The sequence below is a fragment of the Paractinoplanes bogorensis genome (genome assembly GCF_018829635.1).
GTDB lineage: Bacteria > Actinomycetota > Actinomycetes > Mycobacteriales > Micromonosporaceae > Actinoplanes > Actinoplanes bogorensis.
Window position 1 is genome coordinate 228,105 of sequence record NZ_JAHKKG010000005.1, and the last position, 57,106, is coordinate 285,210.

Consider the following 57,106-nt stretch of genomic DNA (forward strand, 5'->3'; position numbering starts at 1 on the left):
AGGGACCCCTGCGCATGACGAAATCTGCCGGTCGACGGCACCTGCGGCGGATTCTCGCTGTCGGGCTCACCGCGGTCACCGTGGGTGCGCTCGCCAGCGCGCCCGCCTCCGCAGCTCCCGCCGCGGCCGCCGCAGCCGCACCTAATTTCGGCACCAACGTCACCATCTTCGACCCGAGCACGCCCGTCGCCGAGATCCAGGCCAAGCTGGACGCGGCGTACGCCAAGCAGGTCGACGCCGAGATGGGCACGAACCGATACGCCTTCCTGTTCAAGCCGGGCACCTATGGCACCGACGCCCAGCCGCTGCAGATCAAGGTCGGTTACTACACCGAGGTCTCCGGTCTCGGTGCGTCCCCGAACGACGTCGTCATCAACGGCAAGGTCGAGGTCTACAACCGTTGCCTCGCCGACGGCGGCACGAGCAACTGCCTCGCGCTGGTCAACTTCTGGCGCACGCTGTCGAACCTGTCCATCAAGGTCAACGGAGCGGGTCAGGACGGGTGCCGCGCCGGCGCCAACTTCTGGGCCGTGTCGCAGGCCGTGTCGCTGCGTCGTCTGAACGTGGACGGCGGCTTCACGCTGATGGACTACTGCACCGCCGGCCCGCAGTACGCCAGTGGTGGTTTCATCGCCGACTCCAAGTTCGGCGCTGTGACCAACGGTTCGCAGCAGCAGTGGCTGACCCGTAACAGCCAGGTCACCAACTGGTCGAACGCGGTGTGGAACCAGGTCTTCGCCGGTGTCGAGGGCGCGCCCTCCGAGGCCGGTTTCCCGGGCACGCCGTACACGACCCTGGAGAAGACGCCGCTGAGCCGGGAGAAGCCGTTCCTGTTCGTCGACGCCAAGGGCAAGTACAACGTCCGCGTGCCGAGCGCGCACCGCAACACCAGCGGTGTCAGCTGGGACGAGGACCTGACCAGCGGCCGGACGATCCCGCTGAGCGACTTCTTCGTCGCGAAGCCGTCCGACCCGGAGTGGCTGATCAACGCGCAGCTGCTGCTCGGCAAGAACCTGCTGTTCACGCCGGGTGTCTACAACATCGACCAGACCATCCACGTGCTGCGCCCGAACCAGGTCGTGCTCGGGATCGGTCACGCGACGCTGACCGCGGTCAACGGGGTCACGCCGATCAAGGTCGCCGGGGTTCCCGGAGTGATCATCGCGGGCGTCACCATCGACGCCGGCACCAAGGAGTCGAAGAACCTGCTGCAGGTCGGCACCCCCGGCTTCAGCATCAGCTCGGCCTCCAACCCGACCACGCTGTCGGACGTCTACTTCCGGGTGGGCGGCCCGCACATCGGCAAGGTCGACACCGCGCTCGAGGTGAACAGCGACAACGTTCTCATCGACCACACCTGGGTGTGGCGCGGTGACCACGGCGTCGAGGGCTTCACCGAAGGCGTGAACGGCGACACCCAGCGGTGGCGCACCAACACCGGCCGCTACGGCGCCGTGATCAACGGCGACAACGTGACCGCGACGGGCCTCTTCGTCGAGCACTTCCAGAAGTACAACACCGTCTGGAACGGCGAGAAGGGCACCACCGTGCTCTACCAGAACGAACTGCCGTACGACCCGCCGACGCAAGCCGACTGGATGAACGGCAAGACCAAGGGGTACGCCGGCTACAAGGTCGGAGACAAGGTCAAGAACCACTCCCTGTACGGGGCTGGCGTCTACGTCTTCAACCAGAACAACCCGGCGATCGAGACCGAGAACGGATTCGAGGTCCCGAAGCGCCCCGGTGTGAAGCTGCACCACATCATGACCGTCAACCTCAGCGCCGGCGTGATCAACCACGTCGTCAACGGGGAGGGCGCGGCCGCTGACATGACGAAGGTGGGCCAGCCGGTCTTCGTGACCGACTACCCCGCCGTCCCGTAGGGCAGCCTTTGATGCAAGCGGGCCGGAGTCTTGGCGACTCCGGCCCGCTTCGCGTCTAGGGGACGGATGCCTCCTGGCGGGGATAGGCACCCATCCCGAACGCCATTCTGCTCCGCCCCGGCCGCCACGCCATTGTCCGAACAGACACCGGTCGGACGGCTTTACGACACCATCGCAGTTCCCGGCCGGCTGCCTCTTTTCTTATCGGCCGCGACGGACCATTTTCCGTACGGCCCGTTTGCCGGCTCGCAGGCCACCCACCAGGCTGGTCGCGGCCTTGCCGGGGACGGTGGCGGAGAGCAGCGCGTTCATCTGGCGGACCCGCTTCAGCTCGGCCTCGCGGCCGCGCAGCATCGACTCGTACCACTCGTGCTTGGCCTTGGCCTCGGACAGCTCCCGGGTGAGGCGGTCGCGGTCGGCCAGCAGGTCGCCGACGGCGTGCGCGGGGCGCGGGGGAGCGGGCGGGACCTCGGAGGGTTCGAGCTCGCGACCGGTCATGCCGGCCAGCACGGCGGTGAGTTCGGCCTCGTCGGCCTGGATCGGCCACAGGTGGGCGTAGCCGGCCGTGATCGCCTCGGTGGCGAAAGCGCGCAGCGCGACCAGGGCGTCCCCGCCCGGCGCGCGGGGGATCAGCTCGGCCGGCCCCGGCTGGTCGCCGACCAGGGCGTCCCCGCCCGGCGCGTGGGGGATCAGCTCGGCCGGCCTCGGCTGGTCGCCGACCGGGGCGGACACGATCACGTGGGCGGCCGGGACGCCGGCCGCCGCGCCCGACTGCCACGCGGTGAGCAGGTCGCGCATCTCGGGCAGGTCGCGGCGCTGGGCCGCGGTGAGCAGGTGATCCTGCAGGGTGCGGCCTCGGGGAAGATCAGCGATCCGGACAACCTGGGAGCCGATCACCGCCTCGGGCGCCTCGGCTCCTCGGACGGCGGCCTCGCGGGTGGCTCCGGCCGCTTCGCGGGTGGCCCCGGCCGCTTCGTGGATGGCCCCGGCTTCCTCAGTAGCGGCGGCGTCGTGGGTGGCCCTGGCTCCCTGAGCGGCGGCTTCGCGGGTGGCGGCGGCTTCGCGGGTGGCGACGGCGAACCACGCCGGAGCCAGCTCGGCGGTCAGGCCGTGGCGTACGGCGGCGGTCGCCAGGCGGGCCGGGTCCGTCAGCGAATCGGAATCGGGGCGGACCGCGGCGGCCACTGCCGCTTCGAGTGCCCCGGCGATCGCGGGCTCGGTCCGCGCGGCCCGGGCCAGCAGCACGGTCGGTGATGTCAGCGACGGATACGCGGCGTAGTCGGCGGTGACGGTCAGACCGGCGTCGGTGAGGCGGGACAGCCACCGGGCGTGGCCGGCCGGGCGGGCCGGGTCGTGGTCGTCGGCCACCACCCAGTCGGCGTCGGCGGGGGCGGCCGGCAGTGCGGTCAGCCGGTGGACGCCGAACAGGTTCTCGAAGCCCAGCAGCAGGCGGCCGTCCGGCGCCAGCAGGGCCAGGAGCTGGGCGAGGGTCTCGTCCCAGGAGTACGGCGCGGCCTCGGCCGAGTGCAGCCGCCCCAGGCCGTCGAGGGCGACGATCGTGTCGTAGGCGGGCGACGCGGCCAGTTTCTCGAGGCTGCCGCACAGCACGGTGACGCCCGGGTAGGCGTCGACGTCGGCGTTGCCGCGAACCAGGACGGTCACGTCGGGTGATGCCGGTATCAGTGACTGCGCGTGTGGGCCTACTACGAGCGTACGGCCGAAAGCCTGGGAAATGATTGATCGCAGGGCGTCGCCCGAAGCGGGGGCCGGGCCGTGGCTGCCGTCGAGGTCGGACCAGGCCAGCATCTCGCCGCCGATCAGGGTGATCATCGGGTCAGCACTCCGGTCAGCTCGAAATCGGGATCTTCGCGCAACGACGGCCATTGGAACAACCGGCGCAACTCGGCCGGCGGCAGCAGACGGTCGGCGCCGAGCTCGGCCGTGGCGAGCGCTCGGGCATGCGACAGGTCAAGCTGTTTGCCGTGCATTTCCGGCCATTCCCGGACGATCCTCGCCTGCCCGCCGAACGCCGACTTCTCGCCCTCCAGCTGCATGGGGTCACCGTAGACGGCCGGTTCACAGCCCGCGAGCGTGCCGTACATGATCGCGCTGGACAGCCGGTTCGACGCCACCCGGGAATGTCTGCGCTGCTCGGCGAGTTGGCGGTAGAGGAAACCGGGGTCGAGGTCCTTCCACCAGCCCCCGCGGTACCCGTGACTGATCACCCGGAAGCCGGCCCGCTCGTACAGTGCCCGCACCCGCTTGTCGCGGAACTCCTGCCAGTAGAGACAGACGGTGACCGGGCCGGTCTCGGTGTCCCGGATCTCGGCGATCAGCGAGTCGTGATCCCCGACGATGTGCTGGCCCTCCCAGCCGTGGAACGGGTACCAGATCGTGCCCTCGCGGCGCGCACCCGGATCGGGCGTCATCGCCACCAGATAGGCCCAGGGGGCACCGGTCACGTACACCTCGCGGCGGCCCAGCGACCACGCCCGGCGCCGCACCCGCTCGGACCAGACAAACTTGGCGACACCCGGCACGTATTCGTGGTCGGGAGCCATACCGTCGCCGATGTTCCAGCCGTGCTGCAGATAGCCCTGGATGCGCGGGGGATCGGCGTCGTCGAGGCCGCAGTAGCGGGCCAGGACGTGGCTGTGGCCGTAGTAGTGGTTTGCGTGGTGCACGCCGAATTCCACACCGGGCAGACGACCGCGAGGCAAACCCGTGGTGTCCGGAAGGTGTCGTGTCGCGTGCCGGTGCTGTGATCTTCGCCGGGCGGGTGCTATCTTGGCGTCAGCACCGGTCGTGGCTCAGCCCCCGGTTGCCACCTTCCGCCGTGATCATCCCGGCGCTGTTTCATCCTCACCGCGATCCTTTCGCGGTCCCCGGTCGCTCGTTTGCGGCCTCCCCCGCGAGCCCGTTGTGGCCGCCCTCCCTCCTCAGGAGTACCTCTATGAACGACATTTCCGAAATCTCGGTCGATGCCCTGTTGGACATCGTCGACGACCGGGCCTGGCTCCGCCTCGACGGCTACCTGCCCGGCCCCAAGGACATCCCGGTCAACACGCACGAGATCCGCCGTCTCGGCCTGCGCCGCGGCGACCGGGTCACCGGCCTGGCCAAAATCGCCGGACGCAAACCCGCGACCCTCCAGCTCGACGAGCCGATCGGCCGCCGGCCCGGCTTCTACGAGCTCACCGCCCTCTATCCGCAGGAGCGGCTGCGCCTCGAGACCGACCCCAAGCTGCTCACCACCCGCGTCATCGACCTGGCCATGCCGATCGGCAAGGGCCAGCGGGCGCTCATCGTGGCGCCGCCCAAGGCCGGCAAGACGACGATCCTCAAGGAGATCGCCAACGCCGTCGCCCACAACAATCCCGAGGTGCACCTCATGGTCCTGCTCGTCGACGAGCGGCCGGAGGAGGTCACCGACTTCGCCCGTACGGTGAAAGGGGAAGTTATCGCCGCCACCTTCGACCGCCCGCCGCACGAGCATGCGGCCCTGGCCGAACTGGCCATCGAACGCGCCAAGCGCCTGGTCGAGCGGGGCGAGGACGTCGTCGTGCTGCTCGACTCGATCACCCGTCTCGGGCGCGCCTACAACCTGATGGCACCGGGCCGCGGCCGTACGCTCTCCGGCGGTCTCGACTCCACGGCGCTCTACCCGCCCAAGCGTTTCCTCGGCGCGGCCCGCAACATCGAGGGCGGCGGCTCGCTCACCATCATCGCCACCGCGCTCGTCGAGAACGGCTCGGCCATGGACAACCTGATCTTCGAGGAGTTCAAGAGCACCGGCAACGCCGAGCTCAAACTCGACCGCAACCTGGCCGAGAGCCGCATCTTCCCGGCCATCGACCTGTCCTCGACCGGCACCCGCCACGACGAGACGCTGCTGTCACCGGCCGAGCTGGCCATCGTCACCCAGGTGCGGCGGGTGCTGGGCACCCCCGACGCCATGCGTCAGCTGCTCGACCAGTTGCGCGGTACCGCCTCCAACCACGACTTCCTGCGCCGGGTCGCCCACTCCCTGGCCGCCTAGCGCCGGCCCCGCGGCTCGTTCTTCGGCCGTCGCTGGTCAGGATGCCGGTTGTGTGTCCTTGATGGCCTGGCCGTCGCTGGTCAGGATGCCGGTTGTGTGTCCTTGATGGCCTGGCCGTCGCTCGTCAGGACGCCGGCTGTGCGTTCTTGATGACCCGGCCGTCGTTCATCAGCACGTCATAGGTGCGCGGCACGTCCCGCCACTCGCCCTCCTCGTCCTTGGCGATGGCCTGGCCCGGCCACCAGGCGACCCACCGGCCGTCGCGCACGGTCGCCTCGACGGTCAAGCCGCCGGTGTGGATGGTCAGCCCGGTGACGCCGACGCCGGCCGCCCCATTGGTGATCGACGCTGCGGGGAAGGAGGCCAGCGCCCCTTCGGTGAACCGTCCGGCGGGCGTGGTCTCCGCCGGCCCCGAACCGCCCGCGCTGCCCGACTTCACCTCGTCGACATCGTTGGTGCCGGGCACGTTGTGAGCGAGGCAGAACCCGGCCATGTCCGGGTTTTCGGTCCGGTACAGCAGGGCGACGTATTCGCCCCGGCGCTCCGCCAGCACCAGCCGCGCGTGATCGAGGTCGAGGTAGGCCGAGCCGCTCAACTGCTTCCGGCAGGCGGGCCCGACCAGTCCGCTCTCGTCGGCGGACAGCGGCACCGGGACCGGCGTCCAAGTCGCGTAGGCGCGGCTGCTCCGGCCCCACGGCGCCAGAACCAACAGCACGGCGGCCGCCGCAGCCAATGCCGGAACAAGCATCCACGTGCGGAGCTGCTTCTTCTTGCTCGTCTCGCTCCGCTCGCTCTCCTCGAGCGGTGTGGCGACGATCCGGTCGAGCGTGTCGGCGGCCCGCGCGTACTGCTCAAAGGTGGGCGGGGTGGCGGCGTCGAGGGCCTTCACGGCTGGGCCTCCATCATCGCGTCGTCCACCGGTCGCGGGCTGGTCGCCGTCCCCTGGTGGCGGAGGGGATGCGCGGGTGCGCGCTGATCGTTCGCCGGCTGCGCATTGGCCGGTCGTGTGTCGTCTGGTTGCGTGTTTGCCGGCCCCGGGTTGGCTGATTGCGCGTTCTTCGGCTGTTCGTCGGCTGGGCGCGGGTCGAGGTGGCGGCGCAGGGATCGTCGGGCGCGCATCAGCCGGATCCGATAGCCGGCCCCGCTGATACCCAGCACGCGAGCGGCCTGGGCCGAGGTCAGCTCCTCGAAAACGTTCAGGGACAACGTCTCCTGCTCGGCCGGGGTGAGCCGTTTCCAGGCCGCGGCGAGATCGAGCAGCGCGACAGTGTCGTCATCGTGCTCACCGCCGGGGACCGGGCTCAGGGTGGCGATGCGGACGGCCAGAGCGTCCCGCCGCCCGCTGCCACGCTGGGCGTTGAGCAGACAGTTCCGGGCGATCCCGAAAATCCACGCCCGTACCTCGTCCGGCCTCCGCGGCGCTTGATCGAACCGGCGCCACACGACGAGAAAGGCCTCGGCGGCGACGTCCTCGGCGTGACTGGGGTGGCCGCGCCGCTGAGCAAAAGCCAGAACGTCGGCGTACGCGTCGGCATAGAGCGCCCGGAAGCGCGCCTCCCGGTCCGGTTTCAGAGTCCTCACACCCCTACCTGTCCGGCCGGAAGCCTGTTGTTACGCCGCCGGACCAGCTTCGCCGATCAGCGCCACCGGCGTTCCGCGGACAGCTCCTGTGCCGTCTCCGGCACTATCGCCGCTCCGGTGTCATCGGGCAGCCGCCCGGATGAGCTCGATGTCCGTGCCCCATCCATCCAGCAGGTCGCCATGACCGTTCGCGCGGGCAAGGTGCTCGACGGCGGGAAACAGCTCGACCGGATGATGAGCGATGTTGTCCACTGCGAGCAGTTCGTTCCACACCCCCGGCAGCGGATAGGTGGTCAGTTCCCACCCCAGGTACTTGTTGTACGGCCGCACCCGCCCGTGCAAAGCGAACACCGTCGCCAGCAACCAGCCGACACTTTCCTGTTCATCGAGCAGGGCGGCCCCCGGATGCCCGTCGCGGCGGCTCTTCACGGCGCGGTACAGCTGGTTCACGTACCCGTCCAGATACTCCCGGGCCCATTCGCGCGCCTCGTCGTCCGTCGGGGTGGCCTGCCGCTCGACCAGCCGCCCGATCCCGCCACGATCGAGCAACACGCGGGCGCCGCGGTAGGCGTAGCGCTGCCAGAGCACGCTCGTGTCGGCGAGCTGCTCCGTCGTCAACGCGACCAGATCCAGCGTGCTGCCGCGTTCACGCTCCCAAGGTTCCCCGCTCCGCGGACTCTCGCCACTCGGCGGACGAGGCTCGTCGATGACCACGGTGACGTCGTAGTCGGAATGTTCGGTGGCCAGCCCACGCGCATGCGACCCGGTCAATATCACGCCGCGAACGCTCGGATCGTCCGTAGCGCGCACCATCAGCTGTTCGAGGATGTTCATCGCGTCCAGGATAGGGTTAAGGAACACTCGTTCTTGACTGATCGTTCCTAAACCGGCTAGCGTTGTTCGCATGGGCCGGCCGAGAGCTTTCGACGAAGACGAGGTGGTCCGCGCGGCGGTCACCCTGTTCGCCGGTCGGGCCTACGACAGCGTCTCCGTCGACGATCTGGTCAGCCACCTGGGCGTGCACCGCAACAGCCTCTACAAGGTCTTCGGCAGCAAGCGGGGCCTCTACCTGGCCGCACTCCAGCACTACCTGAGCCAGGAGCTGACGGCTGCCGAGCTGGACCTGCTCCTCCTGGCCATGGCCGAGCGTGCCCCCGTCGACGCCGAGGTGGCCACGCTGGTCGACGCCGCGCTGCGCGACCTCGACAAAGCTCTGGGCGGTCCAGCCGCCACCGCCACCCTGCTCGGCGAGCGCCTGCGAGCACGAGCCACCCCCTGACGCGCCGCACCACCTGTTGCGCGCCATCACCTGGCAAGCGCCACCCCCTGACACGTCCCACCACCTGTTGTGCGCCACCACCTGACACGTCCCACCCCCTAACACGTCCCACCCCCTGACATGTCCCACCACCTGTTGCGCGCCATCACCTGGCAAGCGCCACCACCTGAGGAGAACCCATGGCAGACGTACGCATCGACGGCGCCGATCTGGTTGTCGAGATGTCCGGACTGGACAGGCTGTGGGCGCTGAAGAGCAGCCTGACGATCCCGTTGACGAACGTCCGCGGCGCCACGATCGATCCCGGCATCGTGAACGAGGAGAAGGGCATCCGTGCACCTGGCACGCACGTCCCCGGTGTCATCACGGCTGGAACGTTCCACCTGGACGGCGAGAAGGTGTTCTGGGACGTCCGCGATCCGTCCAAAGCCGTGGTGATCGAGCTGCGCGACGAGCAGTACGCACGCCTCGTCGTCCAGGTGAACGATCCCCGGGCAACGGTGGAGCTGATCGAGAAGTCAGTCTGACCAGTCGTTCGTCTCGCTGCGCTCCGCGCGTGGCTCGACCAGCGCTGTCAGGCCCGGATCAGGCGATCTCGTCGTATAGGTCTTCCAGGCGCCGGCTCTGCTTGACGACGTCGAACTCGGCCTCGGCTCGCGCCCGTGCCGCCGTACCGAAGGAAGCCTGCAGGGTTTGATCGTCGAGCAGTTTGCGCAGGTTGGAAGCCAGCGCCTCCCGGTCGCCCTCGGCGCCGAGCAGGCCCGTGCCGCCGTCGACGACCGCCTCGGGGATGCCGCTGTGCCTGGTCGACACCACGGGCAGGCCCAGCGCCATCGCCTCGACGATCGTCGTGGGCAGGCCCTCGCTGTCGCCGTCCCTGGCCGTGCGCGACGGTGCGGCCAGGATGCGTGTCTCGCCGAGCACGCGGTACACCTCACCGGCCGGTCGGGCGCCCAGGAAAGTGGCGTCGACGCGCAACGAACGCGCATATTCGCGCATCTCGTCCAGCCGTGGGCCGTCGCCGATGAACAGAGCCTTCACGCCGTCGATCGTCGAGAGCGCGGCCAGCAGGTCGTCGGCGCCCTTCTTCTCGACGAACCGGCCCACGAAGGCCACGTCCCACAGCTTTTCCGCGGCCGTCTCCAAAGCGGCGGGGATCGGCACGCCGGTGTAGTGGACGCGCACCTTGGCCGGGTCGGCGCCCCACTTGATCGCGTGCTCCCGGATGACCTGGGACACGGCGATCAGGCTGTGCGCCCGCCGGAAGACACTGCGCAGGTTGCGGCGGTAGCGGACACCGAGCGCGCCCGGGCTCGACGGCTGCCGGCTGACGTCGTGACCGTGCAGGGTGACCACCAGCGGGATCCCCAGGCGCCTGGCCTCGCCGCTGACCAGCCAGCCGTCACCGCCGAAATGCGCGTGAACGAGCGCGGGTTGTTCGTTCGCCAGCAAAGCGCGCAACCGGGGTGAGCTCCCGGCCAGCCGCAGGCGGAGGAAGGCCCGCCGGTCGTCCGGGGACGGGTACGTGATCAGGTCGGAGTCCCGGGCCAGCGGCGAGTCGACCTTGGTCGCCCCCAGGTAGACCGGCCGCCACCGGGTCATCGAGTCGGCCTGGTTGCGGATGAACGTCTCGGACCCCGAGATCATCGCGCTGCGCCAGACGGCAACCTTCCGCTCAGGCATTGTCACCCGGGGAAGCCGCTGGAACGGCCGGGGAAGAACGGCGTCCGACCACCAGATCCCGTACGCGATGACGGACGTTGGGCGGCAAGGCCCAGATCTGCGCGAAGGTGACGTAATCGATCGCCCCCGGACGCCCGTGGGTGCGCGCTTCGCTCAGAAGCTCCCGCGCGACCTTCCAACTGCGCGTCGGAGCGGCCATCGAACTGATAACGCTCATCGTCACCGCAGCATAGGCGCGCGGAGTGAACAGTTTCCGGCTGGACCGGACCCACTCCAGCTGCTCTTCCCACGGATTGTGCAGGCTGATCCGGTCGCGGTTCTCGTCCTGGTGCCAGAGCACCAGCGCGTCCGGTGCGTAGAGCAGTTCGACGTCGTCGTGCTGCAGGGCACGCAGCGTCCAGTCGAGTTCCTGCTGCCGCCGCAGCCCGACCGTGAACGGCACCCGCCGCAGCAGTTCGGTCGGCGCCATGATGGTCGACGTCTGGATGAACCCGTCGCCGTAGAACAGGCCACGCCGTACGGTCAGATATTCGCTCAACGGCTCACCGGGCGCGGGCAGCCGGCGCGGCATCACGGTGTCGGCCCGCGGCGTCCGGCTGATCATGCGGGTCGCCACGATCGGCAGCGCCCTGGTGGCGCCGGCGGCGAGGGCGAGCTGCGCCGAGATCTTCTCCGGCATCCACTCGTCGTCGTCGTCGAGCAGCGCCACCCACTGGCCCGAAGCCGCCAGAACACCCTGATTGCGGGCATTGGGCGCTTTTCCCCGCGAAGGTAGGGCGAGGACCCGCAGCCGGTCGTCGTCGATCTCCTTGAGCGCCGCCTCGGTGGCGTCGTCCGGTCCGTCGATGACGACGATGACCTCGAGGTCGCGATGCGTCTGGGCCAAGGCGCTGCGCACCGCGCGGGTGGCCAGGTCCGGCCGGTTGCACGTCGGGATGACGACGCTGACGTCCATGCTTTGGTTACCTGCTTACCGATTTGCCGGATGACTGGCCGGACATTAGGGCGGCCCGGCTGCGGACCGGTGAATCCCAGGCAACGCGGAAGCGAACTCAGCGACCCGACAGTGAACTTTCAGCGACCTCCGAGCCGGCCGGAGCACCGTTGTCCGACGTGAGGAAACCTCGATGGGCCCGCTGGTGCCTGGGCGTCGGCGTCGCCCTGGCCCTGGTCAGCGGCGGCTCGATCATCGCGCTGCGGGCGACCGTGCACGCCGCGGCCGACGCCATCCCGCAGGCCGACCTGCTCGGCTCGGCCGCGCCGACGGCCACCCATGCGTCGGTCTCCGGGGCCAAGAACGTTCTGCTGGTCGGCATCGACCGCCGCGCCACCGCGAAGCCGGGCGACCCGACCCGCTCCGACTCGATCATCCTGCTGCACATCTCGGCCGATCATCAGCACGCCTATCTCATCTCGCTGCCCCGCGACAGCTACGTGTCGATCCCGGCCTACGACAACGGCGCCCAGTCCTACCGAGGTGGCAAAAACAAGATCAACGCCGCTTTTGCGTACGGGAGCAGGGGTCTGACCGGCACAGCAGCGCTCACCCACGGCTTCCAGCTGTTGTCGCTCACGGTCGAGAAACTGACCGGCATCACGCCCGACGCCGGCGCGGTGGTCGACTTCGAGGGCTTCCAGCAGATCGTCACCGAGCTGGGCCAAGTCTGCATGTACGTCGACGAGGACACCACCTCGATCCACGTCGGGCACCGGGCCGACGGCTCGAGCGCCGCCCCGTACGCGCTCAATTCCGACGGCACGGTCAACCACAAGATCAAGGGCGTGACGGCCAACTTCTACGCCCAGGGCAACCATTGCTTCACCCCGGCCGACGCGCTCGACTTCGTCCGCCAGCGTGACCTGCTCGCCAACCACGACGCCGACTACGGCCGGCAGCGCCATCAGCAGCAGTTCCTCAAGGCGGTGCTCGAGCAGACCGTGAGCAAGGGTCTCGACTCGCCGACCAAGCTGCCCGGCCTGCTGACCGCGGTGGGCAAGGCGGTCACGGTCGACGGCGGCGGCGTCTCCCTCGAGGACTGGGTGTTCGCGATGCGCAACCTCGACCCGTCGAAGCTGGTCACCCTGAAGACGAACGCCGGCCAGTTCAACAGTGCGACGGTCCCCGGTGCCGGGAGTGTGCAGATCCTCAGCGCGGACAGCCTCGCCCTGTTCCAGGCGGCGAAGAACGACCGGGTCGGCGCATTCGCGGCCGCCCATCCGAGTTGGGTGGCCGGCACCTGACGACGCCGGCAGCTGACGATGTCACCCCTGCGAGGTAACGCGCGGGAAGCGGTTCGAAGCGTACGGTGGACGGCGCCTTGACAGTCGTAAAGGAGAGAGGGCTGTGGCGCTGCTGGACCGCCTCGAACTCGGTGACCACGTGTGCTGGACGATCGACGACGACACCGTCCGACTGGACGAGATCGTCGGGGTGCTGCACGGCGGTCTCCTCGCGCGGCACAAGGTCGTCTTCTCCGGCGACGACCCGGACATCGTCGTGACCGCCCTCGAACGTCGCGGCGTGCGCGTCCGCGAGGTCCTCGGCTCGGGTCAGCTGACGGCCGCGACACCCGAGAGCAGCTACCTGGCCGGCGGCGGGTTCGACGCCGAGGGCACCCTCGAACTCTGGCACGGCGAGAAGGAACGGGCCCGCGCCGAGGGCTATCTCGGCCTGCGTGTCGTCGGCGACATGAACTGGGCGACCCGCGGCGTGCCCGGCGCCGAGCGGCTGGAATGGTATGAGGGCCGGGTCAACAAGAACTTCGCCGACGGCTACATCATGGGCGTCTGCGCGTACGACCGGAGAGTCTTCGATGCGCTGCAACTGAGGCGCCTCGCGCTCTCGCACCCCGCAGCGGCCGGCCCCCTGCTGCCCTTCGACCCGGAGACCTCACTCCGGATCAGGACGACCGAGCAGCCGTACGGGCTCTGGCTCTCGGGCGAGGCCGACATGTCGAACCGCCACGCCCTCAAGGCCATGGTGGAGGAGGCCTACCGGGAACGCGAGGGCCGCCCGGTGATCACCCTCGACGTGACCGCACTCCGGTTCGCCGACACCGCCGCGGCCCGCGTCCTGCTGCACTCGGCGGCGACCCTCGGCCCGATGCAGGTCGTCGGCTGCTCACCCGTGCTGCTCCGCCTGCTGCAGTTCCACGGCGCCGAGTCGATCCCCGGCCTGACCGTGACCGACGGTTACGAGTGACTCCCGGACGTCCATGAGCGCGAACCCGAGCAGGTTGGTGCCCCGCCAGCGCCGCGGATCGGCCGCCGCCGGATCGTCCCGGCTCAGCCCGATGCCCCAGATGCGGTCGAGCGGGCTGGCCTCGACCAGCACCCGGTCGCCGCTGGTGAGCAGGAAGTCGCGCAGGGCGTCGTGCTGCCCGAACTTGGCCCGGTTGCCGCTGACCACGATCTCGTAGCGGTGCGCGTCCCACACCTCCTGACGGAAACCGGACACCCGCCCGCCCAGCGTCTTGGCCACCTTGGGATGCGGCGCGGACAGGATCCGCCCGGCCATCGCGTCGTCGTCGAACAGCACCGCCTTGCGCCACATCATGTAGTGCTCGGCGCTCGCGAACTCCTCCCCGTCCGCCTCGAACGACGACGGCCACCACTGGCTGAGACATCCGGCGCCGACGCTGCCGTCCCGTTCCGGCTGGTGCCCCCAGAAGAACAGGTACTTCACCCGGTTCTCCGACGCGTACGCGGTCAGGTCGTGGACGCTGCGAGCCATGACAGACATGCCCGCGAGTCTGCCTCACGTCCGGCGGAAAAGTGTCACACCCCCGGTCTAACTTCTCTGCCATGACCGCCACTCTTGCCCCGGCCTCGTCCGCATCCGCTGTGCTCTCGGCTGCTTCGGGCTCCGTGCTTTCGTCGCCTGCTTCGCCGGTCCAGACGGCTAATGCCGCCGGTCGTGGAACGGCGGGCGGCGGCGTTCCGGGTCGTCCGTTGTCCGCGCCGATCGTGCCGGCCGGTCTCCGCGCGCGCCGGGAGCGGCGGCGGCGCTTACGAGAGGCTGCAACGGCCGCGATCCGGAGAGCAGCCCAATGATTTTCCCGTACGCCTCGACGCCTCCGACAACCGCACGAGCCCCGAACCCGAGGCACACCGCGACCTGAGTGAGCCGAAAGGCCGTAGCGCGGCCGCCGGGACGTTCCCGCGTCCCCGACCAGGCCGCGCGGCCCGCCGAGCCGACGCGCCCGTCGTCTCGGCCCGGAGTGTGCGGGCCGCCGTGCCGACGCGCGCGCTGTCTCAGGCTGGTTTGTGTGGGCTGCCGAGCCGACGCGTTCGCTGTGTCGGGCCGGATTGTGCGGCCCGCCGAGCCGACGCGCCCGCTGTCCCGGGCCGGATACTGCGCGCCGCCGAGCCGACGCGCGCGGGTGGCGTCGTCGAGCACGGTGGGCCCGGCCCGTCGGCCGGGCCCCGGCAGCCTCCCGGTGACGTCGACCGTGAACGCCCGGGATGGCCGGGGCGGCAGACGCGGCGTACGGGAAAGCCCTGGATCTGGCCTTGACCCGTCGTCAGGGCGGTGGTGGTCAGGAACGCCGCCAGAGATCGATGGCCGGCAGCTCGGCGAAGATGTCGGGTGGGCCGGCGAAAGCGCGCCTGTCCACGGGCTCCAGCCCGGCGAAGTCGGCGCAGTAGGCGAGTGCGTGACTGCGGTACAGGAAGACCCGCAGCACCTCGTCCGCGTCGTCGCCGGGGTGGACACCGCCGCCGCCGGGGTGCAGGTCCCACGCCGGGTTCTCGCTGTTGCGGAAAATAGTGCCCTGGTTGCCGCTCTTGGGATTCGAGAACATGCCGTAGCCGTGCGTTCCCGCGGTCAGTCGTTCCATCACCGCTGGTGTCGAGGCCGCGTATCCGGACTGCTGTGCGACCACGCAGCCGCCGGGCACGTCGGTGATGCCTACGACCGAGGGCTCCGGGTCGCCCAGCTCCTGCCACGCCTCCTCGGGATCCTCGACGTCGAAGGACTCGGCCCCGAGCCGCCGCAGGGCGTCCGCCGCGGTGATGCCGGCTATGCAGGCGAAGCTCGCAGCAAACGGGTCGAAACCGCGGAACACCGCGATGATCCGGGCCGCCCGTGCCACCGCCTCCTGCTCGCCGGCGCTGAGGGCGGCGGGCGCCCGGTCGCCGGTGAACGGCTCGAACATCTGCGGGACCGGGCCGGCCAGGGCCAGCCGGGCAGCGGACCAGCCACCCACCTGTTCGCGCCAGATGTCCGCGCCCGCCGCGGCCAGCGCCTGCGCCACCTCCCACTGGTGGCAGATCACCGCGTCGAACAACGCCGTCCGGCCCCACCACACGTGGTCGATGTCAGCGGCGTCGGCGATCTGCTGCCGTACGGCCTCGGGCGCCCCACCGAACTGCGCCACCTGATGCAACCCGGGCGGACGCCAACTCTCCCCGTTGTCCATCCGGAGAGTGTGGCAGCCACTTCACGCCAACGGGATCAGGCCCGCACGGGTGGGGCGGAATCCGCATCGGTCCACATAGAAGTGTTCCAGGTGCGGCTCGAAGTCGACGTGCAGCCACTCGCAGCCGGCGGCCCGCGCCTCGGCCGTGGCCGCTCGCACCAGATTGACGCCGATGCCCTCGCCCTGGCGGTCCGGGTCGACCGCGGTGTCGAGCAGGAACGCGTGTGCGCCGCCGTCCCAGGCGACCTGCACGAAGCCGGCCAGCCGTGGGCCCGCGAAGGCGCCGACCCAGGTGAGCGCGTGCCGGGCGAGCCGATCCGCCCACGGTGTCACGAGCCGCGGATCACCGCCGAAGGCCCGCGCGTGCAGCCGGCTGAGCTCGGCGTCGTCAACCGGGAAGCGGGTCACCACCGTGATCGTCACAGTCCCAGCAGACCACGCAACACCCGTCCGCGTGACCCGTGCGGCGGTACGCCGTTCCCGGAGCGTCCGGCCGCGTGGCCCGTGCGGCGGTACGCCGTTCCCGGAGTGTCCGGCGGCGTGACCCCGTGTGGCGCCGCGACGACCGAATGAGAGCGCCACGAGCTGTTCATCGCTCCTTGCTGGGCCACGCCTCGCCGGCGCCGGTCCGGCCCGCGTCCGGTTTCCGGAACGCCCGCCGGCCGCGATCTATGATCGCCGGCATGGGGACCCGGCTGGTGCAGATCACCATGAAGGCCCACGACGACGCCGCGCTGGGCGGGTTCTGGGCCCGGGCTCTCGGCTGGACCATGTCGAGTGAGGGGCCGGGCGTCACCACCCTCGGACCCGCGGGCATCCCTTATCCGGATCCCGCCGCCGTCTTCATCGACCTGATCGCCTCGCCCGAGCCCGGGACCGGCAAGAACCGGGTGCACCTCGACCTCGCGACGAACTCCCCGGAGCACAAGGCCGAACTGGTGGCCCGCCTCCGGGCCGACGGCGCCACACTGATCGACATCGGTCAGGGTGACGTCTCGTGGACCGTGATGGCCGACCCTGAGGGCAACGAGTTCTGCGTGCTGGACTGGCACGACCCGGAGAGCGACACCGGTCCGATCTCGACCGTGGTCGTCGACTGTGCGGATCCGCGGGTCATGGCCGGCTTCTGGGGCCGGGCCACGGACTGGACCGTGCTCAGGGCGGGCGACGACAACGCGGTCCTGCGCTCGTGGCAGGGCGTCGGGCCGTACCTGCAATTCCTCCGTACACCCGACGTGAAGACCGGCTGGAACCGGGTCCATCTCGACATCCGCCCCTACCCGGGTGACGACCCCGCGGCCGAGGCGGCCCGGCTGGAGTCGCTCGGCGCCGTCATGATCCCGCTGGACGGCGACGTCTCGTGGTCGGTCATGGCCGACCACGAGGGCAACGAGTTCTGCCTCCTCGCCCCGGGCTAGGGAGAGCAGGCGGACGAGCACAGCCGCCCCGAGCTGGGCGCGGCGGAATCGATCACCGTCGTGCCCGTCGAGACCTCGCTGTTATCGATAACAACGTTTCGGCCAAATGTCGGCAACGTTGCTCTGAATGGTTGACACCCGTTCGTGTGACCGTTCACACTCGACCGCACCCCAGCTCCGACGGACCCCAAGGAGTTCCGCATGAGACTGTCCAGGATGGGTGCGGTGGCCAGTGCCGCCGTGCTCACCGCCGCCCTGGCCGCATGTGGTTCCAGCGAGAAGACTGTCGACCAGCAAGCCGGCGCCGGCGCGAACAATGAGGGCGCTCTGATCGGTGTCACCATGCCCACACGCTCGAGTGAGCGGTGGATCAGCGACGGTGACAACCTGAAGAAGCAGCTCGAGGCGCTCGGCTACAAGGTCGACCTCCAATACGCCGAGGACAAGATCCCGACGCAGACCCAGCAGCTCGACAACCAGATCACCAAGGGCGCGAAACTGCTGATCATCGCGTCGATCGACGGCACCGCGATCACCACCCAGCTCGAGAACGCGAAGGCCAACAAGATCCCGGTCATCGCGTACGACCGGCTCATCCGCGAGAGCCCCAACGTGGACTACTACGCGACGTTCGACAACTTCAAGGTCGGCGTACAGCAGGCAACCTCGCTGCTCACCGGCCTCAAGGTGCTCAAGGCGGACGGCTCCGCGGGCGACGCCAAGGGCCCGTTCAACATCGAGCTGTTCGCCGGCTCGCCCGACGACAACAACGCCACGTTCTTCTTCAACGGCGCGATGAGCGTCCTCCAGCCGAAGATCGACGACGGCACCCTGGTCGTGAAGAGCAAGCAGACCGACTTCAAGACCGTCGCCATCCTGCGCTGGCAGGCCAAGACCGCCCAGGACCGCATGGAGAACCTGCTCACCTCCACCTACCGGGGCGGGGCCAAGGTCGACGGAGTTCTTTCCCCGTACGACGGACTCTCGATCGGCATCCTGTCGGCGCTCAAGAGCAACGGGTACGGCACGGCCGCCCAGCCCTGGCCGATCGTCACCGGTCAGGACGCCGAGCAGGCCTCGGTCAAGTCGATCCTGCGCGGTGAGCAGTACTCGACGATCTACAAGGACACGCGTGAGCTGGCCAAGACGACCGTGTCGATGGCCGACGCCGTGCTCAAGGGTCAGCAGCCGGAGACCAACAACACCAAGGACTACGACAACGGCGTCAAGGTCGTCCCGTCGATGCTGCTGGAGTCCGTGATCGTCGACAAGTCCAACTACAAGAAGGAACTCGTCGACTCCGGCTACTACACCGAGGCTCAGCTCAAGTAATGAGCGACGACATCCTGCGCATGCGGGGCATCTCCAAGACCTTCCCGGGCGTACGGGCCCTGGACGACGTCAATCTGGAGGTGCTCCGCGGCGAGATCCACGCGATCTGCGGGGAGAACGGCGCCGGCAAGAGCACCCTGATGAAGGTGCTCTCCGGCGTCTACCCGCATGGTCAGTACGAGGGCGAGATCACGTACGAGGGAACGGAATGTCGATTTTCTGGCATCCGCGACAGCGAGCACCGCGGCATCGTGATCATCCACCAGGAACTCGCGCTGGCGCCCAACCTGTCGATCGCCGAGAACATCTTCCTCGGCAACGAGCAGTCCAGACGGGGCCTGATCGACTGGAACCGGACCAACGCCGCCGCGGCCGAACTGATGCGCCGGGTCGGGCTGCGGGAAAACCCGGTCACCCCGGTGCTCGACCTCGGTGTCGGCAAGCAGCAGCTGGTCGAGATCGCCAAGGCCCTGTCCAAACGCGTACGGCTGCTGATCCTCGACGAGCCCACGGCCGCGCTCAACGACGACGACTCGGCCCACCTGCTCGGACTGCTCCGCGGCCTGCGCGACGAAGGCATCACCTGCGTGATCATCTCGCACAAGCTGAACGAGGTGCTCGAGATCGCCGACCGGGTCACCATCCTGCGCGACGGCCGGACGATCACCACCTTGGACGCCGACGGCCTGACCGAGGACCGGATCATCAGCGGCATGGTCGGGCGCGACCTCGACCACCGGTTCCCGCCGCACGAACCGAGCATCGGCGACGAGATCCTGCGGGTCGAGAACTGGACCGTGCACAGCCCGACCCAGCACGGCCGGCTGCTCGTGTCGGACGCGAGCTTCACCCTCAACCGGGGTGAGATCGTCGGGCTGGCCGGGCTGATGGGGGCCGGGCGCACCGAGCTGGCAATGAGCATTTTCGGACGCGCGTACGGCGTCGGGATCAGCGGACGGATCTACAAGGACGGCCGCGAGATCCGCCTGCGCACGGTCGGTGAGGCCATCCGGCACGGCATCGCCTACGCCACCGAGGACCGCAAACGGTACGGGCTCAACCTGATCGAGGACATCAAACGCAACGTCTCGGCGGCGGCACTGCGCAAGCTCGCGAAACGGGGCTGGGTCGACGACAACGAGGAGTACCAGGTTGCCGACTCGTACCGGAAAAGCTTGAACATCAAGGCCCCGAGCGTCGGCTCGATCACCGGCAAACTGTCCGGCGGCAACCAGCAGAAAGTCGTGCTCTCCAAGTGGATCTTCACCGATCCGGACGTGCTGATCCTCGACGAACCGACCCGGGGCATCGACGTCGGTGCCAAGTACGAGATCTACACGATCATCAACCGGCTCGCCGACGAGGGCAAAGCCGTGCTGCTGATCTCCAGCGAGCTGCCCGAGCTGCTCGGGCTGTGCGACCGCATCTACACCCTCTCGGCCGGGCGGATCACCGGTGAGGTGCCGCGCGCCGACGCCACCCAGGAGGGCCTGATGACTCTCATGACCGCCGGACAGGAGGCCCCGCGATGAGTCTCGAGCTCGACGTGGCCAAAACATCAATTCCCGATTCCGGTACGGGTGGTGGCCGCCGGTTCTCCATCAATCTGCGCCAGAGCGGCATCTATATCGCGTTCGCGGCCATCGTGCTGCTGTTCACGATCCTCACCGGCGGCGACATGCTCGCGCCGCAGAACATCAGCAACATCATCGTGCAGAACTCGTACATCCTGATCCTGGCCATCGGCATGATCCTGGTGATCATTTCCGGGCACATCGACCTGTCGGTGGGCTCGATCGTGGCCGCGACCGGCGCGGTGTCGGCCGTCCTGATGGTCAACCACAACGTGCCGTGGCCCCTGGCCGTGCTGATCACGCTGCTCGTGGGGGCGGCGATCGGCGCGTGGCAGGGCTACTGGGTCGCGTACTTCGGCATCCCGGCGTTCATCGTCACGCTGGCCGGCATGCTGCTGTTCCGGGCGGTCACCTACAACATCCTCGGCAACCGGGGGATCGGCCCGTTCCCGGACGAGGTCCGCACCCTGTCCAACGGCTTCACCGACGGTTACCTCGGGAACATCGGGCTCGGCGCCCTCGGCGGGGCCGACCTGGTCTCGCTGCTGATCGGCATCGCCGCGGTGGCCGGCATCGTGGTCGTGCAGTGGCGGTCGCGGGCCGGGAGGGTGCGCTACGGCCAGGTGGTCGAGCCGTTCCCGCTGTTCGTCGCGAAGATCGTGGTGGCCGGGTTCGTGGTCATGTTCGTGATCGTGCAACTCGCCCGCTTCCGCAACCTGCCGTGGGTGCTCGTGCTGCTGGCGGCGCTGGTGCTCGGCTACACGCTGCTGACCAACCGTGCGGTGTTCGGCCGCCAGATCTACGCGGTCGGCGGCAACCTGCAGGCGGCAACACTCTCCGGCGTCAAGGTGAAGTCGGTCGTGTTCTGGATCTTCGTGAACATGGGTGTCCTGTCCGCCTTGGCCGGCATCATCTTCGCGGGCCGGCTCAACCAGGCCAACCCGACCGGCGGCGACCAGTTCGAACTGGACGCGATCGCGGCCGCGTTCATCGGCGGCGCCGCCGTGCAGGGCGGCGTCGGCAAGGTGGTAGGCGCCATCACCGGCGGCCTGATCATGGGCGTCATCAACAACGGCATGAGCCTGATCGGCGCCCCGAGCGAACAGGTCATGCTGGTCAAGGGCGCGGTGCTGCTGGCCGCGGTGGCCTTCGACGTGTGGACCAAGCGCCGGGCCGGCGCCTCCCGCTGACCGCTTGTTGCCGCTGGCCGGGCGCTTCGCGTGTGGCGCCGGCTGGACGCTTCGCGTATGGCGCCGGTCGGGCTTGCTTGTTGCTGGTCGTTCGTCCTGATGGCCCCGCCTCGGCGGGGCCATCAACGTAAGTGGGTCAGGGAGCGGGTCAGCCACTCGGCCATCAGGGTGCGCTCGGCGTCGGTCAGGGCGGGCAGGTCGGGCAGGGCGGCGGCGAACGTGACGGCCAGGGCGGTGGTGTCGCGGGCCGGCACGGCCGGTGCGGTGGTCAGGATCGCGGCGGCCACCATGTCGAACATCGCGTCGGACAGGGCCATGTCGCGGGACTCGGCGGGGGAGGCCAGCAGGGTCAGGACTGTGCCGGCGCCGGCGGCGTGGATCATGGCGACGGCGCGTTCCTCGTCGACGCGGAGCAGGCCGGCGGCGGCCAGCCGGCGCACGCGGGCCCGGAGCACCTCGACGCCGGTGGCGGTCGCGGGGGACTGGCCGGCCCGCTCGGGGCTGTTGAGCATCGCGTAGAGGCCGGGATTGGCCAGGCCGAACTCGATGTGGTTGTGCCAGCCGTGGCGCAGATCGGCGACCGGATCGGCGGCCGCCTCGATCATCGCCTTGGTCGCCACGTAGGCGGCCATGACGTGCTCGGCCACGGCGTCGATCAGGCCGTCCTTGTCGCCGAACAGACGGTAGATCGTGGGCGCCTGCACGCTCGCGGCCTGGGCGACGGCCCGTGTCGTGACGGCCCGGGAACCCTGCTCCTGCAGGATCCGCGTCGCCTCTTCGACGATGCGGGCGCGGGTGTCGTCCCGTACGGGAAAAGTCATGTAGCGATGGTAACAGGCCATTGTTAGCGCCGGAAGAAACAGTGCTAACGTGGTCGGCGTAGCGACGGAAACGAGGGAGTTCTCATGATCGTCATCACCGGTGCCACCGGGCAGCTCGGGTCGCGGATCGTCGAGCATGTGCTCCAGCGCGTGCCGGCCGGGCAGGTCGGCGTCAGCGTGCAAGATCCAGCCAAGGCCGCCCACCTGGCCGAGCGGGGCGTCCGCGTGCGGCGCGGCGACTTCACCGAGCCGGCCACCCTGGCCCACGCATTCGAGGGGGCCGAGCGGGTGCTGGTCGTCTCGGCCGCGATCCGCGGGCCGGGCGGCCTGACCGCCAACCTGGCCGCCATCGACGCCGCGCGCGACGCCGGGGTGCGCCGGATCCTCTACACGAGCCACCAGGCGTCGTCGCCCCGGTCGCTGTTCCCGGCGCAGCTCACCCACGCCGCCTCCGAGGAACACCTGCTCGCGACCGGGGTGCCGTTCACCTCGCTGCGCAACGGGTTCTACACCAGCACGATCGGCTACTACCTGGGCGCGGCCCTCGAGACCGGGCGGTTCGCAGTGCCGGCCGACGGCCCCTTCTCGTGGACGGCGCACGACGACCTGGCCGAGGTGGCCGCGGTCGCGCTGGCCGAAGAGGGCGTCCTCGACGGGATCACCCCGCCGTTGACCGCGCCCGAGACGCTGGATTTCGAGGCCGTCGCCGCCGTCGTGAGCGAGCTGACCGGCCGCACGATCAGCCGGGTCGTCGTCGGCGACGACGAGTGGAAGGCCGCGGCGGTCGAGGCCGGCGTGCCCGAGGCGGCGGCCGAGTTCACGCTCGGCATGTTCCGGGCCGCGCGCCGCGGCGAGTTCGCGGTCACCGACCCGACCCTGGAAAAGGTCATCGGCCGCCCGGCGACCCCGGCCCGCACGGTGATCGCCGGAATGCTCGACCGGTAGCCCCCGATTAGCATGGCGACCATGGGGCGTGAGTGGCTGGCCGACGCGGTGATGTACGAGATCTATCCGCAATCGTTCGCCGACTCGGACGGTGACGGCGTGGGTGACCTGCGCGGCGTCATCGACCGGCTCGACCACATCGCGTCGCTCGGCATCGACGTCATCTGGTTCAACCCGTGCTTCGCGTCGCCGTTCGTCGACGCCGGCTACGACGTGTCCGACTACCTGACGATCGCGCCGCGTTACGGCACCAACGACGACATGGCCGAGCTGGTCCGCAAGGCGGGCGAGCGGGGCATCCGCGTCCTGCTCGACCTGGTGGCCGGGCACACGTCGATCGAGCACCCGTGGTTCCAGCGGGAACTGGCCGCCGACGGCCCCGACCCGGCCGGCGACCGCTACATCTGGTGCTCGGAGCTTCCCGCGTCGGGGTGGGCCCGCGACATGCCCGGCACGCCCGCCTGGGTGCCGTCGCCGGGCCCGCGCCCCGGCTGGTACCTCAAGAACTTCTACGACGAGCAGCCGGCCCTCAACTTCGGCTGGGTGCCGCGCCCGCACGGCGAGCCGTCGTCCGGCGAGCACCCGTGGTCGGGTGGGCAGAAGTCGTCCACGGAGCAGCCATCGGGTGCGCAGCTTGCGTCGGGTGGGCAGGTGTCGTCCGGGGAGCGGCCATCGGGTGGGCAGCTTGCGTCGGGTGGGCAGGTGTCGTCCGGGGAGCGGCCGTCGGGTGGGCAGCTTGCGTCGGGTGGGCAGAACACATCCGGCGAGCAGCCATCGCCGGGCGGGCCGCATCTGCCGGGTGGGCAGCTTCCGTCGGGCGGCCAGGTGTCGTCGGGGGAGCAGATCTCGTCCGGTGGGCAGCTGTTGTCCGCAGGGGAGTCTTCGTCTGGCGGGCAGCGTTCGTCCGGTGGGCAGATTTCTCCGGGCGCGGGGGAAGAGCCGTGGCGCGACGCGATCGACGCTCCGGGGCCGCGGCGTAATCGGCAGGCGTTGCGCGACATCATCGCTCACTGGCTCGATCTCGGGGTGGCCGGTTTCCGCGTCGACATGGCGTTCTCGCTGGTCAAGGACGAAGAGTTGAATCGGGGCTACGCGGAGACGGTCGAGCTCTGGCGTGAGCTCCGGTCGTGGCTGGAGGAGGCGTATCCCGATGCGGTGCTGATTCCGGAAGGGTCCGAGCCGCGCACGGGCGGCTCGTTCGCCTTCGACGCCGACTTCTTCCTCGTGATCATGGATGCGCACGCGAGCCTGTTCGACAACCACTACGCCGGGGTCCTGCCGTTCCAGCCGTCCCGCGAGCCGTTCTTCGACGCCGACGGCCGGGGCAGCACCCAGCCGTTCCTCGACGCGTGGGCCGAGGCCCGCGACGGCCACCCCGACCGGCCGATCATCATGTGCACCGCCGACCACGACTACGACCGCCTGCGATGCGGCCCGCGCACGCCGGAGCAGCTGGCCACCGCCCTGATCTTCCTGTTCACCTGGGGCAACATCCCGTGCCTGTACTACGGCGACGAGATCGGCATGCGCTACCTGCCCGGCCTGCCGAACGTCGAGGGCTCGATCTGCAACCCGACCTACAACCGGGCCGGCTGCCGCACCCCCATGCAGTGGGACGACACCCCGAACGCCGGCTTCTCCACGGCCGACGCGTCCAAGCTCTACCTGCCGATCGACCCCGCCGACGACCGCCCGACGGTCGCCGCCCAGGAGGACGATCCCGGCTCGACCCTGGCCTTCGTCCGCAGGCTGATCGCCCTGCGCAAGGCCACACCGGCTCTGGGCACGCGGGCCTCCACACGGGTGGTGTCCGCCGGCTACCCGTTGGCCTACATTCGGGGCGACTCCCACCTGGTCGTGCTCAACCCGCGCCGCGAGCCGGCAACGCTGACCTTCGAAACCGCCGTCGATCCGATCTGGACCGAGGGCGTGTGCCAGACTGAGGGATCCATGCAGGTCGACGGCTTCGGCTACGGAATTTTCGCGCTGCGCGCCTAGGAACGCCCCACTCGCGTGGCCCGCACAGCCCGCGGTCGAAGTCTGTCGCCGAGTGGTGGTCCAGGTTGGACCGGTGACGTCGGCCCCGGGCGAGTTCCGCCATGACGGCTGGCCGCCGGACGGCGGGCGCTGGAGCTGCGGCGCAGCCTGGCCGCGGCGCGACCCGACGCCTGTCGCCCGCAGCTCGCGGCCACCCTCGCGCTGATCCGCACGGGTGGCGGCTCTGCGGTCGACCAACTCCGGGCGATCCTCGATGCGGCCGATATCACCGGCGATGAACTCTGCTGTCTGCCGTCGTCGACTCGGTCACCGTGGAGACGACCGCGACCGGGCTGCGCTTCGTGCTGACCCGCGTTCCCGAGCCGCAGATTCCCGACGCCCTTGGCGACACCGGCAACCCGCTGGACTTCGAGGATCTCGTCGACGCACTCGCCCTCGGCGCCGGAGTCGATCACGCTGGAGGCCGGCACGACGGTGGTCATTCGCCCCGCAGCTTCTTCCGCTTGATTTCGATCTTGTTGAGGAATTTGACCGCCGCTGTCGGGATGACCGGCAGCAGTCCCTTGGCCACCAGCGTGCGGCCGTAGAGATCGTTCTCACGGCCGATCTCGCCCGGCAACCGGCTCCACACGCCGTCGAGCAGCGACTTCCACTCCGGTGATCCGGAGTACCGGGCGGAGATGGCGAATTCCAGCTGCGTGTTGAGGGTGTCGGGATGCCCCGGTCCGACGACCTCGCACTGGGCCCGCCACACCTCGGCGAGCTGCCCGGCCGCGACGCGATGCTCGTTGAGCTGCAGGTACGTGAGAGCCAAGGCATACCGGCCCCGCAGGTGCAGCGGGTGGCGATCGGACAACAAGGCGGCGATCTCGTTCAGCGCCGGCGTGAGTACCGCGCGGGCCTCGGACTGCTTGCCGAGGCGGGCCAGGACGAGCCCGCGTTGCACAGCGGCGGCCGGCCCGAAGACGCTCTCGTGCCCGGCGACCTCGCGGAACCGCTGTTCAGTGTCGGCCAGCAGCAGTTCGGCCTCGCGCCAGCGGCTGGTGTCGGAACGCAACTCGAACAGGGCCAGCGCGACCGCCGCCTCGGCCCAGACGAGTTCGGCCTCCAGACAGCGGATGTGCGAGGTGGCGTCACGGTCGCGGTAGTAGGCGACCACCGTTTCGGCCATCTCCCGAGCCTGCCGCTCGGAGCTGGTCAGCAGGAGCAGCCGGGCGGTTTCGATCCGGGCCGCGTTGAGCTGGTCGGGGTCGACCGTGGATGCTTGCGGATCCGGACGGGAGAGGGGCTCCAGCAGCTCAAGAGCCGAACGCAGCCGGCCCTGGGCGGCCAGCGACCGGGCGCGGGATACGGCGAACACGATCCGCCGGCCGCTCTCGGGCTGCCACCGGATCGCCTCGAGGACGGCCCAGACGGGCTCGGCGTCGAGGTATCGGCCGAGGCCGTCGAGGGCGGCCGCCAGCGCCCACCGCGCCCGCCCGCTCACGTCGGCCGGGCCGCCGAGCATGATCGCCTGATTCGCCAGCGTGGCGGCGACCGCGAACTCGCCGTTGGAAACGCATGCGAGCGCGGCGTCGGCGTGATCCGCGGCCGAGCCCGGATCGGCGGCCGCGACCGCGCGCCACACCGCCGCCGCCCGGGCCGGGTCGCCGGCCCGATCGTGGTGCCGGGCGACCGGTCGGCGCAGTCCCTCGGCCAGACCGGTCCCGGTGAGCTCGGGGCGGGAGGCCACGGCCTCAGCGTGCCGGACCAGCAGTGACGTCTCCGCGGGGTGGGCGTGCGCGTCGGCCAGCCGGTCGATCAGGATCGTCGCGGCGGCGGCGCCGATCCGAGTGGCCGGCACCGGCGGCGGGCCAAGTGCCGCGGCTGCCTCCACGACCAGCGGATGGACTTGCCACCGGTCGTTGTCGCCGCTCACGAAGCCGTGCCGGCGTAGATCGTCGAGACCGTCCGCGACGGCCAGATCCGGTTCGTTTCTCAGGGAGGCGATGACGTCCCCCAGGAGCCGGGCCGGAGCGGGCGCGGGGGCGAGCATGGCGGCGACGCCGATGACCATCCGTTCGATCGGGGGCAGCGATCGGACCGATTCGCGGATCGCCGCGCCCACCGCGTCACCCGCGCCGAGGGTGTCGAGGCGGGCGTCCAGTTCGGCGTACGACAGCAGGCCCATGGTCTGCCGCAGCCGCCGGGCCACGGCGCGCAGTGCCAGCGGGTGCCCGTCGAGACGCTCGATGATCGAGGTCGCGGCTCGACGGTCAGCGCCGGTGATGGGCCTGGCCTCGTGCAGGAGAGCGAGGCCATCGGTTTCGCCGAGGCCGGTCAGCGGCACGGTCGCCAGACCGGCTCCGAGACCGGCCCTGCGGGTGATGAAGACGTGCCGGGCCAGCGACCCCGGCACGACGAAACGGTCGAGGTCGCCGTGACCGAGATCTACAGGAAGATCGTCAACTACCCAGAGGTGGGGCTGCCCGCCCTTGTCGAGGTGGTCGGCGACGAGCACCGCGACACGGTCGTCGGACTCGCCGGTGCTCGGCACGCCCATGGCGTCGGCCAGCCGGCGTACCTGCACGTGAAACCGCGCGACAGCGGCGTCCACACCGCCGTCGCCCCCGACGCTCGTCCAGTGGACACCGCCGCGGTGTGCTGCCTCGAACGTCCACGCGAACGCCCGCACGAGCGACGTCTTCCCGATGCCGGCCATCCCGCTGACCAGGGCGGCCGGGCCCGACCGGGTCTTGATCTTCAATGGCCGCTCGACGCCGGTGAGCGCGTTGTGCACCCGCCACAGGTCGCCGAACCGCCCGAGGTGCCCGAACGAGCCCGGGATCGTGGGCGGCAGCCACTGGGTCTGCGTGAACCGACGGATCCCCGACATGGTTGCCGTCCCGAGGCGGTCGAGCTTCTCCCGGACGAGGTCGGGCAGCCGCGCGAGGTCGGCCGCCGGGAGCATCATCATGTCCGAGGCCGCGTACGGCACGATGTGTTGGTCGTCCGGCTCCGGGTTGATGATCAGAAGCCGCCGGGTCGCGTCGCCCTCGGCTGCACCGGCCAGGTAGGCCTGAATGAACTCCCACTGGCCGGCCCACCGCCGGCTGTACGCCGCGGAATACACGACGACGACCAGCCTGCTCTTCCGCAGCGCGGTGACGATCTCGTCGGAGATGCTGTCGCCGGGCTGGTTGGCCGTGTCCCGATAGACGCGCAGGCCGGCCTCGGTCAGGCGTTGGAAACTGACGTCGGCCACCGCCGGATGGCCCTTGCGGGTGAAGCTGAGGAACACGTCGTACACCGCGTCCACGGTAGTCCTTGCGCAGAGTTGTGCGCGTCTCACGCTGGGCTGAAGATGGTGGTTGATGGAGCTGGACGGCGACCCGGTGATCGTCGTGCTGACCGCTCTCGGTCTGGAGCACGCTGCGGTCCGCCGCCTGCTGTCCGGGCGCAGGCGCGTCGACCATCCGTCGGGGACGCTCTTCGAGGTCGGCCACCCGCCCCGGGGGCGGTTTCGCATCGCACTGGCCGTGACCGGCGAGGGGAACACTGCTGCTGCGGTGCTGGCCGAGCGGTCGATCGCGCTCTTCCGGCCCGCGGCGATCGTCTTCGTCGGCGTCGCCGGGGCGCTGCGCGAGGACCTGGCCTTCGGCGATGTGGTCGTGGCCACCAAGATCTACGCCTACCACGGCGGCAAAGTGCAACCCGGCGGCTTCGAGGCCCGGCCACGCAGCTGGGAACTCTCGCACCGAATCGACCAGCTCGCGCGCCGCGTCGCCGCCGACGGCACCTGGTCCGGCCCGGTTGCCGAGACGCCGGCGGTCCACCTCCGGCCGATCGCGGCCGGCGAGGTGGTGCTCAACTCCCGCGACGATCCGTTGTCGGCCCAACTGCGGCACCACTACGGCGACGCGGTGGCGATCGAGATGGAGAGCGCCGGTGTAGCGCACGCCGCTCACCTCAACGACGCGCTGCCTGTGCTTACCGTACGGGGGATCAGCGACAGGGCCGACGGACACAAACACGAAGCGGACGAGCACGGTTGGCAGCCGGTGGCGGCAGCCAACGCGGCCGCGTTCGCCCTGGCCGTGATCGCCGAACTGACCGAGTCGCAAGACACGTCGCGACGACACCAACTGCCGGTTGGGGCCGCCGTGCCGCGGCAACTCCCGGCGCGAGGCGGCGTGTTGCACGGCCGCGCCGTCGAACTCGCCGAACTGGACACGATCCTGCTCGGCTCCGACCGGGGAGGCCCACGCATCGCGGTGATCACCGGCACGGCCGGAGCAGGTAAGACCGCGCTCGCGCTCGAATGGGCGCACACGACGACCGAAGCCTTTCCGGACGGTCAGCTCCACGTAGACGGGCGAGGCTTCGGGCCGGACACGCCGTTGCCGACGCGCGAGATCCTCGCCGGCTTCCTGCGCGCACTCGGCCAGTCCCGCGCCGCCGAGCAGGGCGACCTGGACGAGAGGGCGGCGCGCTTTCGCACCGCGATCAACGGCCGGCGGATGCTACTGGTGCTGGACAACGTCCGCGAGCCCGCACAGATCCGGCCGTTGCTGCCCGGCACCGGCGACAGCGCAGTGCTCATCACCAGCCGGCAACGCCTGCACGGGCTCGCCGTGCACCACCCCGTGAGCACCGTCGAGCTCGACCGTCTGTCCCGGGACGAGTCAGTGGGCTTGCTGAGTGACGTACTCGGTGCTCGTGCCGACGCCAACCCGGAGGCGGTCGCGCGGCTCGTGGAGCACTGCGCGGGGCTGCCGCTCGCCCTGCGGATCGCGGCCGAGATGGCGGCGACCCGCTCCCAGGACAGCGTCGCCACGCTTCTGGCCGAGTTGGAGCAGAACGAGTCGGCGTTGGACTTCCTCGACCTCGGCGACGATCCGTACGCCGCGGTACGCAGTGTCTTCTCCTGGTCGTACGTGGCGCTGAGCGAATCGTCGGCGACCGCCTTCCGCCGCCTGGGCCTGCACCCGGGCAACGCGGTCTCGCTGCCGGTCGCGGCGGCGATGCTGGACACGACCATCGCCGCGGCGCGGCGCACCCTGCGCCGACTGGCCGACGCGCACCTGATCACGGAGCCGGGGCCCGGCTGCTTCGCGATGCACGACCTGCTGCGGGCGTACGCTCGCGACCTGGGTCTGCGGCTGGACGAACCAGCCGACCGCGCCGCCACCACGGACCGCATGGTGGATCAATACCTGCACACCGCGGACCGGGCGGGACGTCTGGTCATGCCCCACCGTCACCGCCTGTCGCTCGCCGGGCGGGCCATCGCGGAGCCTGCCTTCGCCGATCGCGCGGCGGCGCTCGACTGGTACGAACGTGAGCGCCGCAACCTCACCGAGGTGTTCTCGCTCGAGTCGGCTGGGACCGATCGTCAGCGGTGGCAGCTCGCCTATGTGCTGCGCGACTTCTTTTACCTGACCAAGCACGTCGACAGCTGGGTCCGCAGTCACACCGTGGCGGTCGAGTCCGCGACCCGCCTCGCGGATCGGCGCGCGGAGGGGATCACCCGCAACAATCTCGGCCGGGCGTTGCTGGAGTCCGGGCGGGAAGCCGAGGCCGAGGAGCAATACCGCTCGGCCCGTGATCTCCTGCGCGCGGCCGGGGACGACCAGGGCGCCGTCGACGCGCAGGTAAACGTCGCGTCGATCCTGCGCCGCCGCGGAGCTTACGAGGAGGCCCTGGGCCACCTCAACGACGGTCTGGCCGTCTACCGCCGAACGCAGCTTCCCCGCAAGGTCGGGATCACCCTGCGCAGCATCGCCCGCACCGAGGTGGAGATGGGCCGGCCCGCCGACGCGGCACGGCACGCCCGCGAGGCGCTCGCAGTCTTCGCCGAACTGGGCCTGGAACTCGACATGGCCCAGACCCTCAACACACTCACCCGCATCCACCTGGCCGGCGGCGACGCCGACGCCGCCCGGTCCATGGCCGAGCGGGCCGTGGACCGCAGCCGCAGTGCCGGGAGCGACTATGAACGCGCCCACGCCCTGCGCGGCCTCGGGTGGGCCGCAGCCCTGTCCGGGGACAAGAGCCTGGCCCGCACCCACCTGCAGGAGTCGCTGGCGATCCTGCAACAGCTCGGCGCCACCGCCGCCGACAAGGTCAAGGCGGAGCTGGACGACCTCACCTGACGACCTCGACCGCCGACTCGTCCTCGACGATCCGCCGCCCGATCATCGCCGGCTCCGGATGAGGTGGGCTGAACACCGCGTGATTCCCGGCCGATCGCCTGCTGTCCTTCGACGGAACGCACGTCACGGTCAGGGGTTGAGCAGCTTCCAGTCGCCTTCGGAGATGACCTCTACCGTGCTGTCCACGACCTTCAGGGCTGTGTCGTCGTCTATGGCGTAGGTCGGGACGGGGACGGTGGCGGCCCACTGCTCGATGTTGGCGAGCGTGGTGTCTTCCATGTCCGGATGGTTGAGGTGGGGGTAGAGGGTGAAGTCGACCAGGCCCAGCGCCCGGTCGGCGCCCTCGGCCATGTCGTGGCCGTCGGGGACGAACTGCTTGTCGAACTCGGCGTCGCAGTTGTAGGGGGTTACCGCGATGCTGCCGGCGCTGACGCCCACGTAGACCGTGTCGGTCAGGGTCGGTAGGAGGTCGGCCAGGCCCGATCGGCGCAGCCAGTAGGTCAGGTAGAGGACGTCGCCGCCCCAGACCAGGAGGGCGTCGGCCGCGCGGACGGCGGGGAGCCAGTTCTCTTCGCGGATGGTCGGCAGGGCGGTCAGCTCCAGCATTCCCAGCGACTTCCAGCCCAGCCGGCACAGTGGGCCGTTGAGGGCCTTCCACGCCATCTCGCCGCCGTTGGCGAAGGGGAGGACGCCGGTGGGGACGAACAGGGCGGTGGACTCGGCGACCGGCTTGCCCAGCAGGTCGACGAGGGCGGCGGAGATGCTCGGGTTGTGGATGCCCGACGACGTGAGCAGGAACTTCATGACGCCTCCGTGAAACTGAGCATCCGCTGGTGGGAGCTGGGCAGGCCGTAGTCGCCGACCATGAGGGAGAAGTTGGCGAACACATGGCCGCCGAGCTGCCACGTCGACGGTGACGCGGCCAGCGCCCGGGCGAGTCGTTTCTGCCGGTCGGTGAGGTCGTCGAACGGTGTGTCGGGCCCCAGGGCGCCCTGGTCGAAGGCCCGGCGCAGGGCTTCGGCGACCACCGGCAGCGCGTGCTGGCCGGAGACCGACGGGATGCGGTCGAGCAGGGCGGCGAACGCGGTCTCGGAGTCGTCGGGGAGCACGAGCCGCAGCGACAGGGCCGCGTAGCCGGACAGGTTGCCGTCGTGGAACGGCACGCCGGTGGTTTCGCCGTCGCCCGACAGACGCAGCAGTTCGTCGACGACTGCGGCCGACGCCTCGCGGCCGTGCAGGCGGGCCAGCGCGATGGCGGCCGCGCCACGGACCGCGACACGCGGACCGGCGAAGGCCGCGGTGAGCGTCTCGGCCGTGAGGGGCTGAGAACCGAGCAGGCCCAGGGACAGGGCGGCGGTCGCGGCGACGGTGTCGCCGGGGTCGAGCAGCGACCAGGTGAGGGCGGCCGAGCTCGCCTCGGCCTGGGCCGGGAACCAGCCGAGCGCGCAGGCGGCGCACCGGCGTACGGCGGGATCTTCGTCTTCGAGCAGGGTGCGGAACAGCGGCACCCCGAGGGCGACGGCCGAGTGGACCCGTAGCTCGATGTGGGCCTGCAGAGCATTCTGATCGGACTCGGACAGACCGCCGCCGGCCTGCAACAGCACCTCGCCGCCGGCCGCGGCTGCCTCGTAGTCGGCCAGGGGGAAGCCGCCCGGCAGCCACGCCTCGTCGTAGCCGATGGCCAGGGCGACCAGCAGCTCGAGCAGTTCGGCGCGCTCGGGAGTGGACGGCTCGGCCAGCATCTCGAGCAGGAACGGCACCGCGGGAGCGCTCGCCTCGTAGCGCGTGCCCTGATGGAAGATGTTGCCGTAGGAGTCGTGGCGCGCTTTTCGGCGCACCTCGGCTTCGGGCGAGAGCAGCGCGCGCAGCTGAGCGGGCACATCGTCGGCGGGACCGTAGGCGTGGGACAGATCGGACCAGGGCACTTCATCGAGCTTTTCGAGCACGCCGCGAACCTACCGGTCGGGTACGACAAAAGCGTCCACCATGGCGGACAGGTTGATCAGCTCCCCGATCGCCGGGGTAGTGGTCAGGACGTGGACCAGGCGTTGCTGCCGCGGATTCAGCGCGGAACCCGGCGGCCGGGGGCCGTCGGGGAAGGCGCGCCGCAGCGCCTCGGCGACCACCGGCACGGCGAGCATGCCCTGCACCTGCGGGATCCGGGCCAGCAGCGTCTCGAACGCCTCGTCGGAGTCGTCCGGCAGCACCTGGCCCAGCGCGAGCGTGGCGTAACCGTGCAGGTTGCCCTCGTAGTAGGGGATCTCGGTGCCGAGCGGCTCGGCCTCGCCGCTCACCCAGCGCAGCAGCTCGGCGGTGACCTCGGGACCGGCGGCCGGGCCGTGCACGCGGGCCCGGGCGATGGCGGCCGCACCACGGACGAGAGCAGGACCGCGTACGGAGAAATGATCCGAACCGAGGAGCCCGAGCGCGAGAACAGCGGTGGCCGCAACGGAAGGGTCCGGATCGTCGACCACCGGCATCAGCGCGGGGACGCTCGTTGCGGCGCAGGCCGGGAACCAGCCGAGCAGGGCGGCGGCGTAACGGCGTACGGGGGAATCGGGGTCTTGCACGAGAGCGGTGAACTGGGGCACGCCGCGCTCGACGGCCGCGTGACAGGCCACCTCGATCGGGGTCGCCCGGTCGGCCGCGAAAGTCTCGGGCAGCCACGTCTCGTCGTAGCCGACGGCCAGCATCAGCAGCGCCTCGAGCAGATCGGAGCGCAGATCAGGGTGGCCGTGGGCGAGGATCTCGAGCAGGAACGGGATCGCCGGCGGGGCGCAGTCGTTGCGGTGGCCCTGGTGGACGAGGTCGCCGTCGCACGACGAGAGGGCGCGCCGGCGGACCTCCGGATCGGGTGACATGGTGGCCCGCAGCTTGGCGGGCACGCCGGCGGCCGAACCGTAGGTGGCCGGGAGATCATGCCAGTTCACGTCGTCGAGGCCATCGAACACGGGCCGAATCTACCCGGGCCCGGTGACATCACTCGATCGGTGGTCGACGTGGTTGGGCCGTGCGAGCCGCGCCTAAGTTCGTCCGATGGGCGTTCGCACGGTGCAGTCGCGACGGCTGCGCGGGAACCTGCCGGCCGAGCTGTCCAGCTTCGTCGGCCGCAACCGGGAGCGGGCCGAGCTGAAACGGCTGCTGTCCTCGTCCCGGCTGGTCACGATCACCGGGATCGGCGGGGTGGGCAAGACCCGGACGGCCATCCGGGTCGCGGCCGAGGTGCAGCGCGCCTTCCCGGACGGGGTCTGGCTGGCCGACCTGTCGATGATCGCCGACCCGGGGCTGATCGGGGAGGCCGTGGCCCAGGCGATCGGGATGCGGGACCAGTCGACCCGGCCGCCCGCCGAGGCGGTGGCCGACTACCTCGCCTCCCGGCGACTGCTGCTGGTGCTCGACACCTGCGAGCATCTCACCGCCGACTGCGCGTCGTTCGTGGAGTCGCTGCTGCGGGCCGCGCCGGGTCTGCAGGTGCTGGCCACCAGCCGGCAGCCGCTGGGCGCGCAGGGCGAGCACGTCTTCGTGCTGGCGCCGCTGCCGGTGCCCGACCCGGGCGGTTCGCCGGCCGACCGGGAGCTCGACGCCGCGGTCATGCTGTTCACCGAGCGGGCGGCGGCGGCCCGGCCCGGGTTTCTGCTGACCCCGGTCAACCAGGACACCGTGGTCCGGCTGTGCCGCCGGCTCGACGGGATCCCGCTCGGCATCGAGCTGGCCGCCGTCCGCACCCGGGCGCTCCCGGTCGAGCGGATCGCCGACCTGGTCGACCGGTGGTACAGCGACGAGGCGCGGATGCTCAGCCGGACCGGCGGCGGCCGGCACGAGTCGCTGCGTACGGCGGTCGACGGCAGCTACGAGCTGTGCAGCCCGGGCGAGCGGCAGTTGTGGGCGCGGGCCTCGGTGTTCGCCGACGGGTTCGACCTGGAGGCCGTCCGGCACGTGTGCGGCGAGACCCTCGACCTGGTGGCCGGGCTCGTCGACAAGTCGATCCTCGTGCTCGACGGCGGCCCGGGCTCGCGCTATCGGATGCTGGACACCATTCGCGAGTACGGCGTGGAGATCCTGCGCGCCTCCGGCGAGGAACTCGAGGTACGCCGTCGCCATCGCGACCACTACCTCGATCTGGCGCGCCGGTTCGACGCCGAGTGGTGCGGACCGGGGCAGGCCGAGTGGTACGAGCGGCTCACCTGCGAACTGCCCAACCTGCGGACGGCGCTGGACTTCTGCCTGTCCGACCCGGCCGGGCCCGAGGCCGGACTGGACCTGGCGGTGGCGCTGGCCTACTTCTGGTTCGCCTGCGGCCACGCCCGCGAGGGCCGGCACTATCTTGAGCGCACGATGGCCCGGCAGACCGTACGGAGTCCGGCGCTGACCAAGGCGCAGTGGGTGTGCGCCTGGATCTGTGCGCTGCAGGGCGACATGGCGACCGCCGCGCACCTGGTGGACCGGTGCCGGCCGTTCGCCGACGTCGAGGCTCAGGGCTGGATCACCTATATCACCGGGGTGTCGGCCGCCCTGCGGGGCGAACCAGCCACCGCTCTGTCCTCGCTCGAGGAATCGGTCCGGCTGCACAGCAACGGTGGCGACCCCGGGATAGGGCTGTACGTCGCCTGGTCGGCCCAGGCCATCGCGCTGGCGTTCCTCGGCGAGACCGATCGGGCGGCGGCGGTGACCGAACGCCACTTCGCCTCCTGCGAGGCCCGGGGCGAGTTATGGGCCCGTTCGTACGCCGAATACGTGCGCTCGGTCGTCGAGATGAACCGGGACCGTCCGGCCGACGCGGTCCTGCACGCCCGGGCCGCGCTGCGGATCAAGCGGCGGCTCAGCGACCACGGCGGGAACGCGATGGCCCTGGACTCCCTGGCCTGGGCCGCCGCGTCGCTGGGGGACTGGGTGCGGGCGGCCCGGCTGCTCGGGGTGGCGCACCGGTCGTGGGAAGCCGTGGGACTGCCGCAGATGGGCTCACCCGACCTCGGCACGACGCGGATGTGGAGCGAGAAGCAGGTCCGGGTGCACCTGGGCGACGAGATGTTCGAGGTGGCCCTGGCCGAGGGGCTGGCCCTCGACCTCGAGACCGGGGTGGCGTACGCCCTGGACGAGCGCCCGACCCCGTCGTCGCCCCGGATCGAGCCGGTGCCGGACGGCGCGCCGCTGACCCGGCGCGAGCGCGAGGTGGCCGAACTGGTGGCCGACGGGATGACCAACCAGCAGATCGCCGACCGGCTGGTGATCAGCCGCCGGACGGCCAACACGCACCTCGAGCACATTCTCACCAAACTGGACTTCAACGCGCGGACGCAGATCGCCGCCTGGGTCGCCGCACGGCGATCCGGACCGGACCGTTCGCGAATCGGCACGTGACGGTGCGCGAATCGGCGCCTGAATCGGTCACCTGACCGATAGGGGCCGGGGAACCGGGCGACGACGATGGAAGCATGACCGTCGACCAGACTCCGTCCCTGCTGCAGGTCCGCACCACCTCGACCGGGGACGCCGCGGTGAGCGTGCATGTCACCGGTGAACTGGATGTGGGTAACAGCGGCTGGCTCCGCGGGTGGATCATCGACACGGTCGACCGGTACCGGCCCGCCGAGCTCCGGCTCGACCTCGGCGCGCTGCACTTCGTCGACGTGGCCGGCGTGCGGGCCCTCTACGAGCTGCAGTCGGTGGCCGAGGTCCGCGGGTGCGCGCTGGTCGTCGACGACGCCCACCCGGCGGTCTGGGTGACCCTGAGCCGGCTCGGCCTCGACCCCGAGTTCGTGCGCTGCGAGCGGCCGGGAGCCGTGACCGGCCGGTAGCCGTGACTAGCCGGTAACCTTTCTCGCCATGACGCATGGCGATCGGTCGATACCCCGGGTGGTGGTCATCGGGGCCGGGTTCGGCGGGGTCGCGGCCGCGGCGGCCCTGGTCGGGGCCGGTTTCGACGACGTCGTGGTGCTCGAGAGGGCCGACCGGATCGGCGGCGTCTGGCGTGACAACACCTATCCGGGGTGTGCCTGCGACATCCCGGCGCCGCTCTACTCGTACTCGTTCGCGCTCAATCCGGACTGGTCCCGGCGGTTCCCGGGCCAGGACGAGATCCTTGACTACCTGCAGCGCACCGCGGCCGCGTTACGGGTCACCGAGCGGGTCCGCCTCAACACCACAGTCACCGCAGCCACCTGGACGGACGGGCACTGGGTGATCGAGACCGCCGACGGGACCACCTATGCGGCCGACGTGCTGGTGCCGGCCGTGGGTCAGCTCGGCCACCCGGTCCGGCCGGCGATCCCGGGTGCCTTCGACGGGCCGGCTGTCCACACCGCTGAGTGGCGCGACGATCTGCCGGTCGACGGCGCGCGGATCGGGGTCATCGGGACCGGGGCGAGTGCGATTCAGCTGGTCCCGGCCCTGGCCGGACGGGCCGCCCACATCACCGTCTTTCAGCGCACGCCACCGTGGACGCTGCCGAAACCCGATCGGGGCTACGGGCGGGGGCGGCGTTACGCGTACGGGAAAATGCCTCGCCTGATGCTTCTGCCGCGAGCCGGTGTGTGGGCGATGACCGTGGTCACCGGACGTGCGCTCACCGGCGATCGGGTGGCCGGGGCCTTCGTCCGTATGCTCTCCCGCGCGCAACGCCGCCTCCAGGTACGCGACCCGGCCCTGCGGAAACGGGTCACGCCGGACGATCCGATGGGTTGTAAGCGGGTCCTGTTCACCAACACCTGGCTGCCCGCCCTGACCCGTCCCGACGTCACCCTGGTCACCGAGGACATCGTCGAGCAGACCCCTTCCGGTGTACGCACGTCCGACGGCACGGTCCACGAATGCGACCTGCTCGTGTACGCGACGGGTTTCGCCGCCACCGATTTCCTGACCGGCATCCGGGTGACGGGTCGCGACGGCCGGCGGCTCACCGACGAGTGGGCGACCGGCGCGTACGCCCACCTGGGCCTGACCGTGCCCGGCTTCCCCAACCTGTTCCTGATCTACGGCCCGAACACGAACACCGGCAACACGTCGGTCGTCTACTTCCTCGAGCAGCAGGCCGCCTACCTGCGGCAGGCCGTGCGGCACCTGGCCGGCGACCGCAGGCCGCTCGAGGTGCGGCGGGAGGTCGCGGCCGCCTTCGACGCCGAGATCCAGCGGCGGCTGGCCGGCAGCGTCTGGACCGCGTGCCGCAGCTGGTACCGCACCGCGGCGGGCCGGATCGTCACGAACTGGCCGGGCGCGGCCTCGGAATACCGCCGGCGGGTGGCCCGGCTGCGCCCGGCGGACTTCCTACGGCTGTGAAGGCGGGGCGAGCCACGAGCCGACCCGGTGCAGGGTGCCGTCGGGGTCGACATAGCTGAACTCGCGCAGCCCCCACGGGGTGTCGCGCGGTTGGTGCAGGTGACCGGTGGCCCCGGCCCATTCCGCGTAGACGGCGTCGGCGTCGCCCACGTAGAGGTAGACCGCGGTGTCGGTGGTGGCCGGATCGTGGCCGGGAGACTCGGTGAGGTGCAGCGCGACGCCGTCCCGCTCGACGAAGCCGTAGCGCTGCGGTCCTTCGTAGGCGTGGGCGGTGAAACCGAGGTCACGGTAGCGGTCGAGGGCCGCGTCGAGGTCGCGTACGGGAAGGATCGGGGCCACCGAATCGAACATGCCCTGACGATAGACGCCGCACGCGGAACGGGTCGGCCGTCCGGGCGTGGCGGTCCGGGTGCCGGCGGCGGAAGGTTGGCTGGGGAAGGAGGCGCCCGTGACCGAGGCATACGCCGTGGACATCGTGTTCTGCATCGATGTCACCGGAAGCATGTATCCGATCGTGGATCGGCTGAAGGAGGGCGTGCTCACCTTCCGCAAACGGCTCGAGGAGTCGGCGGCCGCCTGCGGCAAGGCGATCGGGCGGCTACGGGTGCGGCTGGTCGCCTATCGCGACTTCCGGGACAACCCGGCCGACGCCCTCGAGCAGTCCGTCTTCTTCACCATGCCGGGCGAGGCGGCCGCGTTCGAGACGGTGGTGCGGGAGCTGGAGGCGGGCGGGGGCGGCGACGAGCCCGAATCGGGTCTCGAGGCCCTCGCCGTGGCGTTGAGCTCGGACTGGCAGCACGGGAAGGAGCGGTGCCGGCACCTGGTGGTGGTGCTGACCGACGCCTCGGCTCACCCGCTCGGGGTCGGCCGGACGGCGGCGGCCTATCCCTCGGACGCACCGGCCAGCCTGGCCGATCTGGCCGAGGCGTGGAGGCGCCGGGACGAGCGGCTGGTGCTGGTCGCGCCGCCGACGACCCCGTGGGACGGGATCGCGGCGGATTGGCGCGACACCTGGCACCTGCCGTCGCGGGCCGGCAACGGGCTCAACGAGTACGCGCTGGGCGAGATCGTCGACGCCATCGCCGCCGGACTCTAGTGCCGGCTCAGATTTTCCCGGATGACGTCGGTGAGGCGGACCACGGCCTGGGTGCCGGACAGGCGTCCCCGGTGGATCAGGGTCAGATCTTCGACCGCGCAGGCCGGGGGAGTGGCGTCGACCGCCGCCGCCAAGGCCCGGTTTTCCCTGGTCCAGCCGGCCACCGAAGCGATCAGCTCGGCCTCCATCACCTCGGGCGACATGCCGGTGGTGAGCGTGCGGAGCAGGTGCTGCCGGCGCGGCCAGAAGGACCAGATCTTGGTCTCGTCGATGAGCTGCTCGACCGGGTCGCTGCGCAGGTAGCGCAGGGCGATCTGGATCGCGTCGGAGCCGCCGTCGTTGATCAGCTCGTCGACCATCCGGTGCCGGGCGTGTGCGCCCGCCACCTCGTAGAAGGTGCTGCGGCAGCCGCGGTCACCGGCCGCGGCCACGATGTTTTTCCAGGTCAGGGCGGGTCGCGGGGTGGACTCGAGCAGGTCGAGGGCGGCCTGGTAGTAGATCGACTTGGTGCGCCAGTGGTTGCGGCGCGGCGAGGTGTTGCCGGAGAGGCGCTCGACCCAGCGGCTCACCGCGGTCTCGTCGAAGCCCTCGAAACCCTCGAAGGCCGGCGGGACCGTTGATGCCGTCGTCATCGCGTAAATCCTTCGGTTCCTGATCACTTGCGGGCGATCCCGGCGCGGTCGGGGAGGTTCCCGCGCCAGTCGAGCGTGTCCGCATGACTACTGCCGCCGCATCACGTGAACACGTGAACCTCGCGCTGGTGTCCGGTGACGACGTCGAGGACGGCGTCCCAGTCGGACGGTCGCTCGGGTGAACGCCACGCCACGACGTGGTCGGGCCGCACCAGCACGAGACGGCTGCGCCACTCCGAGCGCAGCGGTGCGTCGTCGATCGGCAGGTGGGCGACCGGGATACCGCGGGCCACGGCCGCCGCGGCCAGGGACCGCCCGTCTCGGCCCGGGGTCAGGTCGACCAGGGTGAACTGCGGTCCGAGCAGGTCGAACAGCATCTCGCCGCCGCTCAGCCGGACGGCCGGCAGCCGGGGGCCGGCGTCGGCGAGCCCAGCCGGGTCGAACCCGGGCGCTTCCTGCCGCAGTACGGACGCCAGCTGGGCGGCGGTGGCACCGGACGCCGCGAGTCGTCCGAAGTGGTGCCGGGCGGCCAGCGTGCGGGACAGTTTCTCGCGTTCCCGCATGGCCTGCCGCCGCCGCTCGCCCTCGTAGCTGCCCAGCAGGTGCGGGCCGCCCCAGCGGGTCACCGCGGCGGCCAGTTTCCAGCCCAGGTCGACCGCGTCGGCCAGGCAGGTGTCCACGGTGGCGCTGGGCGGGTGGAAGCGGTGCGCCGACTCGCCGACCAGGAACGCCGTGCCCCGCCGGTAGGTGCCGGCCACGCCGAGGGCCTCCTGCCACGGGGTCACGCCGACGATCTCGGCCGCCCGGATGCCGAACCGCTGCCACAGCAGGACGGCCGGGTCGGTCAGGTCGGCGTCGTCGCAGTCCAGCGCCAGGTGGCCGGTCCACAGGTCGCCCGGGCGCCGGGTCAGGGTCATCCCGTTCGCGATGATCGTCGACAGCTCCGGATAGGGGTGGCGCAGGCCGTCGCTGCGGAAGGTCAGCGTGCAGTGCCGGGACGGGGTGATCGCGTCTTCGAGCGGCACGCCGAGACAACGCCGTACGGTGCTCTGCGCGCCGTCGCACCCGGCCAGGAACCCGGCGTCCAGCTCGTGCCGCACCCGGGTCGCCGCGTCGAGCACGGTCGCCACCGTGCGGTCGGGTTCCAGGCGCAGCCCGGTGAACGTCCAGCCCTCCCGCAGATCGATGAGAGCGTTTTCCCGTACGGCGTCACGCAGCCGCCCGGTCAGCCCCGCGCCCGTGAGCACCACGTACGGCTCCACCGGCGCCGCGCCGTCGGTCCGCCCGGCATAGCGCCGCCGCAGCTCGTTGACCGACGGCACCGGCGTGACCAGCACCGGAGTCTCCCCGAGGGCCCGGCTCCACACCACCGCGGCCGGGCTGTCGGGGTCGGCCCCCTCGGCGCGGACAGCGTCGGCCAGCCCGAGCCGGCGCAGCAGCTCCATGCCCCGGCCGGTGACCAGGTTGAGCTCGGGATGACGGGGCGGGCGGGCGGAGCGCTCGAGGACGACGCTGCGGACGCCGTGGTGGGCCAGCTCGAGGGCGAGGACGCAACCGGCCAGGCCGGCCCCGACGACGAGAACGGGCGTGCGTGGTTCGTTCATGGTCACGACTCCTGGATCCCGTCGGCGCTGCGGCAACAACGTCCACCGCCATCGTCGGTTCAGCCGGCCCCGACCGGCATCACGTGAATCCGGGATTACGCAGGTTGTGCCCGGGCCACGACCCCGGCGAGCTCGACCCGGCTGTGGATCTCGAGCTTGTGGAAGACCTTGCGCAGGTGACTGTCCACCGTGTGCGGCGACAGGTGCAGTTGCCGGGCGGCCGCGATGTTGGTCATGCCGGTGGCGATGAGCAGGGCGACCTGGCGCTCGGCCCGGGACAGCCGGGGGAGGATCTCGGCCGGGCCGTCCTCGTCGTCGCCCAGGCTGTTCTTGCCGCGCCAGCCGCCCAGTTCCGCGTCGAGGCGCCGGAGCTCGCCGTTCGCTCCGGCCCGGGTGAGCAGGTCGCGGGCCTCGTCGTAGAAAGGCTGAGCGGTGGCCCGGTCGGCCCGTTCGAGCAGGGCCGCGTCGTGCAGGGCGCCGGCCAGGGCGAGCGGCCGGGCGGTGCGCCGGAACTCGGCGACGGCCAGGCGCAGGCGGTCGGGTTCGCGGGTGAGCAGCCCGGTGGCGTGCGCGGCGGCCCCGGCCAGCGCGTGCGAGCCGGGGTTGCGGGCGGCCAGGGCGGCCATCGCGTCGGCGGCCTTGGTGGCGCGGTCGCGGTCGCCCGCGTCGAGGGCGATCCGGACCAGGGCCGGTGCGGCGCCCGGGTCCTGCGCGAGCAGGGTCGGCCGGTCGGCCAGTCCGTCGTAGACGGCACCGATCAGGGTGACCGCCTCGGGTGCCGCGCCCTCGGCGGCCAGCAGGGTCGCGATCGGCCATTCGACGTCTTCGGGCGGGGCCGTGATGCCGGTGGCCCGCAGCTCGTCCTGGCGTTTGCGCAGCTCGTGGGCGAGCCCGGGGTCGCCCCGGAGGACGGCCAGGCGGATCAGGGTGCCCAGCAGCGGCACGGTGAGCTGATAGGCGGTGAGCTGCTCGGCCAGGGCCACCCCGGCGTCCGCCTCGGCCGCGGCGTCGTCGAGGCGCCCGCGCGCGCCGAGCAGGGCGGCCGTGTAGTAGTGCAGCAGCGGCTGGGCCCACGCGGTGCCGAGGGCCTGGGCCTCCTGCCGGCCGCGGCGCAGCGCCTTCTCGGCCTCGTCGAAGCGGTCGAGCGAGGTCAGCGCGTTGGCCAGCCAGATCCGCGGGTGGCGGTGCCGGGCCGCGCCGCCGTGCGTGTCGGCCATCGTGGTGGCGGTGGCGGCGTGCCCGTACGCGTCGTCCAGCCGCCCCTCGGCCTGCGCGACCAGGCTGCGCGCGGTCAGCCCGAACACGGCCGCGCCGGGCTCGTGCTCCCGGCCGATCCGGTCGGCCTCGTCGCCCGCGGTGTCGGCCGCCGCGTAGTCGTCGAGATAGAACGTGGCGTGCGCGAGGATGGCGAACAGCCGGGCCCGCACCGGCTCGCCGATCACCGGCTGGCTCAGCCCGTCCTCGGCGTATTCGGCGGCCCGCCGGTTCTGGCCCGCGTGCTTGGACGCCTCGGCCAGTCCGAGCTGCAGCGATGCCTTGGTCGAGGGTGGCAGCGGGGCCTGCAGCGCCTGCTCGCCCAGCTGCTGGGCCTCGGTGACCCGGGCCGCCGAGGCGAGCAGGTTGACCGTGTCGGCGATCATCTCGGTGCGTCCGGTGTCGGCGTCGTCGAGCGCCTGCAACGCCCCCAGCATCAGGTCGGCCGCGGCCCCGGGTGCGTCGGTGGCGACCGACGCGGCCGAGTCACGCAGCATCGCGACCGCGGCGGCGGTGCCGCGGCGACCGCTGAGCATCAGATGCGCGGCCACCTCACCGGTCGGCCGGCCGTGCTCGCGGGCCAGCGCGGCCGCCTCGGAGTGCAGGTGCTGGGCCCGGGCCTCGCCCAGGGTGTTGCGTACGGCCTGATGCACCAGGTCGTGCCGGAAGGTCATGCCGTCCTTGTCCTCGATCAGGATGCCCGAGGCGATCACCTCGTCGACCAGGTCGAACAGGCCGGCCGGCTCGGCCCCCATCAGCCGGGCCGCGGTCTCGAGGTCGAACGGCCGGTCGAGCACCGAGGTCGCCCGCAACAGCCACTGCGCCTCGGACGACAGCACGCCCATGATGTCGCGGACGGTGGCCACGAAACTCGACGGCAGGTCGTCGCCGACCACGGTGGCGGTGCCGTCGGCGATCACCAGCTGCCCGGTCGTGCGCAACGCCGACAGCAACTGCTCGATCCGCAGCGGGTTACCGCCGCACCCGGCCACCAGGGCCAGCACGGTCGCGTCGACCCGGGCACCGAGGACCTCTTCGCACAGCCGCTCGGTGTCGGCGTCGCCGAGCACGTCGAGCCGGATCGGGCGGCCCCGGCCGGCCAGCCAGTTCAGCGTCTGCCCGCCGGCCGTGGCGGTCTGCCCGGAACGGCCGGCCAGCAACCAGCGCACCGGTGCCGATGCCAGCGCGGGCACGAGCTCACGGAGGGCCAGCGCGCTCAGCTCGTCCATCCAGTGCGCGTCGTCGATCACCACCAGCAGGGGACGCTGCGACGCGTAGCGTTCCAGCGACTCGCGGAGCCGGTAGATGCGGGCGTAGTTGCCCGTGCTGCCGTCCACGTCGGACATCCAGGCGAAGTCGCTCGCCGGTGGGCTGCACGCCTGCAGGGCCCCGGCCAGCGTGACCAGCGGGGCGGCCATGTCGTGGCGGAACGCCTCACGCGCGGCCACCGCGATGTCGCGCTCGAACGCGTAGTCACCGGCCGCCCGCAGCAGCCGGGATTTTCCGATGCCGGGCGGACCTAGCAGCACGTGCCAGCCGCCGGTGCCGGCCGCGGTCTCGTCCAGCGCCCGGTGCAGCTGCGCGAGCTCGCGGTCGCGGCCGACGATGCGGTCGGTCATCGACAGCCGCCGTTGCCCGGGGAACGTTCGTCGAGCAAACCCGTCTCCCTCCGCCAAGGGGTCGGACGTCGGTGAAGAGGACTACATTAGTACTCTTTCCGGGCTTTGATCCAGATCTGTCCGGTCACTCTTGGCGTCCGGCTGATCACGAAGAAACGAACGTGTCGAGAGGCACCTTGCCGCAGAAGCCCGCTCGACGCCAATCGATCTTCCGATGGCGAGGTCACGTCCCTCATTGAAGAGTGGCGATGTCATTCGAACGGGTGACGCCGCCCGGCAGTAGGCCGGCGGTAGGCGCCGTGATTAGCGTTCGGGAACGTGAACGTCAATGGGTCCTTCGCCCGGCGGCTGCGACTGCGCCGGCTCCATCGTCACGAATCCGGACTGCTCGTGGTGCCGCTCGACCACGCCGTCGGCGCCGGGCCGCTCGCCCATCGCGGCACTCTGGACAGTCTTCTCGCCCGGCTCGCCGAGGGCGGCGCCGACGCCGTCGTGCTGCACAAGGGAGCGGTGCGGCGGGCCCGGCCCGAACGCTTCCGCGAGATGTCGCTGATCCTGCACCTGAACGCGAGCACCGGCCTGGCCCCCGACCCGGACGCCAAATATCCGGTCGCGACCGTGGCCGAGGCGCTGCGGCTCGGGGCCGAGGCGGTCAGCGTGCACGTCAACGTCGGCTCGCGCACCGAGGACCGGCAGATCGCCCACCTGGCCCAGACCGCCGAGCAGTGCGAGCGCTGGGGCATGCCGTTGCTGGCCATGATGTACGTCCGTGGGCCCGGCATCACCGACGGCCGCGATCCGGTGCGGCTGGCGCACGCGCTGGCCGTGGCCGCCGAGCTCGGCGCCGACCTGGTCAAGACCGCGCTGCCGGACGATCCGGCGGCGATCGCCCGGGTCACCGCTGCCTGTCCGGTGCCGGTGCTGGCCGCGGGCGGGGAAGCCGGGTCGGTCGAGCGGCTGGAGGTGGCGCTGCGGGCCGGGGCGGCCGGGGTGGCCGCGGGCCGTACGGTCTTCACCGCCGACGATCCGGGCGCGGTCACCCGCCGGCTGGCCGGTCTCGTGCACCGCACCCCGGTCGGTGTGCGATGAGCGCCCCGCTGTGCTGGCTCGATCTGCGCGGGGCCGGCGACTCGCGGCAGGCGCTGGCCGAGGAGGCGGTGCATCAGAGATTCGACGCGGTGGTGGCCGGCGATCCGGCCGACCTGGCCGGGCTGCCGCCGACCGTGACGCGGGTGCTCGTGGTCGCCGGCGCCCGCGGGCCCGAAGACATCGGCGTGGCCGACCTGGTGCTGACCATGCCGGGCGTCACCGTCGAGGCCGGGCCGGGCGTCCGGCTGGGCGAGTGGCACGAGATCACCGATCGGGCGAGCCTCGACCGGGCCTGCGACGCCGTACGCCGGGACACCGTGACCCTGCTGAGCTTCGCCGACCCGACCAACATCCCGATGGAGATCGTGCTCGCGGCGGCCACCCGCTCGCCCGGCACGATCATCACCGCCGCGGCCGGCGTCGACGACGCGCTCGTCCACCTGAGCGTGCTCGAGCACGGCCCGGCCGGGGTGCTGCTGACCGCACCCCGGCCCGGCGACGCGACCCGACTGGCGCGTCTGGTGCGGGCCACCTCGCCCAAACTCGATCTCGTCACGCTGACGGTCACCGGCATCCGGCACGTCGGCGCGGGGGAACGGGCCTGCGTGGACACGTGCAGCGTGCTCGAGCCGGACGAGGGCATCCTGGTCGGCTCGTGGGCCCGGGCGCTGATGCTGTGCGTGAGCGAGACCCACCCCCTGCCGTACATGCCGACCCGGCCGTTCCGGGTCAACGCGGGGGCGGTCATGTCGTACACGCTCGCCGACGCCACTCACACCCGCTATCTGAGTGAGCTGGAGGCCGGTGGCACGGTGCTGGCCGTCGGGGCGGACGGGCGTACGCGGAAAGTGACGGTGGGCCGGGTGAAGATCGAGACGCGGCCGCTGCTGGCGATCGACGCCACCGACCCGGACGGCCAGCCGGTCAACCTGATCGTGCAGGACGACTGGCATGTGCGGGTGCTCGGGCCCGGCGGGGCGGTGCTCAACACGACGGCCCTGACCGCCGGGGACGAGATCCTCGGTTACCGGCCGGGCCGGGAGCGGCACGTCGGCTACCCGATCGACGAACTGTGCCACGAGCGATGACCGGCGTCGACTCCACCGGGCGGCCCCAGCCCTTCGACTTCCATGCGCGGCTCATCCCCGGGCCGGACGAGCCGGGTCGGCTGCTGGCGGCGATGGACCGGGCGGGCATCGGGCGTGCGGCGGTCTGCGCGGGCGGGCTGCTGCCCCTGGACCGGCTGGCCGAGCAGCTCAACGACGGCGGGCGCACCGAGACCGAGGCCGACAACGAGGGCGTGCGGGCGGCCTGTGAGCGATCGGGCGGACGGTTGCTGCCGTTCTATTTCGCTGATCCCGTACGGGACGTGGACGCGTACGGGAAAAACGCCGTTGACTTTCGTGGCCTCGAGATCTCGCCCGCCGTGCATGGGATCCGGCTCGACGACACCGGTGTCATCGAGCTGGTGGACATCGCGGCTAGTGCTGGTCACCCGGTCTACGTGGTGACCGTGGCGCAGCCGGGGGCACGAGCGATTGATCTGGTCCGCCTGGCCGCACGGTTCCCGGACGTGACGTTCGTGTGGGGGCATTGCGGGCACACCGGGCTCGACGTCGCCGGGCTGCGGACCCTGGCCGGACGGCCCAACGTGCTGGCCGAGCTGTCCGGCTGTCTGACCGTCACCGCGCGGCTGGCCGTCGCCCGGCTCGGCGCGTCGAGGGTGCTGTTCGGCACCGAATATCCGCTGCAACAGCCGGAGGTCGAACTGTGCAAGGTGGCCGCGCTCGATCTGGTGCCGGAGGACCGTTCCGCCGTCCTCGGTGCCAACGCTCGCCGCGTCCTGGGGGAGGAACCGTGAACCGCTTGCCGGACTTGGGTGACTGGACGGATCGGGTGGAGCTGCGACGGATTCAGGACGCTCAGCTCGAGGTGCTGCTGGCGGCGGCCGCGCGGTCGCCGTTCTATGCGCGGCGTGGCCTGCCGTTGTCGCGGGCCGCACTGGGCGAATATCCGCTGACATCCAAGAAGGACCTCCGAGACGCTTATCCGTACGGGTTCCTCGCCGTGGACAAAGCTCGTCTGGCGACCTATCACGAGTCGAGCGGGAGCAGCGGGACGCCGACCGCCTCGTACTACACGGCCGCGGACTGGCAGGACCTCGCCGACCGGTACGCCCGCAAGCACATCGGGATCCGGGCCGACGACACGTTCCTGGTCAAGACGCCGTACTCGCTGATGATCACGGGGCATCTGGCGCACGCGGCGGCCCGGTCCCGCGGGGCGACCGTGGTGCCGGCCGACAACCGGTCACTGGCCATGCCGTACGCGAAAGTGGTCCGCCTGCTGCATGACCTCGGTGTCACGCTGACCTGGTCGCTGGCCACCGACACGCTGCTGTGGGCGGCGGCGGCCCGGATGCGCGGGCTCGACCCGGGGCGCGACTTCCCGGAACTGCGGGCGCTGTTCGTCGGCGGGGATCCGTTGGGACCGAACAAGAAGAGGCGCATCGCGGAGATGTGGGGTGCGCCGGTGGTCGAGGAGTACGGCGCGACCGAGACCGGGAGCCTGGCCGGCGAATGCCCGTACGGGCGGCTGCACCTGTGGGCCGACCGGGCGCTGTTCGAGGTGCATGATCCGGTCACCGGTGTCACGCGGCCGGACGGGAGCGGGCAGCTCGTGGTGACGCCGCTCTACCGCGAGGCGATGCCGTTGCTGCGCTACAACACCGAGGATGCGGTCGAGGTGTCCGACGTGGACTGTTCGTGCGGGTGGGCGTTGCCGGTCGTCCGGGTGCTGGGCCGCTCGGCCTGGACCATCGGCGAGCTGACCCAGGTCGGTGTGGACGAGCTGGTGTTCGGGCTGCCGTCCGCCTACGAGGTGTTGTTCTGGCGGGCACGTGCCTCCTCCTCCGCTCTGCACATGCAGATCGAAGGTCCGGCCGACGCCGCGTCGGAGCTGCGCGAGTCGGTCGGGAAGGCGTACGGGATCGAAGCCCGGGTCGAGGCACTGCCGGTGGGGTCGCTCGTGCCGGCCCGCCTGCTGACGGCCGAACCCGAGGTGATGAAGCCGCGCGGACTGTTCCGCGAGGGCGAGGACTGGGACAAGGCCCTGGAGTACTTCTGATGACCATCGTGATCGTCGGCGCCGGGATCGGGGGGCTCGCGCTGGCCGCGGCCCTCGAGGGGCAGTGCGTGGTGCTCGAACGCGGGCCGGGGCCGGGTGGTGCCGTCGGTGGGGGGATTCAGATCGCGCCCAACGGAGCTGCCGTGCTGCATCGGCTGGGGTTCGCCGGTGCGCTCGACGTGGCGGCGCGGCCGGTCGAGCGGCAGATCCGGCGGTGGCGGGACGACTCGCTGCTCGGGCGGGTCCCGCTGCAGCGGCACGGGCTGCCCTACTACACGTTGCGGCGGTCGACGCTGCGGCAGATCCTGCTGGGGGCGGTCGGCGTGCACTTCGGCGCAGCGTGTGCCGGCGTGGAGGGGCCCGGTGTGGCGCTCGCCGCACGGGCGCTCGACTACGGGATGCCGGCTTCCGGGATGTCTCCCGAGTCGCTCGGTCCTCCGGCGGCCGGCTCGCATCGCGTCCGGGCGTTCGACTGGGGCATGCCTGCCTCCCACGAGCGGCTGGCCGAGGATGTACGGGTGGTGCTCGCGGACGGTACACGGGTGGCGGCGAGTCTCGTGGTCGGCGCCGACGGGCTGCACTCGGCCGTGCGCCGAGCCGTGATCGACGACCGGCTGCGCTACAGCGGCTACGTCGCCTACCGCGCGATCGTGCCCGGCCCCGGACCGGGGCGCCGGGTCGTGGTCCGGCTCGGCCCGGGGCGGCACCTGGTCAGCTATCCGGTGGACGGCGGCGTCAACGTCGTGGCGATCGTGCCCGCGGCGACGCCGCCGGTGTCGGCCCGCGATGTCGCGCCGTCCGAGGTGCTGGACGCGTTCCCGGGCTGGCATCCGGCCGGGCGGGAGCTGCTCGCCTCGGCGGTCCGGTTCGAGCGGCACGCACTCTTCGACCGGCCGCGAGCGGCGTGGCGCCGCGGCCGCGTGGTGCTGCTCGGCGACGCCGCGCATCCGATGCTGCCGTTCGTGGCCCAGGGCGCGTGCCAGGCCCTGGAGGACGCGGCCGCGCTCGCCGGCGATCTCGACGGCTATCCGGGCGACCGGCCGTCGCGGGCCGCTCCGGTGGTGGCCGCCGCGCTCAGCGGCGTGCGGGAGTACCACCTGGCCGACGGTCCGGAACAGATCGCCCGCGACCAACGGCTCGCCGCCGCACCGCCCGAGATCCCGGCGTGGGCGGCCGGACCGCGAACCCCGCTGAGAGCCCGGTCCCGGGCCCGCAACGGTTCCTGGCCGGCCGCCGACAGCGCGGGTCTCGCCGGCGGCCGGTCCGGGATCGCGGCAACGAGCCCGCAACGGCCGCCGGGCAACGTTTCCTGACCGGCGTGGGGTGGGTCAGGGCGTCAGGCGGAAGCTCTGGGCGGCGGTGCCGTTGCACGCGTACTGCACCAGCTGGACGTTGTCGGCGGTGGAGGCGGCCGGGACGTCCAGGCACTTGCCGCTGTTGCGGTTGACCAGGTGGTAGAAGCCGCCGCCCTCGCTGACCGGCTGCCACTGCTGGTTGGTGCCGCCGCCGTAGGTCCACGTCTGGATCGGCGCGTTGTCGGCCGTGGACACGTTGGTGACGTCGAGGGCCTGGGCGCTGTTGCCGCGGTTGTTGATGCGCACGTAGCCGCCGCTCGTCGGCACCAGCTGGAACTGCTGGGCGGTCGAACCGTTGCAGCTGTACTGCTGGACGGCCGTGCCGTTGGTGGTGCCGGCCGCCCGCACGTCGACGCACTTGCCGCTGCTCCTGCTGACCAGGGGCTGCCAGGTGACCGGCTCGGTGGGGGTGCCGTCGCCACCTCCCAGCCAGAGGATGCTGTTGATCAGCCACTGGTTCTGCTGCGCACTCGCGAACGTGGACGACGTCCGGGTGTTGGTCGCATAGTTCATCGCGTTGTGGCCGAAGTTCGTATAGATCATCTTGTAGTTGCGGTTGCTCCAGATCAGCGGGTAGAAGCCGCTGCGCCACTGCTGGTTCGGGTCGCTGCCGACCGGGAAGCTGGACGCGTCGACCGTGGCCAGGATGTCGATGTCCGGGTTCTGCCGCAGGTCACGGCTCCACGAGTACCACTCGCTGACCGCCGACGGGATGGTCGCGGGCAGGCCGGCGGTGGTCGGATGGGTCCCCAGCCGCAGTGTTTCGGCGGTCGGGCCCCACGTGTTGGTGGCGAAGTTTCCCGAACCCAGGAACGTGTTGTAGTACCAGCTCCACTCGCCCGCGTTCGTGGTGAAGGCACTGACGTGGAAGCCCATCCAGGCGCCGCCGTTCTGCATGTACTGCTGGAACGCCTCGCGCCGGTCGGCAGGGGGCGCGTCGTCCAGGAACATGATGACCTTGTAGCCCGCGAGCCCGGTCGCGCTGAGCCGGCTCCAGTCGGTGGTGGCTTCCCAGGTGAACCCGTTCTGGGCACCGGCCTGCGGGAACCAGTCCCGGGCCTCCTTGTCGAAGTCGATGTGCGCGGCATCCCAGGTGCCGTTGTAGAAGGCCAGAACCTTGAAGGGCGTGGCCGCCTGGGCCGGTGTGGCGAGGGCGGCGACCGCGAGTAAGGCGAGAACGAGGGCGCGTTTGAGCAGACGCATGGCGAGACCTCAGGGGGATGAGGGGGACGGGCCCCCAGCTTGAGGCATCGACAATGCTTAATACAAGAGGAACTGTAAAGTTGGTTGCTAGAGAGCCTCGGGGGCCAGCCTGCGGGCCAGCTCCGCGGTCCGGGCGGCGAACGCGGCCCACTCCGGTGGCGTGAGGTCGACCCGCGCGCGAGCGGTTGCCTGCGTCGCCGCGCGTTGTTCCCAGCCGTCGACGCGGCCGTTGCGGACGCGAAACCGCACCAGCAGCCCGTCGGCCCATCCGTAGACGTCGTGATCGGGTTCGGCGGCGGCGAGCCGGGTCATCTTCTGCTCGGCCACGATCCAGTCGACCGCCTCGAGCTCCTGCTGGATCCGGCCCGCCAGCTCGAAGGCCAGGTTGGCCGCCGCACGGTCACGGAGCAGGGCGAGCTGTTCCCGTACGGAAAGGGAATGCTCTTGATCTCGCGACAGCACCGCGGTGATCGCCGTGTGGAAGGCGGGCCGGTCGACCACGCTGACGCCCCGCATCCGGGCGAGGTCGCGCAGCCCGCCGTCGAGCCGCTCGGCCGTGTAGCGCAGCGGAAAGACGCGCTCGAGCCCCGAAACGGCCAGCCGGGCCTGGGCGCCACCCAGGTAGGGCCCGAAGTCGGCGTCGCTGGGGGAGTGCAGGTGAACCACCTTGAGGCCGTCGGGGGTGACCCGGATGCCGACCGGCACTTCGAGGCCGCCGCGGATCCGGTTCCAGCGCGGCTTGGTCCGTTGCAGGAGATTGCGTTCGAGCCAGGCCGCCTCGTGCACCGAGTCGCACTCGACTGCTTCGACGCGCGCGATCTGCGGGACCATCCGCCGCAGATGCCGCCGCCCGTGCAGGTCACCCCAGTAGGACCGGACCCGGCTGCGCAGTTGCGTGGCGCGTCCGACGTAGAGCACCCGGCCACCCGCGTCGCGGAACCGGTAGACGCCGGGCGCCTGGGGGAGGCCGGACAGGGCGAGCATGCAGGCAATCTACCGTGGCGGGTTATCCACAATCGCGGTTCGTCCACAGGGCTCGCGGCCAAGATCGGCTGATCTTGGCAAACTACTGGGTGTGGCGGGGGTCCCCCTGGGAGGGCGGGCTGTGTGCGGGCTGGTTGTGTCGGGGCGGAGCTGTGCTGGCGCGCTGGATCAGACGCGTGGGGACCAGGACGGTGCCTGGCTCGCCGGCGTGGCCGCGGATCTGGTCGAGCAGGCCGTGTACGCACCGGCGGCCCATCTCGGCGAAGTCCTGGTGCACGGTGGTCAGCGGCGGCAGGTAGGAGGCGGCGTCCTCGATGTCGTCGAAGCCGACCACGCTGACGTCTTCGGGCACGCGCCGGCCGCGCTCGTGCAGGGCCCGCAGCACACCCAGCGCCATCTGGTCGTTCGCGGTGAAGATGGCCGTGCACGACGGCTCTTCGGCCAGGCGCAGGCCGGCCCGGTATCCGGAGAGGGCCGACCAGTCGCCCGACAGGGCCGGCGGGGCCGCTCGTCCGGCGTCGGAGAGCACCTCGCGCCAGGCCGCCGCGCGGCGTGAGCTCGAGAAGGAGTCGGCCGGGCCGGTGACGTGCCAGACCGTCTCGTGGCCCAGTTCGAGCAGGTGGCGCACGGCCTGGCGGGCGCCGTCGGCTTGGTCGGTGTCGACCACCGGGTAGCGGTCGCCGGCGTCTGAGTCGACGATCACGACCTGCACCCCGGGCGGCAGCGTCAGGTTGGCGGCATCGAGCAGGTGCACTTCCATGATCACGATCACGCCGTCGACGGCGAGTTCGCCGAGCCGGGTGAAGGCGCCGAGCACGCCGTCCTGGGTCGGCATGGCCACCGGGATCAGCGTGATCGCGTAGCCCTCGTGGGCGGCCTGGGCGGCGATCGCCTCGACCGTCCGGCTGTTGCCGGTCGTCGCCAAAGTGAACAAAATGACGCCGATCGTCCGAAACTCGCCGCGTTTCAGGGCGCGTGCGGCGCTGTTGGGCCGATAGCCCAGCTGTTGCATCGCGTTCAGAACCTGGCGGCGGGTCGACTCGACCACGCTGGGATGGCCGTTGGACACGCGGCTGACCGTCTGGGAGGAGACACCAGCTAGGCGTGCCACGTCGGCCATCGAAACGCCTCGGGGGCGGTTGCTTGACGATCCCTGCACGTGGTGAAACTATCACCTCGATGTTTACGCAAACATCACACCGGTGAACCCGATGAAACATTGTCGAACACACCCGTACGCGTGGCATGTTTGCGCAAACACGAGCGTAAAGGATGACGGAGAGATGGCAGTTGCAACGGTCCCGCGCCGGCGGCGGTCGTACCGAGGGTGGCAGTTCGTCGGCCCGTTCATGATCGTGTTCGCGCTGGTCTTCCTGGCCCCGATCGCGTACGCGATCTACCTGAGCCTGTACCGCAACCGGCTCATCGGCGGCAACGCGTTCGTCGGGCTCGACAACTACACGCAGGTGCTGCAGGACTCCCAGTTCTGGTCCGGTGTCGGCCGGGTCGGCCTGTTCCTGGTCGTCCAGGTGCCGATCATGCTGTTCCTGGCCCTGCTGGTCGCGCTGGCCCTGGACAGCGGACGGCTCTACGGCAAGAGCTTCTTCCGCGTGTCAATCTTCCTTCCGTACGCCGTGCCGGCCGTTGTCGCCGCATTGATGTGGGGCTTCATCTACGGGTCGCAGTTCGGGCTGATCGGCAATCTCAACGACGCCCTCGGCATCACGCTGCCCGACCCGCTCAAGCCGAGCCTGATCCTGGCGTCGATCGGCAACATCTCGACCTGGCAGTTCGTCGGCTACAACATGCTGATCTTCTATTCGGCCCTGCAGGTCGTGCCGAAGTCGCTCTACGAGTCGGCCGCGATCGACGGCGCCGGGCAGGTCCGGATCATCCGCTCGATCAAGCTGCCGGCCATCCGGGGCGCGCTGGTCATCGCCACCATCTTCTCGATCATCGGCAGCTTCCAGCTCTTCAACGAGCCGGCCATCCTGCGCAACCTGGCGCCGAACGCGATCACCACGTACTTCACCCCGAACTTCTACGCCTACTCGCTGACCTTCTCGGGCCAGCAGATCAACTACTCCGCGGCGGTCGCGGTCGTGATGGCCGTGATCACCATGATCGTCGCCTACGTGGTGCAGCTGCGCGGGACGAAGGACCTCTGATGACGACAACTCTCCAGGCGCCGCCGGTGAAAAAAGCGCCGACCATGAGGAACACCCGCAAGCGCCGCAAAGGCAGCGTCACCCTGACGGTCCTCACCGCGCTGATGGCCGTGTACTCGCTGTTCCCCCTGGCCTGGCTGCTGATCAACTCGACCAAGACCCAGGCCGGGCTGTTCTCGTCGTTCGGGCTGTGGTTCGACGACGGCAAGTTCGCGTTGTTCAGCAACATCGCCGACACGTTCACCTACAACGACGGCATCTTCCTGCGGTGGCTCGGCAACACGGCGATCTACGTGGTGGCCGGCGCGGGCGGGGCGACCTTCCTGGCCCTGCTCGGCGGCTACGGGCTGGCCAAGTTCGACTTCGTCGGCAAGAAGGCCGTCTTCGCCATCGTCATCGGCGCGGTGGCCGTGCCGCCGACCGCGCTCGCCGTCCCGACGTTCCTGATGTTCAGCAAGATGGGGCTCACCAACACCCCGTGGGCCGTGATCATCCCGTCGCTGATCTCGCCGTTCGGGCTGTACCTGATGTGGACCTTCGCCGCCCAGGCGGTGCCGACCGAGATGCTCGAGGCGGCCCGGGTGGACGGCGCCGGCGAGTTCCGCACGCTGTTCCGGCTGAGCGTGCCGCTGCTCATGCCCGGCATCATCACCACTCTGCTCTTCACCATGGTCGCGACGATGAACAACTACTTCCTGCCGCTGATCATGCTCAAGAACCCGGACTGGTATCCGCTGACCGTCGGCCTGAACTCGTGGAACTCCCAGGCCGCGACCGCGGGCGGCGAGGCCGTCTTCAACCTCGTCATCACCGGGTCGCTCATCACCGTCGTCCTGCTGCTCGCGGCGTTCCTCTCGCTGCAGCGCTACTGGCAGTCCGGTCTCGCGGCCGGCTCTGTCAAAGAGTGAACCAACCCCTCCCGCTCCGAAAGGTCCGTGAAATGTCCCGATTTCTGAAGGTGGCAGCCGTCGCATCGGCGGCCGTCCTCGCCCTTACCGCATGCGGTGGCGGCGACTCCTCGAGTGACGCGTCCGGCGACGGCGGTGGCGCCACCGTCACCGACGCGCAGGTCGACGCCGCGCTGCAGAAGGGCGGCACCCTGACCGTGTGGGCGTGGGAGCCCACGCTCAAGGACGTCGTCACGAAGTTCCAGGAGAAGTACCCGAACGTCAAGGTCGACCTGGTCAACGCCGGAACCGGCGACAAGCAGTACACCGCCCTGCAGAACGCCATCGCCGCGGGCAAGGGCGTGCCGGACGTCGGGCAGATCGAGTACTACGCGCTGCCCCAGTTCGCCATCGGCAAGGCGCTGACCAACCTCAACCCGTACGGCGCGGAAAGCCTGAAGGCCGACTTCAACCCGGGCCCGTGGAACTCGGTCAACTCGGGCGGCGGCGTCTACGGCCTGCCGATGGACTCGGGTCCGATGGCGCTCTACTACAACAAGGAAGTCTTCGACAAGTACAAGATCGAGGTCCCCAAGACCTGGACCGAGTACCTGGACGCGGCCCGCAAGCTGCACGCGGCCGACCCGAAGGCCTACATCACCAACGACACCGGCGACGCGGGCTTCACCACCAGCATGATCTGGCAGGCCGGCGGCAAGCCGTACCAGGTCGACGGCACCAACGTCACGATCAACTTCAGCGACGCCGGCTCGCAGGAGTTCGTCAAGGTGTGGCAGACGCTGATCAGCGAGAAGCTCCTCGCTCCGGTCAGCTCCTGGAGCGACCAGTGGTTCCAGGGCATCGGTAACGGCTCGATCGCCTCGCTGGCGACCGGCGCCTGGATGCCGGCCAACTTCGTGACCAGCGCCCCGGCCGGCAAGGGCAAGTGGCGCGCGGCCGAGCTCCCGCAGTGGACGGCCGGCGGCACCGCCAGCGCCGAGAACGGCGGCAGCTCGCTCGCCGTCATGGACAAGGGCGCGAACAAGGAGCTGGCGTACGGCTTCCTGAAGTACGCCAACGACGGTGACGGCGTGCAGATCCGCGTCGACGGCGGCGCCTTCCCGGCCACCAGCAAGACGCTGGCCGACCCGAAGTGGCTGAGCACCGAGTTCCCGTACTTCGGCGGGCAGAAGGCCAACGAGATCTTCGCCAAGTCGGCCCAGAACGTCGTCACCGGCTGGTCGTACCTGCCGTTCCAGGTCTACTCGAACAGCGTCTTCAACGACACCGCGGGTAAGGCGTACGTCTCCGGCACCACCCTCGCCGACGGTCTGAAGGCCTGGCAGGACCAGTCCGCCAAGTACGGCAACGAGCAGGGCTTCACCGTCAAGTAACCCGTTCCACCCTGGGAGAACCTGTGTCACACCCCCGTTGGCTGCGCCGCGCCGGAGACCCCCGTCTCGAGTACGGCGCGGACTACAACCCCGAGCAGTGGCCCCGCGAGGTCTGGGACGACG

The 57,106-nt window shown here is 70.7% G+C and carries 48 protein-coding genes (1 of these 48 running past the window's edge); 26 read left to right on the plus strand and 22 right to left on the minus strand.

The genetic code is table 11. The annotated features are described in order from the left end of the window. The first annotated feature begins 14 nt into the window (after nt 1-14). On the plus strand, nt 15-1,886 hold the full coding sequence (locus KOI35_RS16470) for a pectate lyase-like domain-containing protein (RefSeq protein WP_215788334.1): 1,872 nt from the start codon (nt 15-17) through the stop codon (nt 1,884-1,886). A 201-nt stretch (nt 1,887-2,087) separates the two neighbouring features. Here the strand turns inward: KOI35_RS16470 and KOI35_RS16475 are convergent, their stop codons facing one another. Further along, a complete protein-coding gene (locus tag KOI35_RS16475) occupies nt 2,088-3,716 on the minus strand; it encodes a hypothetical protein (RefSeq protein ID WP_215788335.1) in 1,629 nt (542 codons plus the stop codon). Next, a complete protein-coding gene (locus KOI35_RS16480; protein WP_215788336.1) occupies nt 3,713-4,570 on the minus strand; it encodes a hypothetical protein in 858 nt (285 codons plus the stop codon). The genes KOI35_RS16475 and KOI35_RS16480 overlap by 4 nt, the downstream gene beginning before the upstream one ends. A gap of 152 nt (nt 4,571-4,722) precedes the next feature. Between KOI35_RS16480 and rho the strand changes: the two genes are divergently transcribed. Next, nucleotides 4,723-5,925: a transcription termination factor Rho gene (gene rho / locus KOI35_RS16485; RefSeq protein ID WP_438870603.1), complete on the plus strand. Its 1,203-nt coding sequence runs from the start codon at nt 4,723-4,725 to the stop codon at nt 5,923-5,925. Nucleotides 5,926-6,049: 124 nt separating this feature from the next. On the opposite strand, the gene KOI35_RS16490 is transcribed toward rho, so the two are convergent. The 3 genes from KOI35_RS16490 to KOI35_RS16500 all read right to left on the minus strand — a co-directional run bounded on the left by KOI35_RS16490 (nt 6,050) and on the right by KOI35_RS16500 (nt 8,340). Further along, nucleotides 6,050-6,814, minus strand: coding sequence for a hypothetical protein (locus tag KOI35_RS16490; RefSeq protein ID WP_215788338.1), 765 nt, complete (start codon nt 6,812-6,814; stop codon nt 6,050-6,052). After that, a complete protein-coding gene (locus tag KOI35_RS16495; protein ID WP_215788339.1) occupies nt 6,811-7,506 on the minus strand; it encodes an RNA polymerase sigma factor in 696 nt (231 codons plus the stop codon). Before KOI35_RS16495 ends, KOI35_RS16490 begins: the two co-directional genes overlap by 4 nt. Nucleotides 7,507-7,626: 120 nt before the next feature. Continuing rightward, nucleotides 7,627-8,340, minus strand: a complete 714-nt coding sequence (locus KOI35_RS16500; RefSeq protein ID WP_215788340.1) for a nucleotidyltransferase domain-containing protein — start codon at nt 8,338-8,340, stop codon at nt 7,627-7,629. 70 nt (nt 8,341-8,410) lie between these two features. Here KOI35_RS16500 and KOI35_RS16505 point away from each other — a divergent pair, with 70 nt between their 5' ends. Continuing rightward, on the plus strand, nt 8,411-8,785 hold the full coding sequence (locus KOI35_RS16505) for a TetR/AcrR family transcriptional regulator (RefSeq protein WP_215788341.1): 375 nt from the start codon (nt 8,411-8,413) through the stop codon (nt 8,783-8,785). Between the two features lie 179 nt (nt 8,786-8,964). After that, nucleotides 8,965-9,312: a hypothetical protein gene (locus KOI35_RS16510; RefSeq protein ID WP_215788342.1), complete on the plus strand. Its 348-nt coding sequence runs from the start codon at nt 8,965-8,967 to the stop codon at nt 9,310-9,312. Nucleotides 9,313-9,370: 58 nt separating this feature from the next. Here the strand turns inward: KOI35_RS16510 and KOI35_RS16515 are convergent, their stop codons facing one another. Beyond that, a complete protein-coding gene (locus tag KOI35_RS16515; RefSeq protein WP_215788343.1) occupies nt 9,371-10,468 on the minus strand; it encodes a glycosyltransferase in 1,098 nt (365 codons plus the stop codon). Then, nucleotides 10,461-11,423: a glycosyltransferase family 2 protein gene (locus tag KOI35_RS16520; RefSeq protein WP_215788344.1), complete on the minus strand. Its 963-nt coding sequence runs from the start codon at nt 11,421-11,423 to the stop codon at nt 10,461-10,463. The genes KOI35_RS16515 and KOI35_RS16520 overlap by 8 nt, the downstream gene beginning before the upstream one ends. A gap of 158 nt (nt 11,424-11,581) precedes the next feature. Here KOI35_RS16520 and KOI35_RS16525 point away from each other — a divergent pair, with 158 nt between their 5' ends. Both KOI35_RS16525 and KOI35_RS16530 read left to right on the plus strand, forming a co-directional pair. Then, nucleotides 11,582-12,709 (plus strand): LCP family protein, encoded by a 1,128-nt coding sequence (locus KOI35_RS16525; RefSeq protein WP_308121030.1) that lies wholly within the window; start codon nt 11,582-11,584, stop codon nt 12,707-12,709. A 103-nt stretch (nt 12,710-12,812) separates the two neighbouring features. Then, nucleotides 12,813-13,670 (plus strand): MEDS domain-containing protein, encoded by an 858-nt coding sequence (locus KOI35_RS16530; protein WP_215788346.1) that lies wholly within the window; start codon nt 12,813-12,815, stop codon nt 13,668-13,670. Here the strand turns inward: KOI35_RS16530 and ybiA are convergent. The 3 genes from ybiA to KOI35_RS16545 form a co-directional block, all read right to left on the minus strand. Next, entirely contained in the window at nt 13,590-14,210 is a 621-nt protein-coding gene (gene ybiA / locus KOI35_RS16535; protein ID WP_215788347.1) for a riboflavin biosynthesis intermediates N-glycosidase, read from the minus strand. The genes KOI35_RS16530 and ybiA overlap by 81 nt on opposite strands. 796 nt (nt 14,211-15,006) lie before the next feature. Continuing rightward, on the minus strand, nt 15,007-15,888 hold the full coding sequence (locus tag KOI35_RS16540; RefSeq protein WP_215788348.1) for a DUF6461 domain-containing protein: 882 nt from the start codon (nt 15,886-15,888) through the stop codon (nt 15,007-15,009). Nucleotides 15,889-15,909: 21 nt separating this feature from the next. Beyond that, on the minus strand, nt 15,910-16,311 hold the full coding sequence (locus tag KOI35_RS16545) for a GNAT family N-acetyltransferase (protein WP_215788349.1): 402 nt from the start codon (nt 16,309-16,311) through the stop codon (nt 15,910-15,912). A gap of 260 nt (nt 16,312-16,571) precedes the next feature. Here KOI35_RS16545 and KOI35_RS16550 point away from each other — a divergent pair, with 260 nt between their 5' ends. The 4 genes from KOI35_RS16550 to mmsB all read left to right on the plus strand — a co-directional run bounded on the left by KOI35_RS16550 (nt 16,572) and on the right by mmsB (nt 21,402). Further along, nucleotides 16,572-17,306: a VOC family protein gene (locus tag KOI35_RS16550; RefSeq protein WP_215788350.1), complete on the plus strand. Its 735-nt coding sequence runs from the start codon at nt 16,572-16,574 to the stop codon at nt 17,304-17,306. Nucleotides 17,307-17,507: 201 nt separating this feature from the next. After that, nucleotides 17,508-18,638, plus strand: coding sequence for a multiple monosaccharide ABC transporter substrate-binding protein (gene chvE / locus KOI35_RS16555; protein WP_215788351.1), 1,131 nt, complete (start codon nt 17,508-17,510; stop codon nt 18,636-18,638). Next, nucleotides 18,638-20,170 (plus strand): multiple monosaccharide ABC transporter ATP-binding protein, encoded by a 1,533-nt coding sequence (gene mmsA, locus KOI35_RS16560; protein ID WP_215788352.1) that lies wholly within the window; start codon nt 18,638-18,640, stop codon nt 20,168-20,170. The genes chvE and mmsA overlap by 1 nt, the downstream gene beginning before the upstream one ends. Continuing rightward, nucleotides 20,167-21,402 (plus strand): multiple monosaccharide ABC transporter permease, encoded by a 1,236-nt coding sequence (gene mmsB / locus KOI35_RS16565; RefSeq protein ID WP_215788353.1) that lies wholly within the window; start codon nt 20,167-20,169, stop codon nt 21,400-21,402. Before mmsA ends, mmsB begins: the two co-directional genes overlap by 4 nt. Before the next feature lie 122 nt (nt 21,403-21,524). Here the strand turns inward: mmsB and KOI35_RS48410 are convergent, their stop codons facing one another. Then, nucleotides 21,525-22,223: a TetR/AcrR family transcriptional regulator gene (locus KOI35_RS48410; protein ID WP_215788354.1), complete on the minus strand. Its 699-nt coding sequence runs from the start codon at nt 22,221-22,223 to the stop codon at nt 21,525-21,527. Between the two features lie 84 nt (nt 22,224-22,307). Here KOI35_RS48410 and KOI35_RS16575 point away from each other — a divergent pair, with 84 nt between their 5' ends. Both KOI35_RS16575 and KOI35_RS16580 read left to right on the plus strand, forming a co-directional pair. Then, nucleotides 22,308-23,168 carry an NAD(P)H-binding protein gene (locus KOI35_RS16575; RefSeq protein WP_215788355.1) on the plus strand — a complete coding sequence of 287 codons (861 nt, stop codon included), beginning with the start codon at nt 22,308-22,310 and terminating at the stop codon, nt 23,166-23,168. Nucleotides 23,169-23,189: 21 nt separating this feature from the next. After that, nucleotides 23,190-25,166, plus strand: coding sequence for an alpha-amylase family glycosyl hydrolase (locus tag KOI35_RS16580; protein WP_215788356.1), 1,977 nt, complete (start codon nt 23,190-23,192; stop codon nt 25,164-25,166). A gap of 478 nt (nt 25,167-25,644) precedes the next feature. Here KOI35_RS16580 and KOI35_RS16585 read toward each other — a convergent pair whose 3' ends face one another. After that, a complete protein-coding gene (locus KOI35_RS16585; protein ID WP_215788357.1) occupies nt 25,645-28,455 on the minus strand; it encodes a tetratricopeptide repeat protein in 2,811 nt (936 codons plus the stop codon). Nucleotides 28,456-28,519: 64 nt separating this feature from the next. On the opposite strand from KOI35_RS16585, the gene KOI35_RS16590 reads away from it, so the two are divergent. Continuing rightward, nucleotides 28,520-31,300, plus strand: a complete 2,781-nt coding sequence (locus KOI35_RS16590) for a phosphorylase family protein (RefSeq protein WP_215788358.1) — start codon at nt 28,520-28,522, stop codon at nt 31,298-31,300. A gap of 129 nt (nt 31,301-31,429) precedes the next feature. On the opposite strand, the gene KOI35_RS16595 is transcribed toward KOI35_RS16590, so the two are convergent. From KOI35_RS16595 to KOI35_RS16605, 3 genes are read right to left on the minus strand one after another with little or no spacing between them, the layout of a single operon-like run. Further along, on the minus strand, nt 31,430-32,104 hold the full coding sequence (locus KOI35_RS16595; RefSeq protein ID WP_215788359.1) for a Type 1 glutamine amidotransferase-like domain-containing protein: 675 nt from the start codon (nt 32,102-32,104) through the stop codon (nt 31,430-31,432). Continuing rightward, nucleotides 32,101-33,246: a HEAT repeat domain-containing protein gene (locus tag KOI35_RS16600; protein WP_215788360.1), complete on the minus strand. Its 1,146-nt coding sequence runs from the start codon at nt 33,244-33,246 to the stop codon at nt 32,101-32,103. Before KOI35_RS16600 ends, KOI35_RS16595 begins: the two co-directional genes overlap by 4 nt. 9 nt (nt 33,247-33,255) lie before the next feature. Beyond that, the gene (locus tag KOI35_RS16605) at nt 33,256-34,251 is read right to left on the minus strand and encodes a HEAT repeat domain-containing protein (protein ID WP_215788361.1); all 996 of its coding nucleotides are present in this window, start codon (nt 34,249-34,251) and stop codon (nt 33,256-33,258) included. Between the two features lie 85 nt (nt 34,252-34,336). On the opposite strand from KOI35_RS16605, the gene KOI35_RS16610 reads away from it, so the two are divergent. The 3 genes from KOI35_RS16610 to KOI35_RS16620 all read left to right on the plus strand — a co-directional run bounded on the left by KOI35_RS16610 (nt 34,337) and on the right by KOI35_RS16620 (nt 38,572). Further along, entirely contained in the window at nt 34,337-36,658 is a 2,322-nt protein-coding gene (locus tag KOI35_RS16610) for an ATP-binding protein (RefSeq protein WP_215788362.1), read from the plus strand. A gap of 74 nt (nt 36,659-36,732) precedes the next feature. Beyond that, entirely contained in the window at nt 36,733-37,095 is a 363-nt protein-coding gene (locus KOI35_RS16615) for an STAS domain-containing protein (protein ID WP_215788363.1), read from the plus strand. 28 nt (nt 37,096-37,123) lie between these two features. Further along, the gene (locus tag KOI35_RS16620; protein WP_215788364.1) at nt 37,124-38,572 is read left to right on the plus strand and encodes a flavin-containing monooxygenase; all 1,449 of its coding nucleotides are present in this window, start codon (nt 37,124-37,126) and stop codon (nt 38,570-38,572) included. On the opposite strand, the gene KOI35_RS16625 is transcribed toward KOI35_RS16620, so the two are convergent. After that, a complete protein-coding gene (locus tag KOI35_RS16625) occupies nt 38,561-38,923 on the minus strand; it encodes a bleomycin resistance protein (RefSeq protein WP_215788365.1) in 363 nt (120 codons plus the stop codon). The genes KOI35_RS16620 and KOI35_RS16625 overlap by 12 nt on opposite strands. A 97-nt stretch (nt 38,924-39,020) precedes the next feature. On the opposite strand from KOI35_RS16625, the gene KOI35_RS16630 reads away from it, so the two are divergent. Continuing rightward, nucleotides 39,021-39,668, plus strand: coding sequence for a vWA domain-containing protein (locus KOI35_RS16630; RefSeq protein ID WP_215788366.1), 648 nt, complete (start codon nt 39,021-39,023; stop codon nt 39,666-39,668). Here KOI35_RS16630 and KOI35_RS16635 read toward each other — a convergent pair. The 3 genes from KOI35_RS16635 to KOI35_RS16645 all read right to left on the minus strand — a co-directional run bounded on the left by KOI35_RS16635 (nt 39,665) and on the right by KOI35_RS16645 (nt 44,777). Further along, complete coding sequence (locus tag KOI35_RS16635; RefSeq protein ID WP_215788367.1) at nt 39,665-40,300, minus strand: hypothetical protein; 636 nt, start codon at nt 40,298-40,300, stop codon at nt 39,665-39,667. The genes KOI35_RS16630 and KOI35_RS16635 overlap by 4 nt on opposite strands. A 101-nt stretch (nt 40,301-40,401) precedes the next feature. Continuing rightward, nucleotides 40,402-41,904 carry an FAD-dependent monooxygenase gene (locus KOI35_RS16640; RefSeq protein WP_215788368.1) on the minus strand — a complete coding sequence of 501 codons (1,503 nt, stop codon included), beginning with the start codon at nt 41,902-41,904 and terminating at the stop codon, nt 40,402-40,404. A 95-nt stretch (nt 41,905-41,999) separates the two neighbouring features. Further along, the gene (locus KOI35_RS16645) at nt 42,000-44,777 is read right to left on the minus strand and encodes a LuxR family transcriptional regulator (protein ID WP_215788369.1); all 2,778 of its coding nucleotides are present in this window, start codon (nt 44,775-44,777) and stop codon (nt 42,000-42,002) included. A 318-nt stretch (nt 44,778-45,095) separates the two neighbouring features. Here KOI35_RS16645 and KOI35_RS16650 point away from each other — a divergent pair, with 318 nt between their 5' ends. Genes KOI35_RS16650 through KOI35_RS16670 form a run of 5 tightly spaced genes read left to right on the plus strand, consistent with a single transcriptional unit; the run spans nt 45,096 to nt 50,305 of the window. Further along, on the plus strand, nt 45,096-45,866 hold the full coding sequence (locus KOI35_RS16650; RefSeq protein WP_215788370.1) for a 2-amino-3,7-dideoxy-D-threo-hept-6-ulosonate synthase: 771 nt from the start codon (nt 45,096-45,098) through the stop codon (nt 45,864-45,866). Next, nucleotides 45,863-46,954, plus strand: coding sequence for a 3-dehydroquinate synthase II family protein (locus tag KOI35_RS16655; protein WP_215788371.1), 1,092 nt, complete (start codon nt 45,863-45,865; stop codon nt 46,952-46,954). Before KOI35_RS16650 ends, KOI35_RS16655 begins: the two co-directional genes overlap by 4 nt. Next, a complete protein-coding gene (locus KOI35_RS16660; RefSeq protein ID WP_308121031.1) occupies nt 46,939-47,727 on the plus strand; it encodes an amidohydrolase family protein in 789 nt (262 codons plus the stop codon). Before KOI35_RS16655 ends, KOI35_RS16660 begins: the two co-directional genes overlap by 16 nt. Next, on the plus strand, nt 47,724-48,992 hold the full coding sequence (locus tag KOI35_RS16665; protein WP_308121032.1) for a phenylacetate--CoA ligase family protein: 1,269 nt from the start codon (nt 47,724-47,726) through the stop codon (nt 48,990-48,992). The genes KOI35_RS16660 and KOI35_RS16665 overlap by 4 nt, the downstream gene beginning before the upstream one ends. Next, on the plus strand, nt 48,992-50,305 hold the full coding sequence (locus KOI35_RS16670) for an FAD-dependent monooxygenase (RefSeq protein ID WP_215788372.1): 1,314 nt from the start codon (nt 48,992-48,994) through the stop codon (nt 50,303-50,305). Before KOI35_RS16665 ends, KOI35_RS16670 begins: the two co-directional genes overlap by 1 nt. Nucleotides 50,306-50,320: 15 nt before the next feature. Here the strand turns inward: KOI35_RS16670 and KOI35_RS16675 are convergent, their stop codons facing one another. The 3 genes from KOI35_RS16675 to KOI35_RS16685 form a co-directional block, all read right to left on the minus strand. After that, nucleotides 50,321-51,550 carry an RICIN domain-containing protein gene (locus KOI35_RS16675; protein WP_215788373.1) on the minus strand — a complete coding sequence of 410 codons (1,230 nt, stop codon included), beginning with the start codon at nt 51,548-51,550 and terminating at the stop codon, nt 50,321-50,323. A gap of 87 nt (nt 51,551-51,637) precedes the next feature. Beyond that, complete coding sequence (locus tag KOI35_RS16680) at nt 51,638-52,534, minus strand: GIY-YIG nuclease family protein (protein WP_215788374.1); 897 nt, start codon at nt 52,532-52,534, stop codon at nt 51,638-51,640. 82 nt (nt 52,535-52,616) lie between these two features. Then, on the minus strand, nt 52,617-53,654 hold the full coding sequence (locus KOI35_RS16685) for a LacI family DNA-binding transcriptional regulator (RefSeq protein ID WP_215788375.1): 1,038 nt from the start codon (nt 53,652-53,654) through the stop codon (nt 52,617-52,619). A gap of 163 nt (nt 53,655-53,817) precedes the next feature. Between KOI35_RS16685 and KOI35_RS16690 the strand changes: the two genes are divergently transcribed. The 4 genes in view from KOI35_RS16690 to KOI35_RS16705 are tightly spaced (at most 44 nt apart) and all read left to right on the plus strand, a layout consistent with a single transcriptional unit that may run on beyond the window. Continuing rightward, nucleotides 53,818-54,702, plus strand: coding sequence for a carbohydrate ABC transporter permease (locus KOI35_RS16690; protein WP_215788376.1), 885 nt, complete (start codon nt 53,818-53,820; stop codon nt 54,700-54,702). 44 nt (nt 54,703-54,746) lie between these two features. Continuing rightward, complete coding sequence (locus KOI35_RS16695) at nt 54,747-55,610, plus strand: carbohydrate ABC transporter permease (RefSeq protein WP_215788822.1); 864 nt, start codon at nt 54,747-54,749, stop codon at nt 55,608-55,610. A 32-nt stretch (nt 55,611-55,642) separates the two neighbouring features. Next, the gene (locus KOI35_RS16700) at nt 55,643-56,983 is read left to right on the plus strand and encodes an ABC transporter substrate-binding protein (RefSeq protein ID WP_215788377.1); all 1,341 of its coding nucleotides are present in this window, start codon (nt 55,643-55,645) and stop codon (nt 56,981-56,983) included. Nucleotides 56,984-57,006: 23 nt separating this feature from the next. After that, on the plus strand, nt 57,007-57,106 hold the 5' end (the start) of the coding sequence (locus KOI35_RS16705; RefSeq protein WP_215788378.1) for a beta-galactosidase. 1,874 nt of this gene lie beyond the right edge of the window; 100 of the gene's 1,974 nt are visible here — the first part of the coding sequence; it begins with the start codon at nt 57,007-57,009; its stop codon lies beyond the right edge, outside the window.

What these genes read in the sequence shown, in the direction of transcription:
- ybiA (WP_215788347.1), bottom strand. Translation starts at nt 14,210, where the DNA reads ATGTCTGTCATGGCTCGCAGCGTCCACGACCTGACCGCGTACGCGTCG.
- KOI35_RS16500 (WP_215788340.1), bottom strand. Translation starts at nt 8,340, where the DNA reads ATGAACATCCTCGAACAGCTGATGGTGCGCGCTACGGACGATCCGAGC.
- KOI35_RS16595 (WP_215788359.1), bottom strand. Translation starts at nt 32,104, where the DNA reads ATGAAGTTCCTGCTCACGTCGTCGGGCATCCACAACCCGAGCATCTCC.
- mmsB (WP_215788353.1), top strand. Translation starts at nt 20,167, where the DNA reads ATGAGTCTCGAGCTCGACGTGGCCAAAACATCAATTCCCGATTCCGGT.
- KOI35_RS16520 (WP_215788344.1), bottom strand. Translation starts at nt 11,423, where the DNA reads ATGGACGTCAGCGTCGTCATCCCGACGTGCAACCGGCCGGACCTGGCC.
- KOI35_RS16635 (WP_215788367.1), bottom strand. Translation starts at nt 40,300, where the DNA reads ATGACGACGGCATCAACGGTCCCGCCGGCCTTCGAGGGTTTCGAGGGC.
- KOI35_RS16670 (WP_215788372.1), top strand. Translation starts at nt 48,992, where the DNA reads ATGACCATCGTGATCGTCGGCGCCGGGATCGGGGGGCTCGCGCTGGCC.
- KOI35_RS16505 (WP_215788341.1), top strand. Translation starts at nt 8,411, where the DNA reads ATGGGCCGGCCGAGAGCTTTCGACGAAGACGAGGTGGTCCGCGCGGCG.
- KOI35_RS16475 (WP_215788335.1), bottom strand. Translation starts at nt 3,716, where the DNA reads ATGATCACCCTGATCGGCGGCGAGATGCTGGCCTGGTCCGACCTCGAC.
- KOI35_RS16640 (WP_215788368.1), bottom strand. Translation starts at nt 41,904, where the DNA reads ATGAACGAACCACGCACGCCCGTTCTCGTCGTCGGGGCCGGCCTGGCC.
- KOI35_RS16510 (WP_215788342.1), top strand. Translation starts at nt 8,965, where the DNA reads ATGGCAGACGTACGCATCGACGGCGCCGATCTGGTTGTCGAGATGTCC.
- chvE (WP_215788351.1), top strand. Translation starts at nt 17,508, where the DNA reads ATGAGACTGTCCAGGATGGGTGCGGTGGCCAGTGCCGCCGTGCTCACC.
- KOI35_RS16675 (WP_215788373.1), bottom strand. Translation starts at nt 51,550, where the DNA reads ATGCGTCTGCTCAAACGCGCCCTCGTTCTCGCCTTACTCGCGGTCGCC.
- KOI35_RS16610 (WP_215788362.1), top strand. Translation starts at nt 34,337, where the DNA reads ATGGGCGTTCGCACGGTGCAGTCGCGACGGCTGCGCGGGAACCTGCCG.
- KOI35_RS16590 (WP_215788358.1), top strand. Translation starts at nt 28,520, where the DNA reads ATGGAGCTGGACGGCGACCCGGTGATCGTCGTGCTGACCGCTCTCGGT.
- KOI35_RS16540 (WP_215788348.1), bottom strand. Translation starts at nt 15,888, where the DNA reads ATGGACAACGGGGAGAGTTGGCGTCCGCCCGGGTTGCATCAGGTGGCG.
- KOI35_RS16550 (WP_215788350.1), top strand. Translation starts at nt 16,572, where the DNA reads ATGGGGACCCGGCTGGTGCAGATCACCATGAAGGCCCACGACGACGCC.
- KOI35_RS16575 (WP_215788355.1), top strand. Translation starts at nt 22,308, where the DNA reads ATGATCGTCATCACCGGTGCCACCGGGCAGCTCGGGTCGCGGATCGTC.
- mmsA (WP_215788352.1), top strand. Translation starts at nt 18,638, where the DNA reads ATGAGCGACGACATCCTGCGCATGCGGGGCATCTCCAAGACCTTCCCG.
- KOI35_RS48410 (WP_215788354.1), bottom strand. Translation starts at nt 22,223, where the DNA reads ATGACTTTTCCCGTACGGGACGACACCCGCGCCCGCATCGTCGAAGAG.
- KOI35_RS16700 (WP_215788377.1), top strand. Translation starts at nt 55,643, where the DNA reads ATGTCCCGATTTCTGAAGGTGGCAGCCGTCGCATCGGCGGCCGTCCTC.
- KOI35_RS16655 (WP_215788371.1), top strand. Translation starts at nt 45,863, where the DNA reads ATGAGCGCCCCGCTGTGCTGGCTCGATCTGCGCGGGGCCGGCGACTCG.
- KOI35_RS16515 (WP_215788343.1), bottom strand. Translation starts at nt 10,468, where the DNA reads ATGCCTGAGCGGAAGGTTGCCGTCTGGCGCAGCGCGATGATCTCGGGG.
- KOI35_RS16695 (WP_215788822.1), top strand. Translation starts at nt 54,747, where the DNA reads ATGAGGAACACCCGCAAGCGCCGCAAAGGCAGCGTCACCCTGACGGTC.
- KOI35_RS16470 (WP_215788334.1), top strand. Translation starts at nt 15, where the DNA reads ATGACGAAATCTGCCGGTCGACGGCACCTGCGGCGGATTCTCGCTGTC.
- KOI35_RS16680 (WP_215788374.1), bottom strand. Translation starts at nt 52,534, where the DNA reads ATGCTCGCCCTGTCCGGCCTCCCCCAGGCGCCCGGCGTCTACCGGTTC.
- KOI35_RS16615 (WP_215788363.1), top strand. Translation starts at nt 36,733, where the DNA reads ATGACCGTCGACCAGACTCCGTCCCTGCTGCAGGTCCGCACCACCTCG.
- KOI35_RS16620 (WP_215788364.1), top strand. Translation starts at nt 37,124, where the DNA reads ATGACGCATGGCGATCGGTCGATACCCCGGGTGGTGGTCATCGGGGCC.
- KOI35_RS16625 (WP_215788365.1), bottom strand. Translation starts at nt 38,923, where the DNA reads ATGTTCGATTCGGTGGCCCCGATCCTTCCCGTACGCGACCTCGACGCG.
- KOI35_RS16685 (WP_215788375.1), bottom strand. Translation starts at nt 53,654, where the DNA reads ATGGCCGACGTGGCACGCCTAGCTGGTGTCTCCTCCCAGACGGTCAGC.
- KOI35_RS16580 (WP_215788356.1), top strand. Translation starts at nt 23,190, where the DNA reads ATGGGGCGTGAGTGGCTGGCCGACGCGGTGATGTACGAGATCTATCCG.
- KOI35_RS16690 (WP_215788376.1), top strand. Translation starts at nt 53,818, where the DNA reads ATGGCAGTTGCAACGGTCCCGCGCCGGCGGCGGTCGTACCGAGGGTGG.
- KOI35_RS16645 (WP_215788369.1), bottom strand. Translation starts at nt 44,777, where the DNA reads ATGACCGACCGCATCGTCGGCCGCGACCGCGAGCTCGCGCAGCTGCAC.